The sequence below is a fragment of the Ectothiorhodospira lacustris genome (assembly GCF_022227845.1).
GTDB lineage: Bacteria > Pseudomonadota > Gammaproteobacteria > Ectothiorhodospirales > Ectothiorhodospiraceae > Ectothiorhodospira > Ectothiorhodospira lacustris.
In genome coordinates, this window is sequence record NZ_JAJNQN010000011.1 from 57,672 (window position 1) to 114,300 (window position 56,629).

The 56,629-nt window shown below is 64.4% G+C and carries 55 protein-coding genes (1 of these 55 running past the window's edge); 14 read left to right on the forward strand and 41 right to left on the reverse strand.

From position 1 onward, the window contains the following. Positions 1 to 22: the end of a bifunctional diguanylate cyclase/phosphodiesterase gene (locus LQ956_RS09385; RefSeq protein WP_238629878.1), read on the forward strand. Its footprint begins 3,209 nt before the window's first position; 22 of the gene's 3,231 nt are visible here — the last part of the coding sequence; its start codon lies beyond the left edge, outside the window; it ends in the stop codon at positions 20 to 22. A gap of 113 nt (positions 23 to 135) precedes the next feature. On the opposite strand, the gene LQ956_RS09390 is transcribed toward LQ956_RS09385, so the two are convergent. The 13 genes from LQ956_RS09390 to nifH all read right to left on the reverse strand — a co-directional run bounded on the left by LQ956_RS09390 (position 136) and on the right by nifH (position 12,382). After that, a complete protein-coding gene (locus LQ956_RS09390) occupies positions 136 to 459 on the reverse strand; it encodes a cupin domain-containing protein (RefSeq protein WP_238622008.1) in 324 nt (107 codons plus the stop codon). A 201-nt stretch (positions 460 to 660) separates the two neighbouring features. Continuing rightward, positions 661 to 1,869: a cysteine desulfurase NifS gene (nifS, locus tag LQ956_RS09395; RefSeq protein WP_238629879.1), complete on the reverse strand. Its 1,209-nt coding sequence runs from the start codon at positions 1,867 to 1,869 to the stop codon at positions 661 to 663. Positions 1,870 to 1,871: 2 nt separating this feature from the next. Further along, positions 1,872 to 2,558, reverse strand: coding sequence for a Fe-S cluster assembly protein NifU (gene nifU / locus LQ956_RS09400; protein ID WP_238622006.1), 687 nt, complete (start codon positions 2,556 to 2,558; stop codon positions 1,872 to 1,874). A gap of 27 nt (positions 2,559 to 2,585) precedes the next feature. Further along, positions 2,586 to 2,876: a ferredoxin III, nif-specific gene (fdxB, locus tag LQ956_RS09405; RefSeq protein WP_238622005.1), complete on the reverse strand. Its 291-nt coding sequence runs from the start codon at positions 2,874 to 2,876 to the stop codon at positions 2,586 to 2,588. A gap of 180 nt (positions 2,877 to 3,056) precedes the next feature. Then, complete coding sequence (locus LQ956_RS09410; RefSeq protein WP_238622004.1) at positions 3,057 to 3,515, reverse strand: NifX-associated nitrogen fixation protein; 459 nt, start codon at positions 3,513 to 3,515, stop codon at positions 3,057 to 3,059. A gap of 34 nt (positions 3,516 to 3,549) precedes the next feature. After that, the gene (locus tag LQ956_RS09415) at positions 3,550 to 3,990 is read right to left on the reverse strand and encodes a NifB/NifX family molybdenum-iron cluster-binding protein (protein WP_238622003.1); all 441 of its coding nucleotides are present in this window, start codon (positions 3,988 to 3,990) and stop codon (positions 3,550 to 3,552) included. 10 nt (positions 3,991 to 4,000) lie between these two features. Further along, complete coding sequence (gene nifN, locus LQ956_RS09420) at positions 4,001 to 5,431, reverse strand: nitrogenase iron-molybdenum cofactor biosynthesis protein NifN (RefSeq protein ID WP_238629880.1); 1,431 nt, start codon at positions 5,429 to 5,431, stop codon at positions 4,001 to 4,003. Position 5,432: 1 nt separating this feature from the next. After that, entirely contained in the window at positions 5,433 to 6,845 is a 1,413-nt protein-coding gene (nifE, locus tag LQ956_RS09425) for a nitrogenase iron-molybdenum cofactor biosynthesis protein NifE (RefSeq protein ID WP_238622001.1), read from the reverse strand. Between the two features lie 226 nt (positions 6,846 to 7,071). Further along, positions 7,072 to 7,791 (reverse strand): nitrogen fixation protein NifX, encoded by a 720-nt coding sequence (gene nifX / locus LQ956_RS09430; RefSeq protein ID WP_238622000.1) that lies wholly within the window; start codon positions 7,789 to 7,791, stop codon positions 7,072 to 7,074. Positions 7,792 to 7,941: 150 nt separating this feature from the next. Next, positions 7,942 to 8,154: a putative nitrogen fixation protein NifT gene (nifT, locus tag LQ956_RS09435; RefSeq protein WP_238621999.1), complete on the reverse strand. Its 213-nt coding sequence runs from the start codon at positions 8,152 to 8,154 to the stop codon at positions 7,942 to 7,944. 73 nt (positions 8,155 to 8,227) lie between these two features. Then, the gene (gene nifK / locus LQ956_RS09440) at positions 8,228 to 9,799 is read right to left on the reverse strand and encodes a nitrogenase molybdenum-iron protein subunit beta (RefSeq protein ID WP_238621998.1); all 1,572 of its coding nucleotides are present in this window, start codon (positions 9,797 to 9,799) and stop codon (positions 8,228 to 8,230) included. 99 nt (positions 9,800 to 9,898) lie between these two features. After that, positions 9,899 to 11,368, reverse strand: coding sequence for a nitrogenase molybdenum-iron protein alpha chain (gene nifD, locus LQ956_RS09445; RefSeq protein ID WP_238621997.1), 1,470 nt, complete (start codon positions 11,366 to 11,368; stop codon positions 9,899 to 9,901). A gap of 132 nt (positions 11,369 to 11,500) precedes the next feature. Continuing rightward, positions 11,501 to 12,382: a nitrogenase iron protein gene (gene nifH / locus LQ956_RS09450; RefSeq protein ID WP_238621996.1), complete on the reverse strand. Its 882-nt coding sequence runs from the start codon at positions 12,380 to 12,382 to the stop codon at positions 11,501 to 11,503. 173 nt (positions 12,383 to 12,555) lie between these two features. Between nifH and LQ956_RS09455 the strand changes: the two genes are divergently transcribed. Next, the gene (locus LQ956_RS09455; RefSeq protein ID WP_238629881.1) at positions 12,556 to 13,389 is read left to right on the forward strand and encodes an NAD(+)--dinitrogen-reductase ADP-D-ribosyltransferase; all 834 of its coding nucleotides are present in this window, start codon (positions 12,556 to 12,558) and stop codon (positions 13,387 to 13,389) included. Between the two features lie 35 nt (positions 13,390 to 13,424). Here the strand turns inward: LQ956_RS09455 and LQ956_RS09460 are convergent, their stop codons facing one another. Both LQ956_RS09460 and purL read right to left on the reverse strand, forming a co-directional pair. Continuing rightward, a complete protein-coding gene (locus LQ956_RS09460; protein ID WP_238621994.1) occupies positions 13,425 to 14,156 on the reverse strand; it encodes a glycosyltransferase in 732 nt (243 codons plus the stop codon). Beyond that, positions 14,156 to 18,046: a phosphoribosylformylglycinamidine synthase gene (gene purL / locus LQ956_RS09465; RefSeq protein ID WP_238621993.1), complete on the reverse strand. Its 3,891-nt coding sequence runs from the start codon at positions 18,044 to 18,046 to the stop codon at positions 14,156 to 14,158. The genes LQ956_RS09460 and purL overlap by 1 nt, the downstream gene beginning before the upstream one ends. 165 nt (positions 18,047 to 18,211) lie before the next feature. Here purL and LQ956_RS09470 point away from each other — a divergent pair, with 165 nt between their 5' ends. Next, positions 18,212 to 19,393 (forward strand): pyridoxal-phosphate-dependent aminotransferase family protein, encoded by a 1,182-nt coding sequence (locus LQ956_RS09470; protein ID WP_238629882.1) that lies wholly within the window; start codon positions 18,212 to 18,214, stop codon positions 19,391 to 19,393. Here the strand turns inward: LQ956_RS09470 and draG are convergent. The 10 genes from draG to leuC all read right to left on the reverse strand — a co-directional run bounded on the left by draG (position 19,390) and on the right by leuC (position 31,686). Then, on the reverse strand, positions 19,390 to 20,283 hold the full coding sequence (gene draG / locus LQ956_RS09475) for an ADP-ribosyl-[dinitrogen reductase] hydrolase (protein ID WP_238629883.1): 894 nt from the start codon (positions 20,281 to 20,283) through the stop codon (positions 19,390 to 19,392). The genes LQ956_RS09470 and draG overlap by 4 nt on opposite strands. After that, complete coding sequence (locus tag LQ956_RS09480; RefSeq protein WP_238621984.1) at positions 20,284 to 20,976, reverse strand: nitrogen fixation protein NifQ; 693 nt, start codon at positions 20,974 to 20,976, stop codon at positions 20,284 to 20,286. Between the two features lie 63 nt (positions 20,977 to 21,039). Further along, complete coding sequence (gene nifB, locus LQ956_RS09485; RefSeq protein WP_238629884.1) at positions 21,040 to 22,557, reverse strand: nitrogenase cofactor biosynthesis protein NifB; 1,518 nt, start codon at positions 22,555 to 22,557, stop codon at positions 21,040 to 21,042. 173 nt (positions 22,558 to 22,730) lie between these two features. After that, positions 22,731 to 23,531, reverse strand: coding sequence for a tRNA pseudouridine(38-40) synthase TruA (gene truA, locus LQ956_RS09490; protein WP_238621982.1), 801 nt, complete (start codon positions 23,529 to 23,531; stop codon positions 22,731 to 22,733). Positions 23,532 to 23,580: 49 nt separating this feature from the next. After that, positions 23,581 to 24,276, reverse strand: a complete 696-nt coding sequence (locus LQ956_RS09495; RefSeq protein WP_238629885.1) for a hypothetical protein — start codon at positions 24,274 to 24,276, stop codon at positions 23,581 to 23,583. Positions 24,277 to 24,295: 19 nt separating this feature from the next. Then, positions 24,296 to 27,067 carry a FimV/HubP family polar landmark protein gene (locus tag LQ956_RS09500; RefSeq protein WP_238629886.1) on the reverse strand — a complete coding sequence of 924 codons (2,772 nt, stop codon included), beginning with the start codon at positions 27,065 to 27,067 and terminating at the stop codon, positions 24,296 to 24,298. A gap of 116 nt (positions 27,068 to 27,183) precedes the next feature. After that, complete coding sequence (locus LQ956_RS09505; protein ID WP_238623006.1) at positions 27,184 to 28,206, reverse strand: aspartate-semialdehyde dehydrogenase; 1,023 nt, start codon at positions 28,204 to 28,206, stop codon at positions 27,184 to 27,186. 116 nt (positions 28,207 to 28,322) lie between these two features. Beyond that, a complete protein-coding gene (leuB, locus tag LQ956_RS09510) occupies positions 28,323 to 29,402 on the reverse strand; it encodes a 3-isopropylmalate dehydrogenase (RefSeq protein ID WP_238623007.1) in 1,080 nt (359 codons plus the stop codon). A gap of 224 nt (positions 29,403 to 29,626) precedes the next feature. Further along, a complete protein-coding gene (leuD, locus tag LQ956_RS09515) occupies positions 29,627 to 30,262 on the reverse strand; it encodes a 3-isopropylmalate dehydratase small subunit (protein ID WP_238623008.1) in 636 nt (211 codons plus the stop codon). Between the two features lie 17 nt (positions 30,263 to 30,279). After that, entirely contained in the window at positions 30,280 to 31,686 is a 1,407-nt protein-coding gene (gene leuC, locus LQ956_RS09520) for a 3-isopropylmalate dehydratase large subunit (protein WP_238623009.1), read from the reverse strand. A gap of 194 nt (positions 31,687 to 31,880) precedes the next feature. Here leuC and LQ956_RS09525 point away from each other — a divergent pair, with 194 nt between their 5' ends. Continuing rightward, positions 31,881 to 32,753 carry a LysR family transcriptional regulator gene (locus tag LQ956_RS09525; RefSeq protein WP_238623010.1) on the forward strand — a complete coding sequence of 291 codons (873 nt, stop codon included), beginning with the start codon at positions 31,881 to 31,883 and terminating at the stop codon, positions 32,751 to 32,753. Positions 32,754 to 32,926: 173 nt separating this feature from the next. Here the strand turns inward: LQ956_RS09525 and LQ956_RS09530 are convergent, their stop codons facing one another. The 4 genes from LQ956_RS09530 to prmB all read right to left on the reverse strand — a co-directional run bounded on the left by LQ956_RS09530 (position 32,927) and on the right by prmB (position 37,675). Beyond that, complete coding sequence (locus LQ956_RS09530; protein ID WP_238623011.1) at positions 32,927 to 34,105, reverse strand: MFS transporter; 1,179 nt, start codon at positions 34,103 to 34,105, stop codon at positions 32,927 to 32,929. A 34-nt stretch (positions 34,106 to 34,139) separates the two neighbouring features. Further along, positions 34,140 to 35,240 carry a chorismate synthase gene (aroC, locus tag LQ956_RS09535; RefSeq protein WP_238623012.1) on the reverse strand — a complete coding sequence of 367 codons (1,101 nt, stop codon included), beginning with the start codon at positions 35,238 to 35,240 and terminating at the stop codon, positions 34,140 to 34,142. Positions 35,241 to 35,242: 2 nt separating this feature from the next. Next, complete coding sequence (gene hemN / locus LQ956_RS09540) at positions 35,243 to 36,631, reverse strand: oxygen-independent coproporphyrinogen III oxidase (protein ID WP_238623013.1); 1,389 nt, start codon at positions 36,629 to 36,631, stop codon at positions 35,243 to 35,245. Positions 36,632 to 36,769: 138 nt separating this feature from the next. After that, complete coding sequence (gene prmB, locus LQ956_RS09545) at positions 36,770 to 37,675, reverse strand: 50S ribosomal protein L3 N(5)-glutamine methyltransferase (protein WP_238629887.1); 906 nt, start codon at positions 37,673 to 37,675, stop codon at positions 36,770 to 36,772. A 42-nt stretch (positions 37,676 to 37,717) separates the two neighbouring features. On the opposite strand from prmB, the gene asd reads away from it, so the two are divergent. From asd to LQ956_RS09580, 7 genes are all read left to right on the forward strand, one after another. Continuing rightward, positions 37,718 to 38,584, forward strand: coding sequence for an archaetidylserine decarboxylase (gene asd, locus LQ956_RS09550; protein WP_238623015.1), 867 nt, complete (start codon positions 37,718 to 37,720; stop codon positions 38,582 to 38,584). Positions 38,585 to 38,760: 176 nt separating this feature from the next. After that, on the forward strand, positions 38,761 to 38,937 hold the full coding sequence (locus tag LQ956_RS09555) for a DUF1674 domain-containing protein (protein ID WP_238629888.1): 177 nt from the start codon (positions 38,761 to 38,763) through the stop codon (positions 38,935 to 38,937). 170 nt (positions 38,938 to 39,107) lie between these two features. Beyond that, entirely contained in the window at positions 39,108 to 39,485 is a 378-nt protein-coding gene (gene sdhC, locus LQ956_RS09560; protein ID WP_238623017.1) for a succinate dehydrogenase, cytochrome b556 subunit, read from the forward strand. A 13-nt stretch (positions 39,486 to 39,498) separates the two neighbouring features. Then, on the forward strand, positions 39,499 to 39,879 hold the full coding sequence (gene sdhD / locus LQ956_RS09565; protein WP_238623018.1) for a succinate dehydrogenase, hydrophobic membrane anchor protein: 381 nt from the start codon (positions 39,499 to 39,501) through the stop codon (positions 39,877 to 39,879). A gap of 3 nt (positions 39,880 to 39,882) precedes the next feature. Further along, complete coding sequence (gene sdhA / locus LQ956_RS09570) at positions 39,883 to 41,673, forward strand: succinate dehydrogenase flavoprotein subunit (RefSeq protein ID WP_238623019.1); 1,791 nt, start codon at positions 39,883 to 39,885, stop codon at positions 41,671 to 41,673. Between the two features lie 27 nt (positions 41,674 to 41,700). Continuing rightward, a complete protein-coding gene (locus LQ956_RS09575; RefSeq protein ID WP_238629889.1) occupies positions 41,701 to 42,477 on the forward strand; it encodes a succinate dehydrogenase iron-sulfur subunit in 777 nt (258 codons plus the stop codon). Positions 42,478 to 42,612: 135 nt separating this feature from the next. Then, entirely contained in the window at positions 42,613 to 42,864 is a 252-nt protein-coding gene (locus LQ956_RS09580; protein WP_238621186.1) for an FAD assembly factor SdhE, read from the forward strand. Here the strand turns inward: LQ956_RS09580 and LQ956_RS09585 are convergent, their stop codons facing one another. Next, on the reverse strand, positions 42,865 to 43,326 hold the full coding sequence (locus LQ956_RS09585; RefSeq protein WP_347402222.1) for a protein YgfX: 462 nt from the start codon (positions 43,324 to 43,326) through the stop codon (positions 42,865 to 42,867). It lies immediately after the preceding gene. 374 nt (positions 43,327 to 43,700) lie between these two features. Here LQ956_RS09585 and LQ956_RS09590 point away from each other — a divergent pair, with 374 nt between their 5' ends. From LQ956_RS09590 to LQ956_RS09600, 3 genes are all read left to right on the forward strand, one after another. After that, positions 43,701 to 44,411: a Z-ring associated ZapG family protein gene (locus tag LQ956_RS09590; RefSeq protein WP_238629891.1), complete on the forward strand. Its 711-nt coding sequence runs from the start codon at positions 43,701 to 43,703 to the stop codon at positions 44,409 to 44,411. Positions 44,412 to 44,596: 185 nt separating this feature from the next. Beyond that, on the forward strand, positions 44,597 to 45,655 hold the full coding sequence (gene ygfZ, locus LQ956_RS09595; protein ID WP_238629892.1) for a CAF17-like 4Fe-4S cluster assembly/insertion protein YgfZ: 1,059 nt from the start codon (positions 44,597 to 44,599) through the stop codon (positions 45,653 to 45,655). A 29-nt stretch (positions 45,656 to 45,684) separates the two neighbouring features. After that, positions 45,685 to 45,840, forward strand: coding sequence for a hypothetical protein (locus LQ956_RS09600; RefSeq protein ID WP_238621190.1), 156 nt, complete (start codon positions 45,685 to 45,687; stop codon positions 45,838 to 45,840). 12 nt (positions 45,841 to 45,852) lie between these two features. Here the strand turns inward: LQ956_RS09600 and der are convergent, their stop codons facing one another. From der to hscA, 11 genes are all read right to left on the reverse strand, one after another. After that, positions 45,853 to 47,253, reverse strand: coding sequence for a ribosome biogenesis GTPase Der (gene der / locus LQ956_RS09605; protein WP_238621191.1), 1,401 nt, complete (start codon positions 47,251 to 47,253; stop codon positions 45,853 to 45,855). Between the two features lie 192 nt (positions 47,254 to 47,445). Next, complete coding sequence (bamB, locus tag LQ956_RS09610) at positions 47,446 to 48,597, reverse strand: outer membrane protein assembly factor BamB (protein ID WP_430733415.1); 1,152 nt, start codon at positions 48,595 to 48,597, stop codon at positions 47,446 to 47,448. Next, a complete protein-coding gene (locus LQ956_RS09615; RefSeq protein ID WP_238621193.1) occupies positions 48,597 to 49,232 on the reverse strand; it encodes a YfgM family protein in 636 nt (211 codons plus the stop codon). Before LQ956_RS09615 ends, bamB begins: the two co-directional genes overlap by 1 nt. Before the next feature lie 29 nt (positions 49,233 to 49,261). After that, positions 49,262 to 50,557 (reverse strand): histidine--tRNA ligase, encoded by a 1,296-nt coding sequence (gene hisS, locus LQ956_RS09620; RefSeq protein WP_347402042.1) that lies wholly within the window; start codon positions 50,555 to 50,557, stop codon positions 49,262 to 49,264. A gap of 46 nt (positions 50,558 to 50,603) precedes the next feature. After that, on the reverse strand, positions 50,604 to 51,539 hold the full coding sequence (locus LQ956_RS09625; protein WP_238629893.1) for a helix-turn-helix domain-containing protein: 936 nt from the start codon (positions 51,537 to 51,539) through the stop codon (positions 50,604 to 50,606). Positions 51,540 to 51,567: 28 nt separating this feature from the next. Further along, positions 51,568 to 52,335, reverse strand: coding sequence for a type IV pilus biogenesis/stability protein PilW (pilW, locus tag LQ956_RS09630; RefSeq protein WP_238621194.1), 768 nt, complete (start codon positions 52,333 to 52,335; stop codon positions 51,568 to 51,570). Next, positions 52,332 to 53,453 carry a dual-specificity RNA methyltransferase RlmN gene (rlmN, locus tag LQ956_RS09635; protein WP_238621195.1) on the reverse strand — a complete coding sequence of 374 codons (1,122 nt, stop codon included), beginning with the start codon at positions 53,451 to 53,453 and terminating at the stop codon, positions 52,332 to 52,334. The genes pilW and rlmN overlap by 4 nt, the downstream gene beginning before the upstream one ends. Positions 53,454 to 53,547: 94 nt before the next feature. Then, complete coding sequence (gene ndk, locus LQ956_RS09640; protein ID WP_238621196.1) at positions 53,548 to 53,979, reverse strand: nucleoside-diphosphate kinase; 432 nt, start codon at positions 53,977 to 53,979, stop codon at positions 53,548 to 53,550. Between the two features lie 171 nt (positions 53,980 to 54,150). Next, on the reverse strand, positions 54,151 to 54,348 hold the full coding sequence (iscX, locus tag LQ956_RS09645; RefSeq protein ID WP_238621241.1) for a Fe-S cluster assembly protein IscX: 198 nt from the start codon (positions 54,346 to 54,348) through the stop codon (positions 54,151 to 54,153). Between the two features lie 15 nt (positions 54,349 to 54,363). After that, positions 54,364 to 54,702, reverse strand: coding sequence for an ISC system 2Fe-2S type ferredoxin (gene fdx, locus LQ956_RS09650; protein WP_238621197.1), 339 nt, complete (start codon positions 54,700 to 54,702; stop codon positions 54,364 to 54,366). A 24-nt stretch (positions 54,703 to 54,726) separates the two neighbouring features. Next, complete coding sequence (hscA, locus tag LQ956_RS09655) at positions 54,727 to 56,598, reverse strand: Fe-S protein assembly chaperone HscA (RefSeq protein ID WP_238621198.1); 1,872 nt, start codon at positions 56,596 to 56,598, stop codon at positions 54,727 to 54,729. Positions 56,599 to 56,629 lie beyond the last annotated feature (31 nt).

Genomic DNA, 56,629 nt, shown 5'->3' on the forward strand with positions numbered 1-56,629 from the left:
TAAGCGGCCTGGAAGTAGATGAGCGAGTTGAAAGATACCTGAGTTCAAAACTGAAGCAGTAGAGCGAGATTTTGGGAGGCCCACGACTCCGCCGAACACCTGGACTGGCGTCAGGAAAAAGTATGTGGATTTTTACTACTTATAGAAAACAGCCAGCCAAACGGTGATCTCATCTGGATCTGTCCAGGCCACCTTGTGTTTGACGTGTGCCGGTATATTAATGTAGTCACCCGCTGATAAGTCACATTTCGATCCATCTTCAAAAATCAAGGATGCCTTACCCTCGACAACCATTACCCATTCGTTCTCGTCCTGATCGTACCATCCGCTATCAGGTGAGGCATGCCCCTTGGAAACAATACGTTCAATTCTCACCGGTGAAGAACGAACAATATCTTCAAAAACCTCTGATTTAAGGTCCTTGGGAAGCGAATCAAATATATTCAGCGCTTTATGCATTATTCGTAGCGATTCCAGAGCCGGAGAACTTTAACCACCCGTTCTTCATCAATCACTTAGCATACCAGGCGGCGCTGAACATTAATCCACCGTAAAACAGATTTATAGCGACGGGAGGGTTGATTGGCGCCCAGCGCCCAGCACCTACCCCTCTCCCACAGAGGGAGAGGGACTTTCCTGAGAGACCGATCGCATCCCAAATCAGGCATACGCAGGCGCAAATACTTTTTCCGGGTCCGTGACCGGGCCGTCCACGCCCCAGTAGGGGGACATCTTGCGCAGTCTGGCCACGATCTCGGGCATGACTTCGATCACCCGGTCGATCTCGGCCCGGGTGTTGTAGCGGGAGAGGGAAAACCGCACCGAACCATGGGCCGCGGTGTAGGGAATCCCCATCGCCCGCATGACGTGGGAGGGCTCCAGGGAACCGGAGGTGCAGGCGGAGCCGCTGGAAGCGGCGATCCCCACCTGATTCAGCAGCAGCAGGATGGATTCCCCTTCGATGTACTCAAAGGCCATGTTCAGGGTGTTGGGCAGCCGGTTGTCCTGATCCCCCATCACCAGGGCATGGGGAATGCGTGCCGCCAGACCCGCCTGCAGGTGGTCCCGCAGGGCACGAACCTCTTGGTTTTCAAAGTCCATGTGGCCCATGGCCAGCTCGGCGGCCTTGCCCAGAGCGACGATGCCGGCACTGTTCTCGGTGCCGGCCCGCCGACCCCGTTCCTGATGGCCGCCCCGCAGCAGGGGCCTAAAGCGTAGGCCACGGCGCAGGTAGAGTACGCCGATGCCCTTGGGGGCATGCAGCTTGTGACCTGAGAGGGAAAGCATATCGATGGCGGAGGATTTCAGGTCGATGGGCAGCTTGCCCACCACCTGCACCGCGTCGGTGTGAAACATCACACCGGCTTCCCGTGCCATCCGGGCCATGGTTTCCACCGGGAACAGGGTGCCGGTCTCGTTGTTGGCCCACATCACCGTCACCAGGGCCACCTGGTCCGACAGCAGGACGGCGTAGTGGTCCAGGTCCAGTCGTCCCTTGCCATCCACCGGTAGTCGATGGATGGTGTAGCCCTCTTTTTCCAGTTGTTCGCACACGTTGAGGATGGCCGGGTGTTCCACCACGGTGGTGATGATCTCCCGGCGCTGGGGCTGGGCCTTCACCGCCGAGAAGATGGCGGTGGAATCGGACTCGGTGCCGCAGGAGGTGAACACGATCTCCGAATCATGCTCCGCCCCCAGCAGGGACTGCACCTGGCCCCGGGCCTGCTTGATGGCGTGCCCCACCCGGTTGCCGAAGCTGTGGATGGAAGATGGGTTGCCGAACTGCTCGGTGAAGAAGGGCAGCATGGCCTCCACCACCGCCGGGTCCACCCGGGTGGTGGCGTTGTTGTCCAGGTAGATGGGCTCCATGATCATTCCTCCATGGCCACGGATCGTACCGACATCTTCGGCATGGTGCGGACCGTAGCCCCACGACGGGCATCGGCTGGCTGAGCGGTGACATGGTTTTCCGGGTCAAACGCCTCGCCCCGTTCGGCCAGCATCCGTACCAGGATCTCCTCGATGCCCTCGTGGCAGGCGCTGCAGCCGCCGCCGGCCTTGGTGTAGAAGGTCACGTCCTGGACCGTGCGCAGGCCGTTCTCTCGGATGGTCTGCTCGATCTTGATGGCATCCACGGCAAAGCACTTGCAGACCAGGGCGCCTTCTTCGTGATCATCCTTCCAGACCTCGCCGCGATAGTGGGCGATGGCCGCTTCCAGGGCCTCCCGCCCCATGACGGAACAGTGCATCTTCTCCGGCGGCAGGCCGTCCAGGAAGCCGGCGATGTCCTCGTTGGTCACTTCCAGGGCCTCATCCAGAGTCATGCCCTTGATGAGTTCGGTCAGGGCAGAGCTGGAGGCGATGGCGGAACCACAACCGAAGGTCTGGAAGCCGGCATCCAGGATCACCTGGCTCTCCGGATCCACCTTCAGGGTGAGGCGAAGGGCATCCCCGCAGGACAGGGAACCCACCTCGCCGATGGCATTAGCCCCTTCGACCGCACCGGCGTTGCGGGGGTTGAAGAAGTGCTCTTTGACCTTTTCGGAATAGTCCCACATGGCTTCTGTCCTCCGGGATTCTATCGTTCAGCTCGCCAGAGCGGCGGGCGCATGGGTATGGCAGTTCTTCGGGCAGACCTTGGCGCAGGCCTGGCAACCGATGCAGTCCATCGCATCCAGCAGGCGCATGACCATGGAGGCATCGTCGTCGAAATCATCGTCGTCATCGTCGACCTCCCGTTCCGCCAGTTCGAAGCAGTTACGGGTGCAGACCTTGTAGCAGCGGCCGCAACCGATGCAGTTTTCTTCCTTGAGTTCGGTGATGAAGGCCGGTGTCCAGGGGGTCCCGCCCCGGGTGAGGCCGGTGATCTGGGTCATGGGTGTCGCCTCTTCTCTATGTTTGTTTTTTGTCTCCCTTCTCCCCCAGGGGGAGAAGGGCCGGGGATGAGGGATGGGCGTGGCACCGTGCCGTGGGCCTTCCCCTCACCCCACCCCCTCTCCCGCAAGGGGAGAGGGGCTTGTTTGTCATGCCCCTTTTCGATGAAAGGGGCTGGTTTGTTACATCCCGGCCACGTCCGGGTGATCGCCGACGATGTTCAGGGCCACCGACAGCAGCTTGTCCGACTCGGTCTTCATCTTCGACAGGCTGTCGAAACCGAAGCGATGGACGTCACGCAGGGTCTTGTCCACCACCAGCAGCTTGCCCACGGAGATGATCACGCGACCAAAACCCTCCCCGTTCAGGCTGAGCATGACCGTGGCCATGCGGCCGCATTCCTTCTCGATCAGCACCGCGACGGCGTTGTAGAACGCATTCACCCGTACCAGGGTGGCCCGGTCCATGTCGGCGACCAGGGGAATCTCCTTGCGCTTTTCCGGGGTGATGACGAACTGGGACAGCAGCTGTTCTTCGGCTTGCCCATCCCGGGTTCCGAAGGTGTCCAAGGCCCGCATCTGACGGACCATCTCCTTCATGAAATCGGTTTCCAGAATGGGATCAGCGGTGGTATTGCTCATGGATGTCTTCCCCAAATGTCCACAGGTTGATGGATCAGGCTTCTTCCCATGGCTCGGCGGCCATGGCGTCAAACCGGTCCGGGTCCGAACGTCCCTGCTGCATGGCCTTGGCCAGCCAGGGTGGCGGACTGCCGTCCCGAATCACATCCTGAAGCTCGCTCAGCAGCGGACCGATACGGGTCCCGTGAGCCACCTTCAGGGGTTGTACCCCCAGGGCCAGGAGTTGCTTCACCGCCGAGGCGCCCGCTGCTTCGCAATACACGGCGGCGCAGCCCTGCAGGGCTTCGAACTTGGCCATCAGCTTGTCCTCATGGCCGTCCTGGGACTGCAGACCGAACTGCACGGCCTCCACCAGTGCAGCCCCCTCACCGTCCAGGCGGTAGATGGCCAGACACTGGGCGGACCCGAAATGCTGGTCCACCCGTTTGAGGTCCGTACTGGCAAAGGCAATCAGAATCGAGGTTGGCAATGACATGGCGGCGGTCTCAGTGACAGGTGGCGTAACCACCTGCAGGCGACGCTGAAGTCCCATGGCGAGGACCCTCCGGAAGGTCGGTGTCGGGAGAACGGTCGTAGATGGAGCGGTACGGGGTCACGCCGTGATGGGACGCCACCCGCAGGTTGGCAAGATCGAACAGGGCCTGTTGCGCCCCCGCATAGCCGATCCAGGTCCGCCGGAAGCCACCCAGCCAGTCATACTGGGGGAACCCGGCCCGCAACAGGGGGATGCCCAGTCGCTGGGCCGAGGCCACCCCATGGGCATTGGCAATGAGCAGTTCCGCCCCCTGCTCCCGGGCCATGGCCTCCAGGTCTTCCAGGTCGCCGATCTTGATGGTGCGTACTGTAAGGCGATCCAGTACCGGCGCCTTGACGGGCACGGCGGCGGCCACCACCTCGCTGCCCACTTCCCGCAGCAGGGCCGAAAAGCCCGCCAGCAGGTCCGCCTCGCCGGCCACGGCAATGCGTGCCAGCCCCATCATGAAATGGGTGTCGAGCATCGCGTCCTGCAGACGGGCGCGCTGGCGGCGCAGGCGCGCCGGCACCGGCCGGCCGCTGAGCCGGGACAGGGCCAGCAGCAGTTCATCCGTGGCATCCATGCCCATCAGGCCGTCAAAGCGTAGATCCGACACCCCGGTGCGGGCCTTGAGCAGATCCGCCGCCGTGGCCATGGAGGCCCCCACCACCAGAGTGGCCTGGGCATTCCCCAAAGTGGCCAGGGCGGACAGGGGCGTGCCGCCGGTGGTCAGGGCGGACAGGCGCGCCTCGTCCAGATGACCGTCCAGGGAGGCGGACAGATCCGGCAGGACCACCGGTTCCAGGTCGAACGCCTCGATGATCTCCTTGAGATGGTCCACATCGCCCGGGGTCAGGCTTGACCCGACCAGCACGTTGAGCTGCCGGGGCCGACTGCCGGGGACCGTCCCGGCCGCCTTCGCCTCGGGCACCAGGGTGTCGATGAGGGCGGTCACCGCCAGGGCAAAGCCGGTCTCCGCCGAGCCGCAATAATCCGGGGTGTTCACCGGCACCACCGCCACTTGGGCGAATTCAGGATGCTGCATCCGGAACTCCCGCACCACCCGGTGGATGTCGGCCCCTTCCGTTTCCGACAGCCCGGTGGTGACGATCCCGATCAGAGCCGGCGCGGACTTATTGCAGATGGTGGCCAGGCCTTCCAGCAGGGCCTCATCCGCCCCCATGACCGCGCTCACCTGGTCCATGGCGGTGGTCTGCAGGGGGATGGGTTCCCGGAAGTGACGCACCAGGAATACCTTGGCAAAGGCGGTACAGCCCTGGGCGCCATGGAACATGGGCATGGCCCGATCCATGCCCAGGAACGCCAGGGCGCCGCCCAGGGGCTGGCTGGCCTTGAGGGGGCTGACGGACAGGGCCTTGTTGCGCTTGAGGATCTCGGGCATGTCAGCGGACCTCCACGGTGACGGGCATGCCGTCGGCATCCCAGGGTGCGGGTTCACGGACCCGGGGCCAGATGGGGCTTTCCAGGGTGATGGCCAGCTGACGGGCCAGTTCCAGCATCCCTTCATAGCCGGCATAGGCGTGCTCCCGTTCCTGGTTGATGTCCAGGAAGGGCATGCGGGCCTTGAGGGCGGTGTAGAGGTTGCGGCCACCGGCGATAAGCATGTCGGCCTGTGTCTCTTCGTAGATACGAAGCAGATTGGCGGGACTGCCGTCCTCGATCATGACCGCGTCCTCCCCCATCAGCTGACGGATCCGGGCCTTGTCGGCGTCGGTGGACTTGCGGGTGCCGGTGGCCACCACGGTCATGCCCAGATCCTGCAGGGCGGACACCACGGACCAGGACTTGACCCCACCGGTGTAGAGCAGCACCCGTTTGCCTCGCAGGCGATCCCGCCACGGTGCCAGGGCGGCATCAATGCGGGATTCTTCCCGGGCGATGAGATCCTCGGTGCGCCGGGTCAGATCCGGATCATCAATCAGGCAGGCAAAGTCACGCAGGGCCTGGGACATGTCCTGTACCCCGTAGAAGCTGCCCTCGAACCAGGGGGTGCCGTAGCGCTCTTCCAGCTTTCTGGCCACGTTGATCATGGCCTTGGAACAGACCAGCATGTTGGCCTGACTGCGGTGCATGGACTGGATCTGGTGGAAGCGGGCGTCCCCGGACAGGGTGCAGAGGATGCGCAGGCCCAGTTCGTCGAACAGGGGCAGCACGTGCCAGAACTCGCCGGCGATGTTGTATTCGGCAATGAGATTGACCTGATGGACCCGGATGCCGGGGCGAACCGCGGAGTCGGGGATGGGGTCCGGCTCCCGCGTGCCCACCACCTTCTTCACCATGGTCTCGCCGGCGATGCGGTTGCCCAGGTTCTTGGAGCCGTAGAAGCCGGCGGCATCCACGTGCACCACCGGTACCTCGAAGCGTTCCTGGGCGGCCTTGCAGACGGCATCCACGTCATCACCGATGAGGGCAGTGACGCAGGTGTTGTAGACGAACACCGCCGGTGGCCGGTGGGCCTCCACGGCCTGGCGGATGGCGTGGAACAGGCGCTTTTCGGAGCGGCCCATGATCACGTCCTGCTCGGTAAGGTCGGTGGTCATGCCCAGGCGGAACAGGTCCGGGCCACCGGAGGAAAGTGTACCCCGGTTGTCCCAGGTGTTACCGGCGCAGGCGATGGGGCCATGGACGATATGGGCCACATCGGCCACCGGCAGCAAAGCGATCTGGGCACCGTCGAAGGCACAGCCGCCGGCGGTGGCGCCGGGCTTGGGCCGGGTGCAGCCGCCCTTGGGCTTGTGGGTGTTGTGGGCACAGGCCGGTTCGTCCAGCAGTGCCTTGATGTCCTGAGCCTTCATGCCTTGCCTCCGCGTTTGGCGCGTTGTTGACGTGATTTATTGCAAGGAGTGGGCCAGGCCGGATGATGGCATCAAGCTATTGTTTATTTGAGACTTTCAGGAACGAATTGATTGTTGCGAATGCGACAATGGCGGGAGGATTGGAGGAAGGGTGTCATTGTGGAGGATGGGGCTCCCCCCCCTCATCCCCGGCCCTTCTCCCCCGGAGGGGAGAAGGGCGATTCATTCAGGCCTCCAGCCCGGTACGGAATTTTTCCAACGTCTGCGGCTGGCGTCCCATGGACTTGGCCAGCCAGGGCGGGGGGGAACCTTTAAGGACATCCTGCAACTGGGTGATGACTTCCGAGGCCACGCTGCCCCGGGGGAACTTCACCGGGTGCACCCCGGCGCGAATCACCTTGGCGGCGGCGGGACCACCGATGCCCTGGACATACAATACTTGGCAGTCATTCACCATGGCGGCACGGGCGGCGTTGCGGTCATCGCTCAGATCCGCAGTTTCCGTCTCGCGGATGTCCACCAAACGGGCCTCGGTGGCGGACACCTGATAAACCAGAAACCGCAGGCAAGAACCGAAATGTCCGTCCAGCTTTTCTCCGGTATTGGAGGCCATGGCGATGCGTACGGAATCGGGCATGTCACCGGACACGTAATCCTCAATGACGGGCAATCCGGGCTCCACGTCCCGTTCCCCACTGAGATACCGGACGGCCATCTCCAGGGCCTCGTCGCCGGGGCCGCCCTCCTCCCCTGATTCGGACTTGGGGCGCTTGAAAGCCTGGCGCAGATCCGCCACGGTGAGCCTGGCCAGGCCATCCTCCCGGATGGGGGCATCCACCTTCTCGATGATGGCCTCGATCAGGCGCGGTAGCTGTACCCCGGGCAGGACCCGGCTCGCCAGGGCGATACGCAGGGCGCATTCACGGTTGAGGATGTCGGGTGACATGGGAATCTCCTGATGGTGTCGATATCTGGCTCATTCATTGACACGGCAACCCATGCCGTTCGGGCCGAGCCTGTCGAAGCCCGTTGCCAGGCAGCCACCTTCGACCAGTGCCGGGTAAACAGCGCTGTCTGAAAGATGACCGTTTCAATATCACAGACGCTTGGCGCGCAGCGTGATGGGCAGCCGTGGCTCCGGGTCCATGGGCTCCAGGTAATACCGGGTACCGTCCGCCAGGGTCAGTTCCCCACCCCAGAGTCCGGGGCCTTCGTGCTCCATGGAAACGATCATCTCTTCCAGATCCTTCTTGGGGACGTACAGGGACAGGCCCCCGGCTTCGGTCTTGTTGATCATGACACTGGGCATGATGGTGTTCTCTCCGGCGAAGTAAGCCCCTCTCCCGTGGATGGAAGAGGGGCAAAGATGAGGACGCGTGGGGTTAGCGAACCAGATCGTAGTTGTAGTCCGTGTCGCCCATGATCCGAGTCTCTTCGTCCAGACGCTCCAGCACCGCGTTCACCAGGGTGGTGAGGATGTACATGCCGCCCTCATAGCCCAGGGTGGTCATGCGATGCAGGTGGTGACGGTCGAAGATGGGAAAGCCGATCCGCACCAGCGGCACTTCGAACTCCTTGCCCTTGGCCAGCGTGTCGCGCTGGATGAACTTGCCGTAGGAGTTGCCGATCAAAAAGTCCGGCTTGTCGGTGAACACCAGGGAGCGCAGGTGCCACAGGTCACAGTTGGTATGCACTTCGCTGCGGGCGCCGTAGGGGCTTTCGGAGAGGACCTTCTCCATGGCCTTCTTCCAGCGCTTGTTGGCATGGTGCACCAGGATGTGCCTGGGCTCGGCGCCCAGCTCCATCAGGAACTTAGCCATGCCCATGACGAAGTCCGCGTCCCCGTACAGGGCGTAGGTCTTGCCGTGCAACCAGGTGTGGGAGTCGGTGATCATATCCATCAGGCGACCCCGCTCCTTTTCCAGGGAGGCCGGGATCGGCTGACCGGTGAGTTCGGAGACCTTCATCAGGAACTCGTCGGTCCATTCCACCCCCATGGGGATATTCAGCTTGGGCACTTCATGGTTCCAGGTGCCCTGCACGTACTTCTTGGTCTTCTCCAGCTGCCAAGGCTGCAGCAGCAGGGTATTGATGGCGTTGGGGGCATCCTTGAGTTCTTCCTGAGTGGTACCGCCGGCATACATGCGGTACTCACCATCGGCGGGGGTGTCCAGCACCTCCTCCGGGTCGCACAGCAGGGTGGCATCCACCCCCATTTCCTTCATCATGCGCTTCATCACCCGGTAGTTGCCCAGGTAGGTCTCGAAGCCCGGTACCAGGTTGAGCTTGCCGTTCTTGCCGGGCTCCTTGCCTTCCATGTCGTTGATGGTGAAGTAACGGATGGTGCCTTCGAACATGTTGTCCCAGCCGGTGGTGTGGCTGCCCACGAAGGACGGGGTGTGGGCGTAAGGCGTGGGAAACTCTTCGGGGATGTAGCCTTCCTTCTTGGCGTTGCCGATGAAGGCATTGAGGTCGTCACCGATGACCTCGGCCATGCAGGTGGTGGAGATGGAGATCATGGCCGGCTTGTACAGGGCCTTGGCGTTCTGCAGGCCTTCCATGATGTTCTTCTGTCCGCCGAACACGGCGGCATCTTCGGTCATGGAGTCGGAGACGCAAGCGACGGGCTCACGGAAGTGCCGGTTCAGGTAGGTGCGGAAATAGGCCACGCAACCCTGGGAACCATGCACGTAGGGCAAGGTATTCTCAAAACCCAGGGAGCACAGCACTGAACCCAGGGGCTGGCAGGCCTTGGCCGGGTCCACGGTCAGGGCCTCGCGCTGGAAGTTCAGCTCCTTGTACTCTTCCGTGGTGGTCCATTCGAAGATCTCACGCACTTTCTCGGGGCTGTGGGCCTCCTCGGCGACGGCCCGCTTGCGGGCCAGGACTTCCTGATACTCCTCGCTCTGGAACAGGGGGTAGCAGGGTTTGATGTTTTCTGCGTTCTGGCTCATGGTAATTTCTCCTGCCGCGCCACCAATCTGTGGACGAACGGTCTGGAATGACATCTGTCGGTGGCCGTGGCGCCGGTTACGGCGGCGCCACGGTCAGGTTCAGGCGGCCTTGGCGGCAGCGTCAGCTTTCTTCCACGGGGCCTGGAGCTTGTCCCAGCAGGGATTGTTCAGGGTCATATCCATGTCCCGGGCGAAGATGGCAAAACCGTCGTAGCCGTGGTACGGACCGGAGTAATCCCAGGAGTGCATCTGCCGGAAGGGAATGCCCATCTTCTGGAAGATGTATTTCTCCTTGATCCCGGAACCCACCAGGTCGGGACGCACCCGCTTGACGAACTCTTCCAGCTCATAGCCGGTGACGTCGTCATACAGCAGCGTGCCTTCACCCAGGTCCTTGATGGTGCGGTCGTAGTCGTCGTTATGAGCAAACTCGTAACCGGCACCCACCACTTCCATGCCCAGGTCCTCGTAGGCGCCCACCACGTGACGGGGGCGCAGGCCACCCACGTAGAGCATCACCTTGCGGCCTTCCAGGCGCGGACGGTACTTCTCGATGATGGCGTTCATCTCGGACGTGTACTTGGCGATCACCCGCTCCGCCCCTTCCTGGATCTTCTCATCGAAGAGCGAGGCGATCTTGCGCAGGCTCTCGGCGATCTTGGTGGGGCCGAAGAAGTTGTATTCCATCCACGGAATGCCGTACTTCTCTTCCATGTGACGGGCCAGGTAGTTCATGGAGCGATAGCAGTGCAGCAGGTTCACCTTGGCCTTGGGGGCCAGTTCCAGCTCGGAGATGGTGCCGTCGCCGGACCACTGAGCCACTACCCGCAGGCCCATTTCCTCCAGCAGGATGCGGGAAGCCCAGGCGTCGCCGCCGATATTGTAGTCACCGGTCAGGGCCACGTCGTAGGGGGTGGACTCGAAGCTGTTGTCATCATCCCGGTTGGGCAGCACCCAGTCGCGGATGGCGTCGTTGGCAATGTGGTGACCCAGGGACTGGGACACACCGCGGAAGCCTTCACAGCGCAGCGGCACCACCGGCTTTTCCAGTTCCTTGGCCTTTTTCTTGGAGACGGATTCGATGTCGTCACCGATCAGCCCCACCGGGCACTCGGACTGGATGCTGATGCCCTTGTGCAGGGGGAACAGGGTCTGGATCTCGTCAATGAGCTTTTCCAGCTTCTTGTCACCGCCGAAGACGATGTCCTTTTCCTGGAAATCGGAGGTGAAATTCATGGTGCCGAAGACATTCACACCGGTGTGGCCGGTGTAGTAGTTGCGGCGACCGGCGCGGGAATACTGGCCGCAGCCGACGGGGCCATGAGAGATATGGACCATGTCCTTGATGGGACCCCAGACCACGCCCTTGGAACCGGCGTAAGCGCAGCCGCGGATGGTCATCACCCCGGGAACCGACTTGCGGTTGGAGACGATGCACTTCTTGGCCTGTTCGGTATTGGGATCACTGACAGCCAGGTGCTTCGCACGGTCCTTCCGGGCTTTCTCCGGATAGACCTCGAGGACTTCCTGGATCAGGGCCTCGGCTTCTTCGCGTTTCATTGCGCACATTGCGATTTGCTCCTCTTGCGCCGCCACTAATCCGTGGACGTACGCCAGGTGGAATTCTCATGAACACGCCGCTGCGCGGCGCGCCTGCCGGCGGAAGGCCCCCACGGGGCACCTCCCTTCCGGCCTGAACCCTTATGCGGTGGCTTCTTCTTCCGCGGTCTTGCCGACGATGCTCTCGTCTTCCGCGTCCAGGATGCCGAATTGCATCAGCAGGTCTTCCAGCTCATCCATGGTGCAGGGGGTGGGGACCACGAACAGCTTGTTGTCGATGACCTTTTGGGCCAGTGCCCGGTACTCGTCGGCCTGCTTGGCCTTGGGGTCATACTCGATCACGGTCATGCGGCGAATTTCGGCCCGCTGCACCACGTTGTCGCGGGGCACGAAGTGAATCATCTGGGTGCCCAGCTTTTCGGCCAGGGCGACGATCAGGTCGTCTTCACGGTCGGTGTTGCGGCTGTTGCAGATCAGACCGGCCAGACGGACACTGCCGGAACTGGCATACTTCACGATCCCCTTGGCGATGTTGTTGGCCGCGAACATGGCCATCATCTCGCCGGAAACCACGATGTAGATTTCCTGGGCCTTGTTTTCGCGGATGGGCATGGCGAAACCGCCGCAGACCACGTCGCCGAGCACGTCGTAGAAGACGAAGTCCAGGTCTTCTTCATAGGCGCCTTCCTCTTCGAGGAAGTTGATGGCGGTGATGACGCCGCGGCCGGCGCAACCCACGCCCGGCTCGGGACCGCCGGACTCGACACACTTGATGCCGGCGTAGCCGGTCTTGAGTACGTCTTCCAGTTCCAGGTCTTCCACGCTGCCGGCATCGGCGGCCATCTGCATGATGGTATCCTGGGCCTTGGCGTGCAGGATCAGACGGGTGGAGTCGGCCTTGGGGTCGCAACCGACGATCATGATCTTCTTGCCGGCCTCGGCCAGGGCCGCGACCAGGTTCTGAGTGGTGGTGGACTTGCCGATACCGCCTTTACCGTAGATTGCACATTGACGAAGGGCCATGGCTTTGTTCTCCTCTGCCTGACTGTTGCGATTGGGTGTGCGTGCACCCTGTATTCAGCAAACCCCGTGCCAATCGCAAAATAAATGCATAAGCCTCTGTTTATTAAGTTAAAAACACTCTTTAGACAATCCGACATTGCACGTGAGATACACGACAAAGACCCCCGTTCTGTATGGATAACGACACCCCGCCGCCCCCTTCCCTACCCGCTGAAGCCCGTCTGCCCATCAATCGCTGCAATCTGCCCGCGGTGATCCTGGGCAGCCTCACCTTCCAGGATCACCCCGCCCCACTGGAACTGGATGGAGTCAGGGCCCTGCATGGGGATTTGTGGCGTCATTTGGATGGGCTGGATGACGCAGCGGTCCGTATCCATGACTTCATGGCCTACATGCGCGGCCACTTCTGCCTGGATGATCCGGTGGCCTGCGGGCTGACGCTGGGGGAAGAAGGCGGTCGGGCGCGGGCGGATTACCTGCGCACCCTCCGGGGCTGGTGGTTCAACCCGGATGGCCGGGAGGCGGCGGTCGTCAAGGGCTGGGTGGAATCCCGTTTCGGGCTGATCACCCGTTTTCACCGCGAACCCCTGCCGGATGCGGAGTCGGAGGCCTACGGGCGGTTCATGCAGGAACGGGTCTGTGGGGTTTACAACACCAATGCCCTGGAATCACAGTTGGACCTGCTGTACTCCTACACCCAGTATGAACTGCGGCGGCGGGCACCCGCACGCACCCATCTCACCCTGTACCGGGGCGTGAACCGGCTGGCGGACCACGAGGTGCTGGCCCATCTGTCCGGCGGCGAGGCCTTGGTGCTGTTGAATAACGTGAATGCCTTCAGCGCGGTGCGGGAACGGGCGGACGAGTTCGGGGACTACATCCTGACGGTGAAGGTGCCAACGACCAAGGTCTGCTGCTTCCAGGACCTGCTACCGGGGGTGCTGCAGGGCGAGGGAGAGCACCTGGTGATCGGCGGGGTGTACCGGGTGAAGGTCAGCCTGATGTAAGCCCCCTCTGTGGAGAGAGGCGCCCGCCATCAGGGCTATTTCGGCCGGCGATACCAAAACCAGGTGAGCCGGCGCGAACGCAGGGCAAAAGGCACCAGCAGCACCGTCGCCGTCACCAGAAAATGCTGCCAGGGAGAAAACCACTGGGCCTTGCGCCCGGAGGTCCGTACCGTCGGTTCCGGCAGCACGTGAAACCGCTGCCCGTGGCGCCGCCCCCAGCGCTTGAGGCGGCGGGACAGAAACACCTCCTCCCCCGCATAGACCTTTTCACTGAAGCCGCCCACGGCCTGGAAGGCCTCGCGGGTGCAGAAGATATAGCATCCGGCCACCAGTCCCAGGGACAGGGACAACCAGTTCCAGAAACGGGCCCCCAGCCGATAGAACCCGTAATCCAGGTGGTCAAACTCCACCCGCGCCCCACCGGCGCAGATCCGCCCCGAGGCCAGGGCATCCAGACTGGCCCGCAACAGTGCTGAGGTAGGCCAGGTATCGGCGTCTACGAAAATCAGCCAGTGTCCCCGCGCCACCTCCGCACCCGCATTGCGGGCGCGGGCGATACGGCGCACCGGCTCATGAACCACGACGGCGCCTGCCGCCCGGGCGATGTCAGCGGTGTCGTCGTCGGAATCATTATCGACGACGATGATTTCACACGACTCCGGCAGGCCGTTACAGGCCTGCCTCAGGTTGTCCAGGGTGCGCCCCAGCAACTCGGCCTCGTTCCAGGCGGGAATGACGAAGGAGACCTGGGGCGCGGTCTTCGGCATCAGCCCACCCAGACCCGGGCATTTCTGAACATCCGCAGCCACGGGCCATCCTCGGCCCAGTCCCGGGGATGCCAGGAATACTGCACGGTACGGAACACCCGCTCCGGGTGAGGCATCATGATGGTCACTCGGCCGTCCTCCGTGGTCAGCCCGGTGATGCCCAGGGGGGAGCCGTTGGGGTTGGCCGGATAGTGCCGCGCCAGTTCACCCCGGTTATCCACGTAGCGCAGGGACACCATCCCCGAGTCCATCACCCCTTTAGCCGAGTCACCACCGAAGTCCGCCCTGCCCTCGCCGTGAGCCACGGCGATGGGCAGCCGGGACCCTTCCATGCCCTTGAGCAGCACCGACGGGCTGGGCATCACCTCCACCAGGGACAGGCGGGCCTCGAACTGCTCCGAGCGGTTGCGCTCGAAACGGGGCCAGTGACCGGCACCGGGGATCAGTTCCTTGAGCTGGGACAGCATCTGGCAGCCGTTGCACACCCCCAGGGAGAAGGTGTCCGGACGGTGGAAAAAGGCCTGGAAGGCCTCGCGCAGGCGGGGGTTGAAGAGGATGGAACGGGCCCAGCCGCCACCGGCGCCCAGCACGTCCCCATAGGAGAAGCCGCCGCAGGCCACCAGACCGCGGAAGTCCGCCAGGTCCACCCGGCCCTCGATGAGGTCGGTCATGTGCACGTCCACGGCGGCAAAACCAGACAGGTGGAACGCGGCGGCCATCTCCACCTGGCCGTTCACCCCCTGCTCCCGAAGGATCGCCACCCGGGGACGGGTGCCGGTCTGGATGAACGGCAGGGCCGGGTCCTCGGACGGATCAAAGCCCAGTACCGGGGTCAGGCCGGGATCTGACTCATCGGCCAGGGCCTCGAAGGCCTCCCGGGCGCAGTCGGGGTCATCCCGCAGGGCCTGCATGCGGTAGCTGGTTTCGGCCCAGCACGAGTACAGCTCGCTGCGGGGGGCCTGGAACAGGATCTCGTGGCCCCGACGGAAGACGATGCTCTGCTCGTCATTGAGGCTGCCGATGACGTGGCTGTGATGGCCCAGACCGGCGTTATTGAGCAGCGCCAGCACGTCCTCCACGGCATCGTGAGAGACCTGCACCACCGCCCCCAGCTCCTCGCAGAACAGGGCGGCATGGTCGTCATCCCCCAGGTCGTCCAGGTGGACGGTGATGCCGGTGCGACCGGCGAAGGCCATCTCGCACAGGGTGGCCAGCAACCCACCGTCGGAACGATCGTGATAGGCCAGCAGGTGGCCTTCCCGGTTGAGTTCCTGAATGGCGGCGAAGAAGCGCTTGAGCATGTCCGGATCATCCAGATCCGGGGCGTGGTGACCCACCTGGCCGAACACCTGGGCCAGGGCGGAGCCGGCCAGACGGCGGTGACCCTTGCCCAGGTCGATGAGGATCAGATCCGTATCCCCCTGGTCGGTCACCAGCTGAGGCGTGAGGGTGCTGCGCACGTCGCTCACCGGGGCGAAGGCGGAGATGATCAGGGACAGGGGGGCGCTCATCACCCGTTCCTCGCCGTCCTGCCGCCAGACCGTGCGCATGGACAGGGAGTCCTTGCCCACCGGGATGGCGATGCCCAGGCGGGGACACAGCGCCTCCCCCACGGCCCTGACGGTGTCGAACAGGGCGGCGTCCTCCCCCGGGTGACCGGCGGCGGCCATCCAGTTGGCGGAGAGGCGGATCAGGGACAGATCGTCCACCGCCGCCGCGGCCATGTTGGTGATGGCCTCGCCGATGGCCATGCGTCCGGAGGCGGCGGGATGCACCAGGGCGATGGGGGTGCGCTCGCCCATGGCCATGGCCTCGCCGGTATGGGACCAATAGTCGCTGGCGGTCACCGCTACGTCCGCCACCGGCACCTGCCAGGGGCCGACCATCTGATCCCGGGTCACGAGCCCGGTCACGGTGCGGTCACCGATGGTGATGAGGAAGGACTTGGAGGCCACGGCGGGCAGCCGCAGCACCCGACGCACGGCCTCGCCCAGGTCCATCACCGAGGTATCCACCTCCGGTTTCTGGAAGCTGCGGTGGTGCACGTCCCGGAGCATCTTCGGGGGCTTGCCCAGCAGCACTTCCATGGGCAGGTCCACCGGGTGATTGGCGAACAGGGCATCCCCCACCAGCAGACGCCGCTCGGCGGTGGCCGTGCCCACCACGGCAAAGGGTGCCCGCTCCCGTTCACACAGGGCGGTGAAGGCCTCCAGGCGCCGGGCATCGATGGCCAGGACGTAGCGTTCCTGGGCCTCGTTGCACCAGATCTCCATGGGGGAGAGCCCCGGTTCGTCGGAGGGCACGGTACGCAGCTCGATGCTGCCGCCACGGCCGGCGTCGTTGAGGATCTCGGGGATGGCGTTGGAGAGGCCACCGGCCCCCACGTCATGGATGGAAAGGATGGGATTGTCCGCGCCCAGGGCGGTACAGCGGTCGATGACCTCCTGGCAGCGGCGCTCGATCTCTGGGTTGCCCCGCTGCACGGAGGCAAAGTCCAGCGCCAGGGCGCTCTCGCCGCTGGCCATGGAGGAAGCAGCGCCGCCGCCCAGACCGATGAGCATGGCCGGCCCGCCCAGCACCACCACGGGGGTGCCTTCCGGCAGGGCCAGCTTCTCCACGTGCTCGGCGCGGATGCTGCCCACACCGCCGGCGATCATGATGGGCTTGTGATAGCCCTTGAGTTCCGGCTCCCCGGCACCGGGCACCAGGGCCTCGTAGGTGCGGAAGTAGCCCGCCAGGGCGGGACGGCCGAATTCGTTGTTGAAGGCGGCGGCGCCGATGGGGCCGTCCAGCATGATCTGGCGAGCGGATTCGATGCGCTCGGGCTTGCCGAAGTCCTGTTCCCAGGGCTGCTCGAAACCGGGGATGCGCAGGTTGGAGACCGAGAATCCGGTCAGCCCCGCCTTGGGCTTGGAACCCCGGCCGGTGGCGCCCTCGTCACGGATCTCGCCGCCGGAACCGGTGGCCGCACCCGGGAACGGGGAGATGGCGGTGGGGTGGTTGTGGGTCTCCACTTTCATGATGATGGGCAGATCCAGCGGTTGATCCCGATATTCGCCGGTCACAGGGTCCGGGGTCAGGCGGCGGGCCTTGTGGCCCTGGATCACCGAGGCGTTGTCCCGGTAGGCGGAAAGGATGCCTTCCGGGGCATGGGCATGGGTATTGCGGATCATGGCAAACAGGGTCTTTTCCTGAGGCCTGCCGTCGATCACCCAGTCCGCATTGAAGATCTTGTGGCGGCAGTGCTCCGAATTGGCCTGGGCGAACATCATCAGCTCCACGTCGGAGGGATCCCGGCCCAGGGCCTCGTAGGCGTCGGCCAGGTACTCGATCTCGTCCTGGGTCAGGGCCAGGCCCAGTTCCCCGTTCACCCGGGCCAGGACACCATGGGGGTCGTCCCCCAGGGGGATCGTCCGCAGCGGTGCCGGCTCCGCGTTGGAGAACAGGGCCACCGCCTCATCTCGTTCATGCAGGACGGTTTCGGTCATGCGGTCATGGATCAGGGGCAGGATGCGCGCCAGGGCATCGGCATCCAGGGGGGCGTCGCTGTCGATCCACCAGGTGATGCCCCGCTCGATGCGCCTGACCACGCCGTCCAGGCCGCAGTTGCGGGCAATGTCGGTGGCCTTGCTGGACCAGGGGGAGATGGTGCCGATGCGGGGGACCACCAGGATCAGCCGGCCCCGACCTTCGTCGGCGGTGCCGCCACCGTAGGTCAGCAACTGTTCCAGCACCCGGCGTTCCTGGGTACCCGGTTCCCGTTCCGTCTGCACGAAGTGCTCGAAACGGGCACTGACGCCGGAGATGGTCGGCACCGCTTGGCGCAGGGCCTCCAGCAGGCGTTGGCGGCGGAAGGTGGAGAGGGAAGGACTACCCGGCAGACACAGCATTGATGACCCCGAACTTACGGTGCGTAAAAGGGGCAATGATACTGCAAAGCGGCCGGGGACGGGGACGGAGTTCGCCGACTTGCCGCCCTTGGCGCGGGCTTCGTATACTCCGGCCACCCGCAAAATTCCTACCATAATACACAACCACTTCTGACAGGACGTGCCATGACCATCCAGTCCTTCCATCCCCCCGTTCGCACCCTGATGGGCCCCGGCCCCTCCGATATCGCCCCCCGGGTGCTGGCTGCCATGAGCCGTCCCATCATCGGTCACCTGGACCCGGCCTTCGTCGGCATGATGGATCAGATGAAAGGCCTCCTGCAGTATGCCTTCCAGACCCGGAATGCCCTGACCCTGCCCGTCTCTGCCCCCGGTTCCGCCGGCATGGAGACCTGCTTCGTCAACCTGGTGGAACCCGGCGACACCGTGGTGGTGTGCATCAACGGCGTGTTCGGCATGCGCATGAAGGAAAACGTGGAACGCTGCGGCGGCACCCCGGTGGTGGTGGAGTGTGAGTGGGGTCGTCCGGTGGACCCCCAACAGCTGGAAGACACCCTCAAGGCCCACCCCGATGCCCGTCTGGTGGCCTTCGTCCACGCCGAGACCTCCACCGGGGCCTGCTCCGATGTGAAGACCCTCACCCAGGTGGCCCATGCCTATGACTGTCTGGTGATCGTGGACACCGTCACCGGCCTGGGCGGCTGTGAGCTGCGGGTGGACGACTGGGGCGTGGACGCCATCTACTCCGGTACCCAGAAGTGTCTGTCCTGCACCCCGGGCCTGGCACCGGTGAGCTTCAGCGAGGCCGCGGTGGCCCGCATCAAGGGACGCAAGCATCCGGTGCAGAGCTGGTTCATGGACCTGAACCTGGTCATGGGCTACTGGGGTCCCAATGCCAAGCGGGCCTATCACCACACCGCGCCCATCAATGCCCTCTATGCCCTCCACGAGGCCCTGGTACTGCTGCAGGAAGAAGGTCTGGAGAATGCCTGGGCGCGGCACCGGCATCATCACGAGGCCCTGAAGGCGGGCCTACAGGCCATGGGTCTGAACCTGCTGGTGGACGAGGCCCACCGCCTGCCCCAGCTCAATGCGGTGAAGGTGCCCGACGGCGTGGACGAAGCCCGGGTGCGCGGTCTGCTGCTGGAGCGCTACGGCCTGGAAATCGGCGCCGGACTGGGGCCGCTAGCGGGCAAGATCTGGCGTATCGGCCTGATGGGTTTTGGCTGCAACCGCAAGAACGTGCAACTCTGCCTGCATGCCCTGGAAGCGGTGCTGCTGGAAATGAACGCCCCCATCGAGCGCGGCCATGCCATGCCTGCCGCATCGCGGGTATACGCCGGCTAAGCGGGGAGACAGTCACCCGCCATCAATGCTCGGGCCTGGGTGGTGACAGCTTCCGCCACCCGGCCATCCAGGGCACTTCGCCATGGGTGAGGAATGGACGCCTCACCGTACAGGGCACCGGCAATCATCCCGGCGATGGCCCCGGTGGTATCCGCATCCCCGCCCCGATTAACCACGTCCACCAGGCAGTCTTCAAAGTTGTCCGTGTCGAACAGGGCCTGAAACACCGCCCTCAGGGTGTGGACGATGAACCCGCTGGGGTTTTCCTCCCGCTTGCCCCGAAACCGGAACTCCGGATGGGCCGTCACCAGGGCCTCCACCGGCCCCTGGATCAGATCCGCGGGGCCGCAACCCTGGATGGCCATCCGTACCATGGTCGCCACGCAGACCGTCCCCGCATCGGACAGGGGATGGTGGTGGGTGATCCGTCCCTGCAGATAACAGGCTTCATTGAGGGCGTCCAGGGGCTGGTCCAGGGTCGCCAGCACCACGGGCAGAACGCGCATGCAGGCGCCATTGCCGGCATCATTGTCGTTGAGGGGCGTCTCGATCTCGCCGGTCCGGCGATAACGGATGATGCCGCGGCGCACGGTATGACCGATATCCACCGGGCGATCCCGCATCCATTGACTGAAGGCCTCGGCCATGGCCACCCCGTCCAGGGTATCGGACGCCAGAATCGCCCTGCCCAGGGCCAGGCTCATAGTGGTGTCGTCGGTCACTGTGCCGGGTTTGAGGTGCAGCCAGCCGCCGCCGATGATGCGCCGATGCACCCCGTGATCAGCCTGGATCTCCCGTGGGGTCATGAACTCCACCGTCGCCCCCAGGGCATCCCCCACGGCCAGCCCCAGATAGGCACCCAGTCCGCGTTGCAGCGCGCTTCCCGACAATTAGACCTCCGGCCCGAAGCACACCGCATGATCCTGACAGACCTCGCAGGACGGTGACCGGCAGATCAGGATGCCTTCCGCCAGGCACAGCTGGCGATAGAGAAACTTCTTCCACTTCATGTCCCGGTCGTTGAGTTCGACCAGTCCCGGGAAGTTGTCCCGCATCAACCAGGAAAGTTGATCGCGGCTCTGCAGCCCCAGGTCCTGCCAGAGGTGATCAGGCCCCATGCAGGCGGCGGCCACGATACCCGCCAGCCAGACCTCCGAGGGATCCTGCCCCCGGCGATGGGACAGCAGCAGTTCGCGCAGTTCCCGCCGCTCATCCATACGCTGGACCTCCACCGGCTCCAGGGCCGGGGGATTGAGCATCAGCCCGGGGAAGTGACGGCCGAGCAGCTGCCGGTATTCGCTGCCGGACAGCCCCATGTGGACCGGCAAGACGCTGCGTCCCCCTACCCAGGCGGACAGCAGACAGGCCAGCAGGCCATCGTTGGGCAGCCCCCCGGTGTGGGCAAGCACCCGGTCGTGAAGGGTGTCCGCCCTGCCCTCAGGACCGTCGGCAACAGGAGCATCCCGGCCGTGGATCAGGGGCCGACCGGTGGTATGACGGTGACCATGGGGGATCTTCTTCCAATGCACGGTGCCCACTGCCACGGGCGTTTCGCAATACGACGCTGCCATGTTCGGTGTCATGGAGACATCCTCATGTTGCCTGCCATGCCTGCCGTCGGGACGGCCGCACGCGCAGGGTGGCGATCAGGCACATTGAATGGCCTCGCGCTCGGACATGTCCAGGCGGCCGGCGGCCATCATCTCCCGGTACACGGCCATCACCGCATCCTCAATGGGTGCCATGGCGTGTTCACCGTTGGGCATGATCCCGGCCGCCTCCAGCACCGACCAGGGCTCGATACCGATACGGGCGCAAAGCAGCACCTCGCAGTCCTCCAGGGCACGCACCGTGCTGGCCAGCACCTGGGTCCGGTCATTGCAGGCATCCGGTCCGGAGCAGTACAGGTCCGCCCGACGGTGCCCCTCGAAACGGACCCCTTCCGGCGTGGCCTTGTAGATCAGGAACTCCCGGGCATACCCGAAATGCTGATTGACCAGCCCCCCCCCCTTGGTGGCGACCGCCATCAGCACCGGGCGCGTTGTCTGGTGCGCGACAGGCCTTGCCGATGGCATTGAAGTCACAGTGTCCCCCTGGCGCTTGCGCGCCGCCATGCGTTCCCGAATCGAGGCCTGAACCTGATCCCGGCGTTCACGGACCACGTCATAATTCAGCGGGGCCTGATCGATGCGCTCCAGGCTGAATTCCTCGCCCCGATCCTCACCCAGCATACCCACCGCGTCGGCACGACACTGGCGACAATGGCGCATCATGTTCATGTTGCCCCCGCACTCATCCCGCAGGGCGGATAGCTCCGCTTCCGTGGGTCCGCGCCGGCCGTTGAGACCGAAATAGGTGCCATGGGCCGGATCGGAGATCAGGGGCATGACATTGTGCAGGAAGGCCCCCTTTTCCTTGACCATGCGGGAGACTTCCTTGAGATGGCGATCATTGATGTCCGGGATCATGACCGAGTTCACCTTCACCAGGACACCCTGCTCCACCAGCATCTCCAGGCCTTTCTGCTGCTGACGAATCAGGATCTCCGCCCCTTCCCGTCCGAACACTCGCCGACGCTCCCACAGTATCCAGGGGTGGATGCGGGCACCGATCTCAGGATCGATGCTGTTGATGGTGATGGTGACGTGGTCCACGCCCAGCGCGACCAGTTCATCCACATGCTGGGGTAGTGCCAGACCGTTGGTGGACAGGCAAAGCTTGATGCCGGGGTCCTGCTCCCGAATGCCGCGGAAGGTGGCGAAGGTGCGGGTGGGATTGGCCAAGGCATCACCGGGACCGGCGATGCCCACCACGGTCATTTCGGGAATGCCGGCCGCGACGGTGAGGGCCTTATGGATGGCCTGGGCCGGCTTGAGCACCTCGGACACCACGCCGGGGCGGGACTCATTGGAGCAGTCGTACTTGCGGTTGCAGTAATGGCACTGGATGTTGCAGGCCGGGGCCACCGCCAGATGCATACGGGCAAAGTGGTGGTGGGCCTCTTCCGAGTAACAGGGATGATCCTGGATCTTGGCCTGAATATGGGCAGGCAACCCCCCATTCTGACCGGTACCGCAGCCGGAACCGGCACTGGGCTTGGGGTTGGAGCACCCGCCCTGGACGGTGACGGGGATCTCAATGATTCTGTGGGGCTTTGGGTCCATCACAATCCTCCCAGGGTGCCCGCCGCAGCGGGATTGACTTGGTTTTCCAGGAGGAATGCAAGACTTGTGCCCAGTCTTTATATAGTTTTATTTCACTGTTTTTATTAGATTTTAAAAAGATCAGTCAGTACGAATGTGGGGCTTCCCACAGGGGAATGTCGGGAAGGGAACAGCTACACAAAGCCGTAACGGGGAATGACCGCCTGCGGATGCAGGTCGAATTGCTCGTCATAACCTACCTGAACCAGGTACAGACCATCCGGTGGCGCCGTCACCCCGCCCTGACTGCGATCCCGGGCCTCCCGCAGCTCCGCCAGCCACTCGCTGGGCCGCTCTCCCCGGCCCACGCACATGAGCGCCCCGGCGATATTGCGCACCATATGATGCAAAAAGGCATTGGCGCGAATGTCCAGATAGATGAAATCCCCGTCGCGGGTCACCGAGACCGACTGCACCTCCCGGATGGGATGACGGGCCTGGCAACCCAGGGCGCGGAAACTGCTGAAATCGTGTTCGCCCAGCAGATGCTGAGCGGCCTCGTGCATGGGCTCCGCCGCCAGGGGCCGGTGATACCAGGTCACCCGCCCCCGCAGGATGGCGGGCCGGGCCACCCGGTTCAGGAAGACATAGCGATAGCGGCGCCAGCGGGCGGAAAACCGGGCGTGGAAATCCGGCGCCACGGGCCTGACCCATTGCAGACCGATCTCCCGCGTCAGATTGCTGTTGCCGCCCAGCAGCCAGGCATGGGGCGGACGTTCGGCCGTGGTATCGAAATGCACGATCTGGCAGGTGGCATGCACCCCGGCATCGGTACGGCCGGCACAGGTCACCTGCACTGGATGATCGGCCACCTTGGCCAGAGCCTTTTCCACCAGGGGCTGGATGGTGCGGCCATCCTTCTGCTGCTGCCAACCCCGGAATCCGGAGCCGTCGTATTCAAGTCCGATCGCCAGTCGACGCGGGGTATGGTTCATTGGATTCGCAGGGCATGAATGGGAGGCGGGATGATACCAGTTCCCGGAATCAGTGCAGGGCGGCCAGCAGCAGCGGCAGGAGAATCAGGCACAGCAGCAGCCACTGACGCAGCCCCGGCGGCGGCGCGGGATCGAGATGAATGGGCTCGAGCGGCGCCTTTTCCGCCTGCTCCAGTACCTCGCTGAACAGGCCGGTGGCACGACGGCCCAATCCCTGAAGCCGGGCCATGGCGCCTTCCGGCGGTCTCTCGGGGCGGCCGGCCGCAACCAGGATACGCACCTGGGGCAACGCCTCCAGGGTCAATACCAGGCGAACGGCGAAGCGCTCCCTGGGCAGGCCCAGCGGCGCCAGGGGACGGGTGAGCCACAACAGGCCCTTGACCAGGGATTCCCGTGAGGTGACCTGCAGCAACCAGACCACCGCGGCCACCGCCAGCACCAGCACCAGGGTGCGCTGCAGGCCCATCACCAGACCTTCCCGGGCCGGGGACCAGGCCCCCGCCCATTCCAGCAGTGGTGTGCCCGGAGTAAACCAGCCGAAGATCAGGATGATGGAGAGAAAGAACCATTTGAGACGACGGGACATCTCCAGGAAACGCCCCACCCCCGCGGGGCCGGTGGCCGCCAGCGCGACGGCGGCCAGCCCCACCCCCACGCCCAGTACGGCCCAGTTCGCCTGGGCCACACCCAGGATGAACAGGATGACACCCAGGATCTTCAGGGCCGGATGCATCGGCTCAGACATTCACCTACCCCGGAGAATTTCAGCGGAGCTGATTCAGGAGATCCCGAGCCTCCTGCTTCTGCAGGGCATCGCCTTCTGCCAGGACTTCTTCCAGGGTGGCGCGGGCGCCTTCTGCATCCCCCATGTCGATATAGGCACGGGCCAGATCCAGCTTGGTGCTGACTTCGTCGCCGAGACCGAAGGCATCTTCCAGGCCCTCGGTATCATCCTCAAGGTTTCTCAGATCCTCCTCCGTAAAGGAGTCATCCAGAAGGCCCATGGTGTCGTCCGCGTCCGCTTCACCGTACCTGCCGCCGGCCGTGTCTTCAGGCTCCGGGGGTATCCGGGCGGTTGCATCATCATCCGCCCAGTCCAGATCCTTGAAATCAATCTCGACCGTCGCGTCATTACCCGAAGCCGGTGATTGCGTGCCGCGACCTGCCTCGCGGGAGGGCGCCTGCTCATCCAGGCCGAGATTGACCGTCTCGTCTTCCTGATTCACCGTCGCCGGGCCGGGCATCGAGGTATCCGATTCCAGGTCGTCAATCTCGAAATCCAGATCCCCCAGGGCGAACTGCAGGGTTTCGTCCTCATCCTTCACCCTTGCTGCATCCTGGGCCGGCTTGGCCGTCGGGGCATCATCAGGTCCGGTATTCTGCAATCGGGTCGGTGCGTCTTCGTCGCCGGACAGCAGCGACGTGGGCGCATCGTCATCGCCATCGGACCGGCCCGTCATTTGGGTATCCATGTCATCGTGGATGTCGAAATCCACCTCCCCCAGGGATACCTCAAGATCCTGTGCATCCAGGATCAGATCGCTGTCATCCGCCCTCGCCGGAGGCGACAGGGACGAGGTTCTCTGCCCGGCCTGATAGAGGCTGTTCCCCGGACTCAGTTCCTGTCCCATGGTCACCAGGCGGTCCCACAGGGCGGAAGTACGGTCCCCCTTCTGCTCGAACATCCGTGCCGCCGTCTCATCAAACGCGGCTTGGTTGCCGGTGGCAAAGTAGGTTTCCGCCAGTTTGAACTGGTAGTCGGGGCGGTCGGGCGCGCGGCCCAGTGCTTCCTTCAGCAGGTCCTCGGCCTGCTGGTACAGGCCGTAGGCCAGATACACATCGGCTTCGGCGATGGTGTCGTCATTGACCACTTCATCCCAGCTACCTGCTTCAGGAGGCGCGCCGTCAGCGGCGGCAGGGGACGCAGGGACTGCCGGCAACTGGGTTTCCACGGTATCCATCATGGCCGTGGAGGTCAGATCGACCGGGGCCTTTTCCGCGGTCACCGTCGCCTCGGATGAGGCGGGCCTGGCCGCGGCCAGACCGGCACCCGCAACCCCGGTGGCCAGGGTGGTGGCACCGGATCCGGAAGATACCGCATCCTGCCCCCGGTAGTGGGGCTCAGGCGCGATGCTCGGCTCCCCGGCCGCATCAGCCTGACCGCGCAAACGCCGCAGCGCCAACAGGATCAGGGCGAGGATAAGCAGGATGCCGAAGCCTCCTCCGATCAGCAGGGAAGGACTACGCAACAGTTCGGCCAGGAAGCCGGCGGCCTGAGGCTGAGGCGCCGGTGCAGTGACGGGAGGCTGCGGGGCCGGGGTGATCGGGGCCGGAATCGGAGCTGCCGATACGGGGTCATCCGTCACTATCGGCGGTAACGGCCGGGGGGTCATGGGTGCCGTGGGCGACACCGGCACCGGCAGGGCATCCAGGTCCTCGCCCTGGGCAACGGCCAGCTGTCGCTGAAGTTGCGCCAGTTGCTGGTTATTCAGTGCCAGCAGGCGCCCCTGCCGCTCCAGCAGGTCTTCCAGTTCGCGAATGCGCTCTCGCAATTCGAGACCTTCCTGGCGCCGGGTTTCACTGGTCTCCCGCAACAGGGCCAGATCCTGTTCCAGCCGCGCCGTTCCGTCGACAGACCGGGCATCGGACTCGGCCACGATCTCCAGACGTCCATCATCCGTCTCCCGCGGCGCCGGATCCGGTTGGGACACGGCGGGGGGGGCAGGCGGTATATCCGGCGTGGCCGGAAGCTGGGGTCTGGGGGCCTCTTCGGCGGCCCTGGCCCGATACTCCCGCCACAGACGATGCTGGCCGGCCACTTCACGGCGGGCCTCGGCCGCACTCAGGGCCATGACCTCGTCACGCTCGGGCACCCGGAGCACGCTGCCGCTGCGAACATTGTTGATGTTGTTGTCGGTGAACGCCTCGGGATTGGCACGCAACAGGGCCATCATCATCTGTTCGACCGAGATTCCGGCATCGGGACGCAGCCGCGTGCCCAGATCCCACATGGTATCCCCTGCCCTGACCCGGTAAGTGGAGGGAGCGGCCACGGTATCCGGGCGCGGGGTGGTGGGAGGTGCGGACGGGCGCCGATCGACGGGGGCGGCCAGGGTCGGTGCCGGTGGTGGTGCCCGCTCGAACATGGTGGGCGGGTCAAGAAGTACCGTGTACTCACGCACCAGCCGGCCACTGGGCCAGCTGGCTTCAATCAGGAAATTCAGGAAGGGTTCGCGGATGGGGTTGCGGGAGGTGACACGGACCACGTGCCGCCCATCCGCCGTGGTGACCGGCTCGAACTGCAGATCGGAGAGCAGGTGGGAGCGATCGATGCCGAGCCGCTGAAAGAGGGCATCGGGCGCCAGCCTGACCACCAGATCTTCCATCTCCCCAGGGCGCACGGACAGGAGATGGATCTCCGCCCGCAGAGGCTGATTCAGTGCCGAACGGGTCTCGATCTCCCCCAGGCCAAGGGCAAGAGTCGCCCCCGGCGCCATGAGTGCCCACAAGGCGGTTCCCAAAGCCAGTCTGCGCACAGCATGTCCCCTTTCTGAAACGATCCGGCCAAGCCCCCTGCCGATGTGATGCCCCCGTGTCCGAGCCGACGGTGATGTATCGCCGGCCCGGCGCAGAGACAGCTCCGGACCTTTGCTTACAGGAAATCTTTTATCAAAACTTCCGCTATTTGGATACTGTTCAGGGCCGCACCCTTGCGGACGTTGTCCGCCACCACCCACAGGTTCAGACCGCGGGGATGGGAGACATCCTCCCGGATACGTCCCACGAAGACCGGATCCTGAGCGGCGCTTTCGGTGACCGCTGTGGGATACCCGCCGTCACGGCGCTCGTCCATGACCACCACGCCGGGCGCCCTGGACAGCAGTTCGCGGGCCTGTTCGGCGGTAAGCTTCTCGCGAGTCTCGATGTGCACCGCCTCGGAATGACCGTAGAACACGGGCACCCGCACCGCAGTGGGGTTCACCTGAATCCGGTCGTCTTCCATGATCTTGCGGGTCTCCCAGACCATCTTCATTTCTTCCTTGGTGTAGCCGTTATCCATGAAGACGTCGATGTGGGGCAGGACGTTGAAGGCGATCTGCTTGGGATAGACCTTGCATTCCACCGGCTTGCCGTTGAGCAATTGGGCGGTCTGGGCGGCCAGTTCCTCGATCGCCTCCTTGCCGGTACCGGAGACGGCCTGATAAGTGGCCACGTTGATGCGCTCGATGCCGGCGGCATCGTGCAGGGGCTTGAGGGCCACCAGCATCTGGATGGTGGAGCAGTTGGGGTTGGCGATGATGCCGCGGTTTTTATAACCGGCCACCGCATGGGGGTTGACCTCCGGCACCACCAGCGGGATGTCGTCGTCATAGCGAAACTGAGAGGTGTTGTCGATCACCACGCAGCCGGCCGCCGCGGCCTTGGGCGCATATTCCTTGGACACGGAGGCGCCGGGCGAAAACAGTCCGATCTGCACCTTGGAGAAATCGAAGGTGGCCAGGTCTTCCACCACCAGTTGCCTGTTGCCGAAGGCCACCCGGCTGCCGGCGGAACGGCTGCTGGCCACGGCATGGACATTGCCTACCGGAAACTTGCGTTCCGCCAGGATGGACAACATGGTCTCACCCACCGCGCCGGTGGCGCCGACGACGGCCACATCATAGGTTTTGCTCATCGCTTCGTAATTCCTTGGATACGGTGTCTTTCGTTCAAACTGGTGTGTATCAGTCTAACAGGTGCGCCGGTATCCGCACGAAAATCCCGGATACCAGCCATCGCCTACCTTGCCCGTCAGTCCGCCAACGCGGCCACCACGGCCTCGCCCATCTCGCGGGTCCCCACCTTGCGGCAGCCCTCGGTCCAGATGTCGGCAGTGCGCAACCCCTGATCCAGCACCCGTCCCACCGCCGCTTCCACACGGGCGGCCTGGACCTCTTCGTTCAGGGTGTAGCGCAGCATCATGGCCACCGACAGCAGGGTAGCCAGCGGATTGGCCACGCCCTGACCGGCGATGTCCGGGGCGGAACCGTGAATGGGTTCGTACATGCCCTTGCCTTCGGCGTCCAGGGAGGCGGAAGGCAGCATGCCGATGGAGCCGGTGAGCATGGCGGCGGCATCGGAGAGGATGTCACCGAACATGTTTTCCGTCACGATCACGTCAAACTGCTTGGGTGCCCGCACCAGCTGCATGGCGGCGTTGTCCACGTACATGTGGGACAGGGCCACCTCCGGATAGTCCCTGGCCACCCGTTCGGCCACCTCGCGCCAGAGCTGGGAGACCTCCAGTACGTTGGCCTTGTCCACCGAGCACAGGCGACGATCGCGCTTCATGGCGATCTCGAAGCCACTGCGCACGATGCGTTCGATTTCCGGCTCGGAATAGATGATGGTGTTGAACCCTTCCCGCACCCCGTCCTCGCGGGCCTGGATACCACGGGGCTTGCCGAAGTAGGCACCACCGGTCAGCTCGCGCAGGATCATGATGTCCAGACCGCCGACGATCTCCGGCTTCAGGGCCGAGGCGGAGGCCAGCTGGGGATAGAGGATGGCCGGGCGTAGGTTGGAGAACAGGGCCAGCTCGGCGCGGATGGCCAGCAACCCCCGTTCGGGGCGCAGTTCCCAGGCCAGCTGGTCATAGCGGGGTCCGCCCACGGCGCCCAGCAGGATCGCGTCGGCGGCCCGGGCCAGGGCCAGGGTCTCGTCGGGCAGCGGCTTGCCGGCGGCATCGTAGCCGGCGCCGCCGATGGGGGCCTCTTCCAACGCCACGGCCAGGCCGAAACGGTCCTTGAGGGCGTTCAGGAGGCGGGTAGCCTCAGCGACGATTTCCGGGCCGATGCCGTCACCGGGCAGGATGAGGATTTTCTGGGTCATGGATGTCGATTCTCTGCGATGAATGGAATTGAAAAGCCCTTTCTCCGGCTCTCCCCCTCACCCCAACCCCTCTCCCACGAGGGGAAAGAGGCTGCACATGCCGCTCACCTCCCATGCGGGGAAAGAGGCTGCCCATGCCCCCACCTCACCATGTGGAGAGAGGGGCTGCACATTACCCCCCTTCTCCCCTTGGGGGAGAAGGGCCGGGGATGAGGGGAAAAGGCTCAGAACAGCCAAGGCGCCTCGGTCCGACGCCGAGCCTCGTAGGCCCGGATATCCTCCCCGTGCTGCAGGGTCAGACCGATGTCATCCAGGCCATTGAGCAGGCAGTGACGCCGGAAGGGGTCCACCTGGAACGGGAAGGACTCCCCGGACGGGGTTACCACGGTCTGGGCATGAAGGTCCACGGTCAGCGTGTAGCCCGGCGTCGCCTCGGCCTCGCGGAACAACTGATCGACAATGGCCTCGTCCAGGATCAGGGGCAACAGTCCGTTCTTGAAACTGTTGTTGAAGAAGATGTCCGCAAAGCTCGGCGCGATGACCACGCGAAAACCATAGTTGGTCAGGGCCCACACCGCGTGTTCGCGAGAGGAGCCGCAGCCGAAGTTCTTGCGCGCCAGCAGGATCTGCGCCCCCTCATAGCGGGACTGGTTGAGGACGAAATCGGGGTTGATCTTGCGCCGGCCGTGATCCATGCCCGGTTCGCCCGGATCCAGGTAGCGCCAGTCGTCAAACAGATTGGGACCGAAACCGGTCCGTTTCACGGACTTCAGATACTGCTTGGGAATGATGGCGTCCGTATCCACGTTGGAACGATCCAATGGACAGACCAGGGCGTTGAGTGTCTCGAATTTTTCCATCGCTGCGGTACCTTTTATCAGTTGAGCTCACGCACGTCCGCGAACCGGCCCGTCACCGCCGCCGCGGCGGCCATGGCCGGACTCACCAGATGGGTGCGGCCACCCAACCCCTGACGACTCTCGAAATTGCGGTTGGAAGTGGAGGCGCAGCGCTCGCCGGGCTCAAGCCGGTCCGCATTCATGGCCAGGCACATGGAGCAGCCCGGCTCCCGCCACTCAAACCCGGCATCCAGGAAGATGCGGTCCAGACCTTCCGCCTCGGCCTGCTGCTTTACCAGCCCGGAACCGGGCACCACCATGGCCAGCTTCACGTTCCCGGCCACGCGACGACCCTTGACCACCTCGGCGGCGGCGCGGATATCCTCCAGGCGTGCATTGGTGCAGGAACCGATGAAGATCTTGTCCACGGTGACGTCGGTGATGGGCGTGCCGGCGGTCAGCCCCATGTATTCCAGGGCCCGGCGCATGCCGTTGGCCTTCACCTCGTCAGTCACCTCGTCCGGGTTGGGGACCTTGCCGGAGACCGGCAACACCATTTCTGGCGAGGTGCCCCAGGTGACCTGGGGTTCGATGCGGGCGGCATCGATGTGAACCACCCGGTCGAACCGGGCATCGGGATCGGAACGCAGTTCGCGCCAGGCCTCCACCGCTTGGTGCCAGTACGCCCCCTTGGGCGCAAAGGGCCGACCCTTCACGTAATCGATGGTGGTATCGTCCACCGCCACCATGCCGGCACGGGCACCGGCCTCGATGGCCATGTTGCAGACGGTCATGCGTCCTTCCATGGACAGGGCGCGAATCGCATCACCGCCGAACTCGATGGCGTAGCCGGTACCACCGGCGGTACCGATCTCGCCGATGATGGCCAGCACGATGTCCTTGGCGGTGACCCCGGGACCCACCTGCCCGTCCACGCAGATGAGCATGCTCTTCATCTTCTTCTGCAACAGGCACTGGGTGGCCAGCACATGCTCCACCTCGGAGGTGCCGATGCCCATGGACAGGGCACCAAAGGCCCCGTGGGTAGAGGTATGAGAATCACCGCAGACCACCGTCATGCCCGGCAGGGTCGCCCCCTGCTCCGGCCCGATCACGTGGACGATGCCCTGACGGATGTCCCCCATGGGGAAGAAGGTGAGCCCGAAATGCCGCACGTTCTGCTGCAGGGTCTCCACCTGGGTACGGGAGACCGGGTCTGCGATGCCCTGATCCCGATCACGGGTGGGCACGTTATGGTCGGGGACCGCCACCACGGAATGGCTGCGCCAGAGCTTGCGAGCGGTCAGCCGCAGGCCTTCGAAGGCCTGGGGTGAGGTCACCTCGTGGACCAGGTGACGGTCGATATACAAAAGTGCCGTGCCGTCCTCTTCGGTACGGACCACGTGGGCATCCCAGAGCTTGTCGTAAAGGGTCTTTGCAGTCATCACGCTTACCTCGGTGTACGCTGGGAATGAGGATAGGCGCATCCGTTTGATAACACAAATTCATGTTATTCATGAATAAGATTCCCACAAAGAATGAGTGCTCCGATCCAGGGCCACCCCTCATCCCCGGCCCTTCTCCCACGGCGGGAGAAGAGAGAAGACCAGTGTCGTCCACTCTGCCATGATGTTCCCCCATGCTCATCGATAATCTGAAAGCCTTCACCGCCGTTGCTTCTTCCGGCTCATTTTCCCGGGCCGCGGAGGTGCTGCACCTGACCCAGCCGGCGGTGAGCAAGCGGGTGGCCGCCCTGGAAGAAGAGCTGGGACGCCGGCTGTTCGATCGCATCGGGCGCCAGGTCGGCCTGACCGAGGCGGGCCGGGTACTGCTGCCCCAGGCCCGGCGCATCCTGCTGGACCTGGAAGAGACACGTCGGCTCCTGGACAGTCTGTCGGACCGGGTGGAGGGTCCGCTGGTGCTGGCCACCTCCCACCACGTCGGCCTGCGGCGCTTGCCGCCGGTACTCAAGGCCTTCGCCCGACAATATCCCGCCGTGGAACTGGATATCCGGTTCATGGATTCCGAGGATGCCTGCCGGTATGCGGAGCAGGGTCTGGTGGATCTGGCGGTGGTGACGCTGCCGGAACACCCCTCTCCCCTGCTGAGCTGCCGGTCGGTGTGGGATGACCCGTTGGTGCCCATGGTCGCGCCGGATCATGATCTGGCCCGGGGGGTCGTCACCGCACAACGGCTCAATACCCATGTCGCCATTCTGCCCCCCGCGGGCACCTTCACCCGGGGGTTGGTGGAACGGGCGTTTTTGCCCCTGGGCATCGCGCCGACCCGGATCCTGGAGACCAATTACCTGGAAACCATTCAGATGATGGTCGGCATCGGGCTGGGCTGGGGGGTATTGCCCCTGTCCATGGGGGAATCCCTGCAACGGCCGGCGCTGGAGGGTTTGACCATGGAGCGGTCACTGGGCTGGGTCACCCACCGGGAACGCACCCGCTCCAATGCCGCCACCGCCCTGATCCGGCTGCTGGAGGCCCAGCGGGCGATGTCGTAGTGTTCCGGGGGGCTATCACAGAGACTCCCTTCTCCCCTTGGGGGGAGAAGGATAGGGGATGAGGGAGAGGCCTGGGACAAGCGCTGTGCCGGCCCTACCCCCTGTTGTCTTTCAACATCGGTGCATCTTGTATTGCATCATCAAGGGTACGTCGCCATCAAGATGCATGGAGGTTAGTGGTTGCTTCGGGAAGATGGGGCACGCCCCCAGGCGGCCTTCCAGGCCCGGCTGCCGGCCATGGCGGCCAGCCAGCCCAGACCCGCCATCACCGAGGCCATCACATAGACCCAGGCCGGCCCCAGACCCTCCCAGACATAGCCGCTGATCAGGGCACCGATAGCTCCGCCCATGCCGAAACTCAGGGAGGAATACAAGGCCTGCCCCCTGCCCTGCTGGCGCCCCACGAAGAACTGATGCACCAGGGAAATGGCGGCCGCATGATAGAGCCCGTAACTGGCCGCGTGCATGAGCTGCACCAGGATGATGATGGGCAGACTGTCCACGAACACCGGCAGCAGGGCCCAGCGCACCATGGTAACGAACATGGCCACTGCCAGCAGCGGCCAGGCGCCGAAACGGGGCAGCCACCGGTGCATCATGAGGAACACACCCACCTCCGCCAGCACGCCCAGGGCCCAGAGATAACCGGCCATGGTCCGGGTGTAGCCGTTGAGTTCCAGATACAGGGTGAAGAAGGCGTAATAGGGACCATGACTGGCCTGCATCAGGAAACAGGCCACCAGCAGCAGGATCACCGCCGGGCTGGACAGGGTGGACCAGAGGGAGACGGGAGCGGATTCGTGCACCGGCGCCTGACCGTCACGGACCTGCAGGGTACTCAGCCACATGAGCCCCAGCAGCACCAGCACGATCCAGGGCAGGACAGCCACATCCACCCGCTCGAACACCGCCCCCAGGGAACCCACGGAGAGCACGAAACCGATGGACCCCCAGAGCCGGATGCGGCTGTAGGCATGGGTGCTCTTGCCCAGGTGGTTCATGGTGGTGGCCTCGAACTGGGGCAAGGCCGCGTTCCAGAAGAAGCTGAACAGGGCCATCACCACGGCGATCCACCAGTAGCCGCTGTAGAACAGCAGCCCGGAAAAGCTCAGCATGGCCAGGGCCGCGGCGATGCGGATGACCAGGGTGCGGCGCCCCGTATGATCCGCCACCCAGCCCCAGACATTGGGGGCGATGATCTTGGTGGCCAGCACGATGGCCATCAGTTCACCGATCTGTCCGGCGGAGAACCCCTGCTCGTTCAGATACAGCCCCCAGTAGGGCATGAAGGCGCCGATACTGGCGAAGTAGAAAAAGTAAAAGCTGGAGAGTTTCCAGTAGGCGGCAGGCATGGGGTTTTACGTGATGGCGCGGCGGGGCAGCCGCTCAGGGCTGTCCCGCGGGAACGTCCGCCATGGTCACCGACACATCGCCGTTCTGTCCCCGATGCCGCAGGGCATGGTCCATCAGGACGATGGCCAGCATGGCCTCGGCAATGGGGGTGGCGCGAATGCCCACGCAGGGGTCGTGACGTCCGGTGGTGATCACCTCGATGGGCTGGCCATCCACGTCCAGGGAGCGCCCCGGGATGCGCAGGCTGGAAGTCGGTTTCAGGGCGATGCTGACGCGAATGTCCTGGCCGCTGGAGATGCCTCCCAGCACGCCTCCGGCATGGTTGGAGGCAAAACCCTTGGGCAGCATCTCGTCCCGGTGCTCGGTGCCCTTCTGCTCCACGCAGGCGAAGCCGTCACCGATCTCCACCGCCTTGACCGCATTGATACCCATCATGGCATGGGCGATATCCGCATCCAGACGATCAAAGATGGGCTCGCCCCAGCCGGGGGGCAGCCCGGTGGCCACCACGTTGATGCGGGCGCCGATGGAGTCGCCGGACTTGCGCAACTCGTCCATGTAGGCCTCCATCTCCGGCACCCGGTCCGGATCCGGACAGAAAAAGGGGTTGGTCTCCACCACGGACCAGTCCACCTGCCGGGCGCGGATGGGGCCGAGCTGGGCCAGATAGCCCCGCACCTGGACGCCGAAACGCTCCCGGAGGTATTTCTTGGCAATGGCCCCGGCCGCCACCCGCATGGCGGTCTCCCGGGCGGAGCTGCGGCCGCCGCCCCGGTAATCCCGCAGGCCGTATTTCTTGTGGTAGGTATAATCCGCATGGCCCGGCCGGAACTGCCGGGCAATGTCGGCGTAGTCCCTGGAGCGCTGATCGGTATTCTCGATCATCAGGGCGATGGGCGTGCCGGTGGTGCGCCCCTCGAACACGCCGGAGAGGATCTTCACCTGGTCTGGTTCCCGACGCTGGGTGGTGTGCCGGGTCTTGCCCGGCCGCCGCCGCTCCAGATCCTGCTGCAGGTCGGCCTCGCACAGGGCCAATCCGGGCGGACAGCCATCGACGATACAGCCGATGGCCGGCCCGTGGCTCTCACCGAAGCCGGTGACCGTGAACAGCTTGCCGATGGTGTTGCCCGACACGTTCAGATCACCTTGGAATAGCGCTGTTCGGTGGCCTGGCGCAGGTAACGGTCAAACACCATGCAGATGTTGCGGATCAGCAGGCGGCCGGCGGGCTGCACGGTGATGGCGTTGTCGGTGACCTTGAGCAGGCCATCGGCCTCCATGGGCTTGAGCCCTTCTAGTTCCTGGTCGAAATAGTCACCGAAAACGATATCGTGGGCGCGCTCCACGTCGGCAAAAGCCAGCTCGAAGTGGCAGATCAGACGGGTGATGACGTCCCGGCGCAGCAGGTCGTCCGCATCCAACTCCACGCCCCGGAACACCGCCAAGCGGTTTTCATCCAGGCACTGGTAATACTTCTCCAGGTCGTGGTGGTTCTGGCTGTAGCTGTTGCCCACCACGCCCACGCTGGTGGAACCCAGGCCGATCAGGTCACAGTTGGAGTGGGTGGAATAGCCCTGGAAGTTGCGGTACAGGGTGTGGTCACGCTGGGCCACGGCCAGCTCGTCGTCGGGACGTGCGAAGTGGTCCATGCCGATGTAGACGTAGCCGGCCTCGGTGAGCTGCTGGATGGTCTGCTGCAGGATGGTGAGCTTGTCCGCAGGATTGGGCAGGGCATCCTCGTCGATGCGACGCTGGGGCTTGAAGCGATCCGGCAGGTGGGCGTAATTGAATACGGATATCCGGGCCGGGTTCACCTCGATGATCTTGCGCACGGTGTTGCCGAAGGTATCCGGGGTCTGGTGCGGCAGGCCGTAGATCAGGTCCACGCTGGTGGAGCGGAAGCCCAGGCGGCGGGCCTCGTCCAGCACACTCATCACCTGGGCTTCGGTCTGAACCCGGTTAACGGCCTTCTGCACGGTCTCGTCAAAGTCCTGCACCCCGAGGCTGATGCGGTTGAAACCCAGCTTGCGCAGCAGGGCGAGGGTGTCGTCATGCACCTCACGGGGGTCGATCTCGATGGAATACTCGCCGGTGTCGTCATCCAGCAGCCTGAAGTGTTCGCGGGTCTTGTCCATCAGCTCGATCATCTCGTCATGGGAGATGAAGGTGGGGGTGCCACCGCCCCAGTGCAGCTGGGTCACCGGGCGGCTGCGATCGAACAACTCGCCCTGCAGGGCCATTTCCTTGTAGAGACGGTCCAGGTAGGGACGGGCCTTGGCGCGATCCTTGGTCACCACCTTGTTGCAGGCACAGTAGAAGCAGACCGTGTCGCAGAAGGGGATGTGGAAATACAGGGACAGGGGCCGGCCGCTGGCGTTGGTGCCCCGGGCGATCTCCGCATAGCGATCGGCATCCAGACCTTCGTGGAACTGTACGGCGGTGGGATAGGAGGTGTAACGGGGACCCGCCGTATTGTAACGGTTGATCAGGTCCAGATCGAAATCGATGGTCTGCGACAAGCTCATGACGGCATTGGTACCCGGTCTAGGAATGTAACTGTCTATTGTAACCGCTCAGGGCGGATGTGCCGAACGTATTGGGGTATTTTGGTGACTTGCGCCAAGTCGGAGGTCATCCCGGTGTGGCTTTCCGGGCCGGAGCCCCTAGATGTCCAGGGCCTGCAGCTGCTCGGCGGTCAGCAGGAAGACCCCCTCCCCGCCCGATTCGAATTCCAGCCAGGTGAAGGGCGCGTCGGGCAGACGCGCCTCCAGGGCCGGGGCGCTGTTGCCCACCTCCACCACCAGAATGCCGCCGGGGTTGAGATGATCCGCCGCGTCCCGCAGGATCTCCAGGGTCGCATCCAGACCGTCCGGACCCGAGGCCAGCCCCAGCGCCGGTTCATGGTGAAATTCCGGGGTCAGGGTCGCCATGTCCCGGGCGTCCACGTAGGGGGGATTGCTGACGATAATGTCATAGCGCCGCCCGCCCAGCCCTTTGAAGAGGTCGGACTGCACCGCCTCCACCCGCCCCTCCAGCCCGTGACGACGGATATTCTCCCGGGCCACCGCCAGGGCGTCCGGGGAGATGTCACTCACGTCCACCCGAGCCTCATCGAACACATGGGCGCAGGCAATGCCGATGCAGCCGCTGCCGGTACACAGATCCAGCACCCGGCGCACCTCACCGGCTTCGATCCAGGGCGCAAACCCCTGCTGGATCAGTTCCGCCAGGGGGGAACGGGGCACCAGCACCCGCTCGTCGACGAAGAATTCCAGCCCCATGAACCAGGCCTGACCGGTCAGGTAGGCGGCGGGCTTGCGGGTCTGCACCCGCTGCTCCAGCAGTGCCGTCACCCGCTCCCGTTCGTCCCGGGTGAGGCGGCATTCCAGCCAGGGACCGGTCATGTCATGGGGCATGTGCAGGGTGTGGAGCACCAGCCAGGCGGCTTCATCCAGGGCATTGTCGGTGCCATGGCCGAAACTCAGGCCCGCGGCGGTGAAACGACTCATGCCGTAGCGAATGAAGTCACGGACGGTCAGCAGCCCGTCGGTAGCGGTGGAATCGGTCATGGAAATCAGCCAGTGCGGTTCAGGGTGTGGAATAATACGCCGATGAACGATCAAGTGGCCAACTGGCAGGACTGGCTCAAGGCCCTGCCCCTGTATCTGCTGCCCCATCACGGGATCTCGCGGCTGGTTTACCGGCTGTCGCGCTGGGAAACCCGGCACAAGGACCCGGTGGCACGGTGGTTCATTCGCCGTTACGGCCTGGACATGTCCGAGGCCGTCGAATCGGATCCGAGCCGCTATGCCAGCTTCAACGACCTGTTCACCCGCGCCCTGAAGCCCGACGCCCGGCCGCTGGCCCCCTCCCCGGACGCCCTGGTCAGCCCGGCGGACAGCCGCATCAGTCAGCTCGGCCGCATTCGCGACGGGCAGCTGATCCAGGCCAAGGGACACGCCTACTCGGCCGCTGCCCTGCTGGGCGGGGACGCAGACCTGGCGGCACCCTTTGCCGACGGACACTTCATCACCCTCTACCTCTCCCCCCGCGACTATCACCGCATCCACATGCCCTGGAACGGGTCTCTGCGGGAATCGGTGTATGTGCCCGGCCGCCTGTTCTCGGTGGCGCCCTTCACGGTCAAGACCGTGCCCGGCCTGTTTGCCCGCAACGAACGTCTGGCCTGCCTGTTCGAGACGGATTTCGGCCCCATGGCCATGGTGCTGGTAGGCGCCATCAACGTGGCCTCCATCGAGACGGTCTGGGCCGGTGAAATCACCCCGCGCAACCCCCGGACACCGCGCCGATGGGACCACCGGGACGACCCGCCGACCCTGGCGCGAGGCGAAGAGATGGGGCGCTTCAATCTGGGCTCCACCGTCATCCTGCTGCTCCCCGAACAGGTTTCCGGCTGGCTGCCGGACCTGGCACCGGGCCAGGCGGTCCGCATGGGTCAGGCCCTGGCCCGGCGCTGAGGTGGCGCCCCCGACCTTGCGAGCCCCGCGCAGAACTGCTATTTATACTCTGATTTGATGCGCCGCGTCATGTGCGGCAGCCAAATCACGGGGCGCGCGGCCGGGGTCTTCAGTTCATGTCGCCGGACGCAGCAAGCACCCGGACGCCCCTATCGCGGCGAATAATGAGAATACCCATGAGCGAGAAAGATCACACATCGACGCCTGATGATGAGCAGGCGTCGAAGGCGGGCGATTCACTGCCCCCTCCGTCCGCCACGCCCCGGCCGGCGCGGGAGATCGGCGGCTACCAGGGTCCGGAACCCACCCGCTACGGCGACTGGGAACAGCGCGGGCGTTGCACCGACTTCTGACAGCCGGCCACCTCGGCCTGCCGGGCAGCACACTGGCAGCCGCCGCCCTTGCATATCGCATGACAGAACGACCTTCCCCGGCCCGGAACGCCATGGCGTGCAAGGGTTTCGGGGTAGCAGACCGTCAACACCCGCACACTGCGGACTCTTCAAGCGGAGCCTTCCAAGCCATGCCAAACGACAACCGGCCGCTGTCACCCCATCTGCAGGTCTATCGGCCGCAGATGACCTCGGTACTCTCGATCCTGCATCGGATCACCGGCGTGATCCTGAGCATCGCCAGTCTGATCCTGGTCTACTGGCTGGCCGCCCTGGCCGCTGGCCCCGAGGCCTTCGCCCGCGCCGAGGCCCTGCTGCATGGCTGGATCGGAATCGCGATCCTGGCCCCCGTCACCCTGGCGCTGTTCTATCACCTGTGTGCCGGCATTCGCCATCTCGTCTGGGACGCGGGTGTCGCACTGACCATCAAGGGCGTCTATGTCACCGGCTGGATCGCCCTGGCCACCACACTCCTTCTGACCCTGATCTTCTGGGTCATCGTGATCTGACGGGGATATCGACATGAGCCTTCGTACACCACTCGGCCGGGCCCACGGCCTCGGTTCCGCCAAGGACGGCACCCACCACTGGTGGGTGATGCGTCTGTCCTCCATCGCCCTGGTACCGCTGATGCTGTGGCTGATCTTCAGCCTGGCCACCCTGGCCGGCACGGGCTACGAGGCCACCCTGGCCTGGGCCGCCAAGCCCCTGAACACGGTCCTGCTGATCCTCGGCGTCGGGGTGATGTTTCATCACATCCGGATGGGCCTGCAGACCGTTATCGAAGATTACGTGCACAGTGAAGGCAAGAAATTCACGGTGCTCATTGCCATGACGTTTCTCACGTGGCTGCTGGCGATCATCGGGATCGTCGCCATTTTGCGCATTGCTTTCGGGAGCTGATTGATGAAGGGCGACTACAAGATTGTCGACCATGCCTATGACGTGGTGGTGGTGGGCGCCGGTGGCGCCGGCCTGAGAGCCACCTTCGGCATGGCGGAAAAAGGTCTCAAGACCGCCTGCGTAACCAAGGTCTTCCCCACCCGCAGCCACACCGTGGCCGCCCAGGGCGGCATCTCCGCGGCACTGGGCAACATGGGCGAAGATGACTGGCGCTGGCACATGTACGACACCGTCAAGGGCTCCGACTGGCTCGGCGACCAGGATGCCATCGAATACATGTGCCGCGAGGCCGTTCCCGCCATCATCGAGCTGGAACACTACGGCGTGCCCTTCTCCCGTACCGAGGACGGCAAGATCTACCAGCGCCCCTTCGGCGGCATGACCACCCGTTTCGGCGAAGGCCGCGCCCAGCGCACCTGCGCCGCCGCCGACCGTACCGGCCACGCCATCCTGCACACCCTGTACCAGCAGGCCCTCAAGCATCAGGCGGAATTCTTCATCGAATACTTCGCCACCGACCTGATCATGGACGGCGAGGCCTGCCGCGGCGTAATGGCCCTGAACCTGGTGGACGGCACCCTGCACCGCTTCCGCGCCCACCTGGTGGTGCTGGCCACCGGCGGCTACGGCCGCAGCTACTTCTCCTGCACCTCCGCCCACACCTGTACCGGCGACGGCATGGGCATGGCGCTGCGCGCCGGCCTACCCCTGCAGGACATGGAGTTCGTCCAGTTCCATCCCACCGGCATCTACGGCGCCGGCTGTCTGATTACCGAAGGAGTGCGCGGCGAAGGCGGCTACCTGACCAACTCCAAGGGTGAGCGCTTCATGGAACGCTATGCCCCCAACGCCAAGGACCTGGCCTCCCGTGACGTGGTCTCCCGCTCCATGACCATAGAGATCAACGAAGGTCGCGGCGTGGGTCCGAAGCAGGATCACATTCACCTGCATCTGGAGCACCTGGGTCCGGAGGTGATCAACGAACGCCTGCCGGGGATCGCCGAGACCGCCAAGATCTTCGCCGGCGTGGACGTCACCAAAGAGCCCATCCCGGTGCTGCCCACCGTGCACTACAACATGGGCGGTGTCCCCACCAACTACCGGGGCGAGGTGGTCACCCTCAAGGACGGCAATCCGGATCACATCGTGCCGGGCCTGATGGCCATCGGCGAGGCGGCCTGCGTCTCCGTGCACGGCGCCAACCGTCTGGGTTCCAACTCCCTGCTGGACCTGGTGGTGTTCGGCCGTTCCGCCGCCATCCGCGCCGCCGAGATCGTCAAGGACATCGGCGCCTCCGTGCCCGACCTGCCGGCCGGCGCCAGCGACGCCGCCCTGGAGCGTCTGGACCGTCTGCGCTACGCCGACGGCAGCCGCTCCACCGCGTCCATCCGCGGCGACATGCAGGAATGCATGCAGCGCTATGCCGCCGTGTTCCGTACCGGCGAAACCCTGCAGAAGGGCTGCGAGCGCATGGACGAGGTCTTCCAGTCCTTCGGTGACGTGCGGGTCAGTGATCGTTCCCTGGTCTGGAACTCGGATCTGGTGGAAACCCTGGAACTGGAAAACCTGCTGGGCAGTGCCGTGGCCACCATCCGCTCGGCGGTGAACCGTCAGGAAAGCCGCGGCGCCCACGCCCGCGAGGACTTCCCGGATCGCGACGATGAGACCTGGATGAAGCACACCCTGTCCTGGGTCGACGCACAGGGCAAGGTCAAGCTCGACTACCGCCCGGTGCACATGTACACCCTCAGCGATGACGTGGAAGTCGTGCCGCCCAAGGCACGGGTCTACTGAGCCGCAGATTCAGGAGAACGCAAGACCATGGCCCAGTTTGTATTGCCAATCAATTCCCGGATCAAGAAGGGCAAGACCTTCAAGGCCGAGGGTGCCACCAACGTCAAGCGCTTCAATATCTATCGCTGGGACCCGGACAGCGGTGAGAACCCGCGCATCGACACCTACGAGGTGGACCTGGACACCTGCGGGCCGATGGTGCTGGACGCCGTCATCAAGATCAAGGACGAGATGGACTCCACCCTTTCCTTCCGGCGCTCCTGCCGGGAGGGGATCTGCGGGTCCTGCGCCATGAACATCGACGGCACCAACACCCTGGCGTGCACCAAGGCCATTGACGAGATCAAGGGGGATGTGAACATCTACCCGCTGCCGCACATGAAGGTGGTCAAGGACCTGATTCCGGAAATGACCCACTTCTATGCCCAGTATGCATCCATCAAGCCCTGGATCCAGACCCAGACCCCACCGCCGCCGGATTCCGAGCGACTGCAGTCCAAGGAAGAGCGCGCCCGGCTGGACGGTCTGTACGAGTGCATCCTCTGCGCCTGCTGCTCCACCAGCTGCCCCAGCTACTGGTGGAACGGTGACCGCTACCTGGGTCCGGCCATCCTGCTGCAAGCTTATCGCTGGATTGTGGACAGCCGTGACGAGGTCACCGGTGAGCGCCTGGATGCCCTGGAGGACCCGTTCAAGCTGTATCGCTGCCACACCATCATGAACTGCACCCGCACCTGCCCCAAGGGCCTGAATCCGGCCAAGGCGATTGCGGAGATCAAGAAGCTGATGGTGGTCCGGCGCTAAAGCCCGTCGGCAGCGTCCCTTTCGCAGCAGCAGCCCCGACCACCACCATGATGCATGGATCGGGGCTTGCTGCACCGATGGTCACCGGCAGGTCGGCGCCCACGGGCGTCTTCCCTGTCTGTCCTTGAGTCCTGAATGATGAGTGATATCGCCCGACTGCGCTGGCACTGCCGACGCGGCACCAAGGAACTGGATCTCATGCTGGAGGGGTTCCTGCTCGCCTACGGGGAAGACCTGGATGCCGGAGAACTGCAGACCTTCGAGCAGGTCCTCAAACAGGAAGATGATGACCTCCAGCGCTGGCTCCTCTATGGTGAGTCGGTGGAAAAGACCGAGCTGGCGGCGATGATCGATCGGGTCAGGCGCCACTTCCTCGCAGCTTTCTGATCACGGCCCAGGCTCCGCCGTCCGCCTGTCCCTGACCGCCCGACGCAAGCACAGACGCAACGGCCGCAAATCCCCTCCCGCCACCGAATCCCCGGCCAACAGCAGACGGTGACGGCGCCCCGTTTCGTCCCGTAGCGACAGCAGGATCAGCCCCGGCAACACCACCGAGCCGGGCAGGACCCGCACCATCAGCCGTCCGCCGTCCCGGGATGCCAGCCACCACCCCCCATCAGCCCCCCAACCCAGGGCCTGCCACTGTCCGGGAAAAGACCCCACCCCCACCCGACACACCATCAACGCAAAACTGCACAGACCGCCCAAGGCGGCCGGCACCTGCATCCATAGCGGTAGGCCACTGCCCCAGACGGATGCCACGGCGGCCGCATGGACCAGAAACAGACCGCCCAGGACCCGCCCGGAAGACTTCAAGGGCACAAAATGCCCACGACTGCTCGTCACCATGACCACGGTCAACGCTCCTTGTAAAAAATCCCTGTCATCCTTAGGCATCCAAACTCATCATTCAGCATCAAAGACAATCAGTCGGGACAGTGGCCGAATGCAAAGGCTATAACCGACTATTAAGATGGGAAAACAAACACTTAATCCCGAACCCATAGCAGCATACCTTGCAGTTATTGTGCATAATGTTCGGGCCGGATAGCATCAACAGGATTTTCGACTCACTGGAGTAACCAACATGCGGTGGTCGCCAAGACGCCGCGGGCTAACCGCCGCCACGGAGACCCGTATGGTCGCGGGGGCCAACGGCGGCAAACTTGCAGGAGATAGGTATGTCATCGACAGAAATAGCCGCGAATATGCGGGAGTTCTTGATGGTTGGGGACAGCATGCTCACGGTCCTCGGTTTTGTGGGGGCGGGCTTGCTGGGCTTCTGGTTTGGTCGGCAGCAGGGGGATGCCGGTCGGGTCCGGGACCTGGAAAAGGAACTGGATAACCAGCAGCGCAAGATCAACAACTACCGTGCGCAGGTCAACCGTCACTTCGAAAAGACCGCCACTCTGTTCACGGGCATGGCCCACTCCTACCGCGAACTCTATGAGCACCTGGTAGACAGCTATGACCGTCTGGGTGACGGCCCCTCGAACCGCTTCCTGCCCCGCCGCGCCTCCGCGCTGCTGGAGCTGTCCAAGGAAGAGCAGAGACGTGCCATCCCGGCCGCGGCCAAGCCGGCTCAGGCCGCTGCACCTGCTGCCAAGCCTGCTGCTGCCAAGCCTGCTGCTGCCAAGCCTGAAGCCCCCAAGGCCGCCGCTGCACCCAAGGCCGCTGCGCCTGCCCCGGCTCCCAAAGCCGCTCCGGCTCCGCAAAAGCCTGCAGCCCCGCAGAAGCCTGCCGCTGCTGCCGCGCCTCAGCAGAACCGTCCTGATCCCCGCGGCGCCACGGCACTGAAGCGCGACACGAAGCCCAAGGCTGCCCAGACTGCTCAGGCCGCCAAGACCATCCCTGGTGCCACTTCCGTCAAGGCCCCCGACCAGCCCGACCGCATCCGTCTGGCTGCCAAGGACCTGGAAGCCGCCAAGAAGTAATGACGTCGTGCGTCAGGGGCAACTGAGTTTGCCCTGCAGGGAACAGCAATCCCCGCACACACATCCCGGCCACGCGCCGGGATGTGTGTTTATGGGCCGACCCGGCCGGCTTCCTCCCCCTGCAGCGAACTTTGTTCTAAGATGACGATCGGATGTCGAGACAAGTGCCGGAGGCTAGAAAAACCATGAAGCCCGAGTGGAAAGCGTTCCTGCTCGATGCAGGTGCGGAGATGGACAACGACCGGGTATCCCATTTCGGCAACCCGGAGCGCGAACGCAGCGTGGCCGTGACCGGCGATGTCATCTGCGACCTGTCTCACCAGGGGCTGATCAGCGCCCACGGCGAAGAAGCCGCCGCCTTCCTGCAGGGCCAGTTCACCTGTGATGTGGGCGAGGTCAATGCCGAGCGCGGCCGCCTGGGCGCCTGGTGTACCGCCAAGGGGCGCATGGTCTGCACCTTCCGTCTTTTCAGCCGCGCTGATGCCCTTTACCTGCGCCTGCCCAGGGAACAGGTGGAAGCGGTACTCAAGCGCCTGTCCATGTATGTACTGCGCGCCAAGCTCACCCTGGAAGACGCCGGCGGCGCTTTCATTCCCATAGGGCTGTCCGGCCCCCATGCCGAGACGCTGCTCAAGGATGCCCTGGGCAAAGACATACCTGCCGAGGTCGATGCCGGCATCCGGCATGAGGGCATCACCGTCATCCGCACCCCCGGCCATCATCCCCGCTTCGAGCTGTACGGCGACCTGGAATCCATGCAACGGCTGTGGCAGGCCCTCAATGTCCATTGCGCCCCGGTAGGCGCCGCGCAGTGGGCCCTGATGGATATCCTGGCGGGGGTGCCCACCCTCTATCCGGCCACCGCCGAAGCCTTCGTGCCGCAGATGACCAACCTGCAGCTGCTGGGCGGGGTCAGTTTCAAGAAGGGCTGCTATCCCGGGCAGGAAGTGGTGGCACGGATGCAGTATCTGGGCAAGCTCAAACGCCGCATGTATCTGATTCATCTCCCCGTGGAGACGCTGCCGCGGCCGGGAGACACCCTCTTTGACGCAACACAGCCATCCGATCAGCCCGCCGGCATCATCGTTGATGCCCAACACCATCCCGATGGGGGCGTGTCCGCCCTGGCGGTGATGCAGATCGCCAGCGCGGAAGCCGGAGAACCTCGCCTGGAGGGGCCGGATGGTGCCCCGGCCCGGATGGAGGTCCTGCCCTATGTCCTTGACCCGGCGGCAGCCTCCTGATGGACTGATCGCTTTTCGGGAGCCATACCGTGCGTTTTCTGTTCTTCCTGTTCGTCCTGATCCTGCTGATGCTATGGGCGGCCTTCTATAGCCGCCCCCACTACAAGAAGCTCTCCAACACCCTGTACATCACGGCCGGGATCATGGGGGTGCTGTTCGTGGCCGGCTATCTGAGATTCGTCTGACCGGCCCGGCCCTCAGCGCCCCTTTTTCTTGGTGTGCCGCATCAGGCGCTTGCGCTTGTGGATCTGACGGGGCGTCAGCGTGTTGCGCTTGCCCTCGTAGGGGTTCGCACCGCTCTTGAATTCCAGGCGGATGGGGGTGCCCACCAATTGCAGATGCTCACGGAAGTGGTTGGTGAGATAACGCTTGTAGGCCCCCGGCAGTTCTTCGGTCTGATTGCCGTGAATGATGATCAGCGGAGGATTGCGGCCCCCCTGGTGGGCATAGCGCAGTTTGATGCGCCGTCCCCGCACCAAGGGAGGCTGGTGCGCCACCACGGCGCTTTCCAGCAGCCGGGTCAGAACGCTGGTGCCCATGTCCCGGAAGGCGGACTCATGGGCCCGCTGCACGGCCCCGAACAGGTCTCCGACCCCGGTACCGTGGAGGGCGGAAATGAACCGTCGCTCGGCAAAATCCAGGAACGGTAGCTTGAGCAGCAGATCGGTCCGCACCCGTTCGCGCTGATCCGGGGTCAGGCCATCCCACTTGTTGATGGCCACCACCAGCGCCCGTCCCGCCTCCATCACCATGCCCAGCAAGTGGGCATCCTGCTCGGCGATGCCTTCCCGGGCATCCAGCAGGAAGATCACCACGTGGGCGGCATCGATGGCCTGGATGGTCTTCACCACGCTGAACTTCTCCACCGCCTCCTTCACCCTGGCGCGGCGACGCACACCGGCGGTATCGATCAGGGTATACACCTGACCATCCCGTTCAAAGGGGACGAAGACACTGTCACGGGTGGTGCCGGGTATATCCGTGGCCACCATCCGTTCCTCGCCCAGGATCCGGTTGATCAGGGTAGACTTACCCGCGTTGGGGCGCCCCACAAAGGCAATGCGGATGCCCGGCCAGCGCTCACCCTCGTCCTCGTCATCCATGGCTTCGGGCAGCAGGGATCGGACCGAGGCCATCAGAGCCTGGATACCACGACCATGGGAAGCGGCAATGGAACGGGGGTCGCCCAGGCCCAGGCGGTGGAACTCGACGGTGACCGCCTGCGGGTCCACCCCGTCGGTCTTGTTCACCACCAGGACGATCGGCTTGTTGAAACCCCTCAGTTCCTGGGCGATGGTCTCGTCGGCGGGGCACAGACCGGCACGACCGTCCACCATGAACATCACCAGATCCGCCTCACGGATGGCCTGGCGGGTCTGCTGGGCCATCAGTTCATCCAGAGTCTCGTTCTCGCCGCTCAGCCCCCCCGTGTCCACCACCATGTAACCGTAGCCACCGACGCGGCCGGTGCCGTACTGACGGTCACGGGTGAGTCCGGGCAGGTCCGCCACCAGGGCATCGCGGGAACGGGTGAGCTGATTGAACAGCGTGGACTTGCCCACATTGGGGCGCCCTACCAGGGCAATGACGGGCTTCATTGGGGCATTCCGATGATCTGAAGACTGCGTGGTGATGCGGGAGGGATGCCGGTACCGGCGGGATGGTGCATTCTACCCCGAATCAGGGGCGATTGCCCCTGGGTTGATCCGAAAAAGGCGGCCATTTGCGGCCGCGGGCCGCCTCCGCAAAGAACGAGGTTGCGGGGGCCGACCCTGGCGACGAAAGGGTGTCTAGTCTTCCCGGGAACGCAGGGTGACGGCGCTCAGATTCCCGCCTCGCCCCAGGGCATAGACGACCCCGGCTCGCACCAGAGGCACCCCCATGATCCCGTTACGGTCGGTACGGACACGGCCCACCAGGGTGCCGTCCTCGGGGGCAAGCCAGTGCAGATAGCCCTCGTAGTCCCCCACCACCACGTGATCGTCCACTGCCACCGGCAGGGTCACCCCCCGCAGCCGCAGCAAGTCCTGCTGCCAGAGAGTAGCGCCGTTGCGACGGTCCAGCGCCCAGACATGGCCAAAGGCATCGGTCAGCAGCAACAAATCGCCCGCCACCGTCACGCCGCGATAGGAGGACAGGTCCCGTTGCCAGAGGGTACGGCCATCGGCCACGCCGAAGGCAGCCACCCGGCCCTGATAGGCCGCGCCGTAGACGACGCCACCGGCCAGGGCCAGCTCACCATCCACATCGGCCATGCGCTCCAGTTCGGAACGGCCGCTGGGAACGGCCAGCGCCGTTTCCCAGATCACGTTGCCTCGGGCCAGACCAAAGACCGCCAGGCGACCATTGTCAAACCCGGACAGGACCCGCCCGGAGATCATCAAAGGGGTACCCGCGCCCCGCAGACTCAGGGCGGGTGTGCTGCGCCCCGCCAGCCAGCGCGGCTCGCCGGTGAGGACATCGAGGGCATGGAGACGGCCGTCATTGGTGCGCACAACCACCAGGCCCTGCTCCACCGAAGACACGGCCATGACCTCACTGGAGAGCATCCGACGCCATAGTACCTGACCATCCGTCGGGCTCAGGGCGATGGCCTCTCCACGGCCGGTGCCCAGCACCACCGCCTCGGTGCCGCCATTGACACCGCCGGTCACCGGCACCCGCAGGTTCGTCCGCCACAGGTTGGTCCCATCCTCCGGATTCCAGGCGGAAACCCGTCCATCGGCATCGGCGACGATGATGTGATCCCGCCCCAGATAGGGAGAGAGCTGGAGATAGGACTTGCCCGCGCCCGAGCCGGTATTGCGGCTCCACAACACGTTCGGCGACACTTCCGCCTCGATCCGGGGCAGCGGCGCAGGCGGTTCCGCCGTGTCCCGGCTCCACAGACCACAGCCGCCAAGCAGGGCGGTGACCAGTAACAAGGCCAGCAGTCGCTGCATCATGAATCACCCACTTGGGCGGGCACGTTGAGTGCGTCGCGCTTCATCTGCAGATAGTCGGAGAGTCCGCCGGAGATCAGCATGGCACGGTCATAGGCGGCACGGGCACGGGCCTGATCATTCAGGGCATGGTAGGCATCCCCCCGCAACTCTTCCACCACCGCCATGAAGCCCTCGGGCACCGGATCCTCCAGCAGTTTCAGGGCATCCTGGGCCCGGTCGTCGGCAATCAGCACGCGGGCCAGACGGGTCCTGGCCACTTGGGCCGTTTCCGGGGTGCGGGCATGTTCCATGGCCCAGCGCAGACGTCCCTCGGCCTGGACCAGATCATCCCGCTCCACGGCCAGCCGGGCCAGCTCCAGGGCCGCCAAGGCGGCATAGGGGGTCTTGCGATAACCTTCCATCAGGGTCGTGCCGTGGTTGTGGGCGATCTCACCGCCCTGACGGGCAGCGGACACCATGGCCATATAGATCTCCGAGGCCTCCACGGCACGGGAATCCACATGCCCCGTCCACAGGCGCCAGCCCACGATACCGCCAAGACCCACCACCAGTCCCAGGATCACGGCGGTACCGTTCTCCTTCCACCAGCGCTTGATGGCCTCGACGCGTTCCTCGTCGGTCGCGTAGGACATGGATCGTTCTCCTTAAGTGTGATTCGGATTCAGAAATCGATGGGAGCCGATAGCCCCAGCAGCTCAGGGAGACGTTCACCCAAGTCAGCCATGGACACCGTTTCCTGGGGACGTTCCGGGTCACGCAGCGGCTTGACGGCGACCTGTCCGGCAGCCAGCTCCGATTCACCCAGGATCAGGGCCACGGTCGCACCGCTGCGATCGGCACGCTTGATCTGGGCCTTGAAGCCGCCACCACCGCAATTGACCATCAGCCGGAGCTGCGGGATAGCTGAACGCAACGTCTCCGCCAGGGCCATGCCCGCCGTCATCGTACCCTCACCAGCCAACACCAGATAGGCCTGGGGCGACACGGTCTCGGGCAGGCCCCCATCGTCTTCCAGCAGGCTGAGCAGGCGTTCCACTCCCATGGCAAAACCGGCCGCCGGCGTGGCCCGACCACCCAATTGCTCCACCAGGCCGTCATAGCGGCCCCCGGCACAGATCGTACCTTGGGCACCCAGGGCATCGGTAATCCACTCGAACACGGTGCGGCCATAGTAATCCAGACCACGAACCAGGCGGGGATTGATGGTGAATTCGACCCCGGCCCGGGTGAGAATGGCCTGCAGGGCCTCGAAATGCAGTTTCGAGGTCTCGTCCAGATGATCCAACAAACTGGGAGCGGCCTGGATCAGTGTTCGCAAATCCGGATTCTTGCTGTCCAAAATGCGCAGCGGGTTGCTGTGCAGCCGCTGGCGGGACTCATCGTCCAACTGCTCGTGATGGGCCTGGAAATATGCCACCAGATGCTCGCGATAGGCGGCGCGGGCCTCGGCGGAACCCAGGCTGTTCAGCTCCAGACGCACCTGCCGAAGTCCCAGACGCTGCCACATGCGTGCGGTCATGAGAATCAGCTCGGCATCAATGTCCGGGCCTTCCATGCCGAAGGCCTCGACCCCGATCTGGTGAAACTGACGATAGCGCCCCTTCTGGGGGCGCTCGTGACGGAACATCGGCCCCATGTACCAGAGACGCTGCTGCTGGTTGTGCAGCAGGCCATGCTCAACCCCGGCGCGGACACAGCCCGCCGTCCCCTCCGGACGCAGGGTCAGGCTGTCACCGTTACGATCCTCGAAGGTGTACATCTCTTTGGAGACGATGTCCGTCACCTCACCGATGGAACGGGCGAACAGGTCCGTGCTTTCCACAATGGGGAGACGGATCTCACGATAGCCGTAACCGCTCAAGATATCCCGGATGCTGGATTCCAGCCACTGCCAGGCGCCTGTGTGCTCGGGCAGGATGTCATGCATCCCCCGGATGGATCTAATCTGCCTGCTCATCAATCTCGGATCTGTGTCAAACGGTCGGAACGGCGGGCGGCGGCTGTCAGCGCCGCCCCACGGTGAAACGGGCGGTATTATCGGCCCGGGTATCGCCGGACATGTCCACGGTCTGACCATTGAAGGTCAGACGCACCCCGGGGGCATTACCCATGAAGACGCGGATGGGCGTGGCGCCCTCAATGCGACGTTCGGAGCCCTTACGCATCAACCCCACCAGGAGGCGCCCGCCCCCGGCATCGGTGATCTCCACCCAGGAGTCTTCTTCAAACCGCAGCACCAGCCGACCCCGCCCGGCCGGCGGTGGCGACTCGGTGGCGGCGGGCGCCGGAATGGCCTCGGTCGGCGGTGCGGGCGGCGTCTCGGTAGCCGGCAGCGACAGGGGCTGCTCCGGGATTGCCGGGGCGGGAATGACGGGCTCGATGGGCTGAGACTCCGGGGCGGCCTCCGGGGCCTCAGGGGCCGGCACGACCCGGGCGGAAAGGGTGGCAACTGAAGGCTCGGGGCGTGCCTGTGCGGCTTCTTCACCACCGGCCACCGGTTCCGTCCGATCGTGGAACAGACCACTGGTGAACAGGAACAGGCCGATGATCAGTGCCGCCAGCAGGATCACTCCCATGATGATCATCCAGGGACCCGAGCCTGCAGTGGATACGGCCTTGTCAACGGGTGCTGGGCGCCCCGTAACCTTGCCGCCGGTCGATGCGGCCGAAGGCGCGATATCGAGCCGTTCCCGCAGCGCGCCGGTGGCCTGTTCCAGGGCACTGATCATGGGCTCGGCATCCACCTCCAGGACCTTGGCACAACTGCGCAGATAACCCCGCACATAGGGAGGCTCGGGCAGCTGTTCGAAACGGTCCTCTTCCAGTGCCTCCAGGGTTCGCAGAGGCAGATGCAGACGCGCCGCCAGATCCTCTTGCGTCATGCGGGCCTGCTCGCGGGCGGCCTGCAGCAACGCGCCCGGCGAAGGCGCTGCAGCCATGGGTGTGTCCCAGTCGTCTTGTTGCATTCTATCTTCTGCCACGGGATTCGGTTTCCAGCAATCGTGTGGTCTGTTCTGAGTCCGGGAAATCGTTCTTCAAGCGCAGGGCGCAGACCCCGGAGGCATCCCGGTTGCCCAATTCCAATTCAGCCCGATAGCAGATCCAGAGGGTCTCCGGGGTATGGGGCATCTGTTCCGTCAGGCGCTGCAGATAGGCGCGGGTCTGGAGATAACGCTCGTTCTCGAAGGTGATACGCATCATCTCATACAAGGCAGGGATGTGGCGCGGGTTGGTTTCCAGGGCCCGACGAAAATACCGCTCCGCCTGGTCTTCATCCGGCTTCTTCAAGACGCAGATACCCGCGTTGGTCCAGGCCACCTCCGGACTGGAATAGAGGGGATTGTCCGCCGCGGCGCGAAACGCTCGGTCGGCCTCATCAAGGCGATCCTGGCGGCACAGGAAGGTCCCGTAGTTGTTCTGCACCGGGGCGTTGCTCGAGTCCAGTTCCATGGCCCGCTGGAAGTGGCGATCCGCCAGCCGGGGATCACGCAGCCGTTCCTGCAGCAAGGCATAGGCGGCATGGACCTGGGCGGAACTCGGGTCCTGGGAGAGGGCACGCTCCAGATTGCCCTTGGCCTGTTCCAGTTGATTGTTGCGCATGTAGTGCAGCCCCAGTTCCACATTCACCTGGGCGGCACGCTGTTCGCGTTCCTGAACCTGAGGCGTGACGGCGCAGCCGGTCAGGATCAGGGCCAGACAAAGTATCAGGCCGGGCAGGACCAGGGTCGGCCTCATGGCGGCGCGGCTCCCGGCGAGTTTTCCAGCCTGGCAAAACGCAGCTCACGGCGGCTCCGGTCTTCCACCCGCCCCACCAGCTGACCGCAGGCGGCATCGATGTCGTCACCCCGGGGACGGCGCGTGATGGTGGTGTAACCGGCCTGCACCAGGATGTCCCGGAACTTGTCGATGGCGGCCCCGGTGGAGCGCCGGTAACGGCTCTCCGGGAAGGGGTTGAAGGGGATCAGATTGATCTTGCAGGGCACATCCTGCAACAGGACGGCCAGTTCACGGGCCTGGGCCTGACTATCGTTGACTCCGTCGAGCAGGACGTACTCCACCGTGACCCGACTGTGATGGCCACCCTTGCCCACATAGCGGCGACAGGCCGCCAGCACCTCGGCGATGGGATACTTGCGATTCAGGGGCACCAGCTGGTCACGCAGGGGATCGTTGGGGGCATGCAGACTCAAGGCCAGGGCCACCTGCAGGCCGGTCTCGCGCAAACGATCCAGGGCCGGCACCACCCCTGCGGTGCTGATAGTGACACGGCGCTTGCTCAGCCCGTAGGCGTTGTCCTCCAGCATCAGGGACATGGCCGCCACCACAGGTTCGAAGTTGAGCAGGGGTTCACCCATACCCATGAGCACCACATTGCTCACCACCCGGCTCTGGCCCTCTTCCGGCTGCAAATGGCGACGGGCGGCATGAAGCTGGCCGATGATCTCGGCGGCGGTCAGATTACGGTTGAAACCCTGACGGGCGGTGGAACAGAAGGTGCAGTCCAGGGCGCAGCCCACCTGAGAGGACACGCACAGGGTACCGCGGCCTTCCTCGGGGATGAAGACGGTCTCGATGCAGTTGCCGTCATCCAGGCGCAACAGCCACTTGTGGGTGCCGTCGCGAGCGGCCTGGGTCATGACGATCTCGGGGGCACTGACCTCGGCATGTTCGGACAGCCAGATCCGCAGCCCCTTGGTCAGGTCCGTCATGGCCGCAAAATCGGTGATGCCGCGCTGGTGGATCCACTTGAGCACCTGAACGGCACGGAAGGGCTTTTCGCCGTGAGCGACGAAGAACCCGGCCAGTTCCTCTCGCGTCATGCCCATCAGATTGGTCTTGGTACTTTCACTCATGGATCTATCCACCGGCGGTGGCCGGAAAAGCATGTGGGGCAAGCCCCTGCCGGGGGCGGGCGGACCCGCCCCCGGTTCGGCATGAAGCCGTCTGTCAGCGGATGCGCGGGCAGAGTTCTTCGGGCTTGAAGAAGAAGGCGATTTCCTGGGCGGCGGTGTCGGCGCCATCGGAACCATGCACGGCGTTCTCGTCAATGCTGTCGGCGAAATCGGCGCGAATGGTGCCGGGGGCGGCGTCCTTGGGATTGGTGGCACCCATCAGTTCCCGGTTTTTGGCAACGGCGTCCTCGCCTTCCAGGACCTGCACCATCACCGGACCGCTGATCATGAAGCTCACCAGGTCGTTGAAGAAGGGACGCGCCTTGTGCACCGCATAGAAGCCTTCCGCCTGCTCACGGCTGAGCTGCATCATGCGTGCGGCAACGATGCGCAGGCCGCCCTTCTCGAAGCGGCTGTAGATCTCACCGATCACGTTTTTGGCGACAGCATCGGGCTTGATGATGGAAATGGTGCGTTCAACAGCCATGGAATGAAACTCCGATATGGGATATGAAGTGCAAGATTGCGACGCAGGTCGTCGTGGCCTGCGTCAGGGGAAGAAGGTTGCATCGCGACGCAGAGGGGGAATGTTACCTTGCGGGGCGGGTGGCAGACAATGACCCGACACCGAAGGCGGTCCTGGAAAGCCCGCGTTCAATCAGCCGTCGTACTCCTCCATCCAGGCCAGTTGCACGGCCTCCAGGATACGCTCCCCGCAGCGATCCGGATCGTCGTCGAACTCCGGCAGAGCCATGATCCAGTGGCGCAGGTCGACGAAATTCACCTGCGCCGGATTCACGTCCGGATGGGCCTCCTGCAGGGACAGAGCGATCTCCAGACTGTCGGTCCATTTCAAGCGCATGGCAGACTCCTAGTGATGTTCGGATACCTGATTGATGGTGTAACGAGGGATCTCCACCACCAGATCCTGGTCCCCCACCCGGGCCTGGCAGGAGAGTCGTGAGTCCGGCTCCAGGCCCCAGGCCCGGTCCAGCAGGTCTTCCTCGTCCTCAGTGGCCTCATTGAGGCTGTCCAGCCCCTCCCGCACATAGACATGGCAGGTGGTGCAGGCACAGGACTTTTCGCAGGCATGCTCGATCTCGATGCCGTTGGCCAGGGCGGCGTCGCAGATAGTGGTCCCGGACTCCACCTCGATGGCAGACCCCTCGGGGCAGATCTCCTCGTGGGGTAGAAAGATGATTTGCGGCATGTGGTCGTTCACTCCCAGCTGGGTTTATTCGAATTCCTCGACGCGATGGCCGGACATGGCCTTGCGGACACTCTCGTTCATGCGCCTGGCCACGAAGGCCTCGCCGGCCCTCTCCATCTCGGCAATGGCCCGGCGGATGGCCTCGTGATCGCCCCCCTGACGAGCCTCCAACAACCGGCGGCCAGCCTCGCGGATACCTTCCAGTTCGCCCTGATTCAGCAGATGGCCATCTGCGGCCAGGGCCGACTCCAGTGCCTCCAGGACCCGATCCGCCTCCACCTGCTGTTCCCGCAGGCGACGTGCCTGCATGTCCTCGGCGGCATGACTGCGGGAATCGGTGAGCATGGACTCGATTTCGCCGTCGGTAAGGCCGTAGGAGGGCTTCACCTCGATGCCGGCCTGAACCCCGCTGACCATTTCCCGGGCCGTCACATTGAGCAGGCCGTCGGCATCCACCTGATAGGTGACTCGCACCCGGGCGGCACCCGCCACCATGGGCGGAATCCCGGAGAGGGTGAAACGGGCCAGGGAGCGGTTGTGGTCCACCAGATCCCGCTCCCCCTGGACCACGTGGAGAACCATGGCGGTCTGGCCGTCCTTGAAGGTGGTGAACTCCTGGGCACGGGCCACCGGGATGGTGGTATTGCGGGGGACCAGATGCTCCACCAGGCCACCCATGGTCTCAATGCCCAGGGACAGAGGGATCACGTCCAGCAGCAGCATCTCGTCGCCGGGCTTGTTGCCGGCCAGGATGTCCGCCTGCAGGGCGGCCCCCACGGCCACCACCTTATCCGGATCGATGTCCACCCGGGGTTCGCGCCCGAAGAACTCCCCGACCCGCTCCCGCACCCGGGGCACGCGGGTGGAGCCACCCACCATGACCACGTCGGTGATCTCGTCGCGGCTGACCCCGGCATCGCGCAGGGCGCGCCGGCAGGCGGACAGGGCCTTGCTGATCAGGGGGTCGATGAGACAGTTCATCTGGTGGCAGGTCATGCAGCCGGTCCAGTATTCGGAATCGGATCGGGCCACGCGCAGCTGCGCCTCGTCACGATCCGTGAGCGCCTCCTTGACGGCGCAGGCATCGAGGATGAGCTGGCGCATGCGACGATGCCCCGCATCTCCTTCGATGCCCGCCTCCTGCATCATCCAGGCGGCGATGGCGCGGTCGAAATCGTCACCGCCCAGGGCACTGTCACCGCCGGTGGCCAGGACCTCGAAGATCCCCTTGTGCAGACGCAGGATGGAGATATCGAAGGTACCCCCACCCAAGTCAAAGACCGCGATCAGGCCTTGATGGCCCTGATCCAGACCGTAGGCGATGGCGGCGGCCGTGGGCTCGTTCAGCAGGCGATAGACATTCAGCCCGGCCAGGCGCGCGGCATCCTTGGTGGCCTGGCGCTGGGCGTCGTCGAAATAGGCGGGCACGGTGATCACGGCCCCGTCCAGATCCCCGTCCAGGGTCGCTTCCGCCCGGCGGCGCAGGGCCGTGAGGATCTCGGCGGAGACCTCCACCGGGGTCACTTCCCCCGCCTGGGTACGGATGCGGGGTACGCCGCCCTCCCCCGGCGCGAAGTCGTAGGGAACGTGGCCGGCCAGGGTCTTGAGATCTCCCACGCCCCGGCCCATCAGACGCTTGACCGAGGACAGGGTATTCAGGGGATCCAGGGCGGCGAGGCGCCGGGCCTCATGCCCCACCAGCACCCGAGCCTCGGCACCGTAATGCACCACCGATGGCAGCAGGTGGAGACCGGCCTCGTCCGGCAGGGTTTCAGCCACCCCGTTGCGCACGGTCGCCACCAGGGAGTTGGTGGTCCCCAGGTCGATCCCCACTGCGAGACGTCGCTGATGGGGGTCCGGCGACAGGCCGGGTTCGGAGATCTGCAATAGCGCCATGGCGAGTTGAGTCCGTCTTGATGGGTTCTTG

Bases quoted from the DNA above. Each gene is read 5' to 3' on its own strand.
- LQ956_RS09495 (WP_238629885.1), bottom strand. From the start codon at position 24,276: ATGTCTGAGCCGATGCATCCGGCCCTGAAGATCCTGGGTGTCATCCTG.
- hscA (WP_238621198.1), bottom strand. From the start codon at position 56,598: ATGGCGCTATTGCAGATCTCCGAACCCGGCCTGTCGCCGGACCCCCAT.
- nifU (WP_238622006.1), bottom strand. From the start codon at position 2,558: ATGTGGGACTATTCCGAAAAGGTCAAAGAGCACTTCTTCAACCCCCGC.
- nifK (WP_238621998.1), bottom strand. From the start codon at position 9,799: ATGAGCCAGAACGCAGAAAACATCAAACCCTGCTACCCCCTGTTCCAG.
- nifB (WP_238629884.1), bottom strand. From the start codon at position 22,557: ATGGACCCAAAGCCCCACAGAATCATTGAGATCCCCGTCACCGTCCAG.
- LQ956_RS09590 (WP_238629891.1), top strand. From the start codon at position 43,701: ATGGTTGGGGACAGCATGCTCACGGTCCTCGGTTTTGTGGGGGCGGGC.
- LQ956_RS09455 (WP_238629881.1), top strand. From the start codon at position 12,556: ATGGATAACGACACCCCGCCGCCCCCTTCCCTACCCGCTGAAGCCCGT.
- LQ956_RS09585 (WP_347402222.1), bottom strand. From the start codon at position 43,326: ATGGTGACGAGCAGTCGTGGGCATTTTGTGCCCTTGAAGTCTTCCGGG.
- nifS (WP_238629879.1), bottom strand. From the start codon at position 1,869: ATGGAGCCCATCTACCTGGACAACAACGCCACCACCCGGGTGGACCCG.
- nifH (WP_238621996.1), bottom strand. From the start codon at position 12,382: ATGGCCCTTCGTCAATGTGCAATCTACGGTAAAGGCGGTATCGGCAAG.
- LQ956_RS09415 (WP_238622003.1), bottom strand. From the start codon at position 3,990: ATGTCATTGCCAACCTCGATTCTGATTGCCTTTGCCAGTACGGACCTC.
- hemN (WP_238623013.1), bottom strand. From the start codon at position 36,631: ATGAGCTTGTCGCAGACCATCGATTTCGATCTGGACCTGATCAACCGT.
- ygfZ (WP_238629892.1), top strand. From the start codon at position 44,597: ATGAAGCCCGAGTGGAAAGCGTTCCTGCTCGATGCAGGTGCGGAGATG.
- leuD (WP_238623008.1), bottom strand. From the start codon at position 30,262: ATGGAAAAATTCGAGACACTCAACGCCCTGGTCTGTCCATTGGATCGT.
- LQ956_RS09505 (WP_238623006.1), bottom strand. From the start codon at position 28,206: ATGAGCAAAACCTATGATGTGGCCGTCGTCGGCGCCACCGGCGCGGTG.
- der (WP_238621191.1), bottom strand. From the start codon at position 47,253: ATGAAGCCCGTCATTGCCCTGGTAGGGCGCCCCAATGTGGGCAAGTCC.
- truA (WP_238621982.1), bottom strand. From the start codon at position 23,531: ATGAACCATACCCCGCGTCGACTGGCGATCGGACTTGAATACGACGGC.
- LQ956_RS09575 (WP_238629889.1), top strand. From the start codon at position 41,701: ATGGCCCAGTTTGTATTGCCAATCAATTCCCGGATCAAGAAGGGCAAG.
- LQ956_RS09410 (WP_238622004.1), bottom strand. From the start codon at position 3,515: ATGAGCAATACCACCGCTGATCCCATTCTGGAAACCGATTTCATGAAG.
- leuC (WP_238623009.1), bottom strand. From the start codon at position 31,686: ATGACTGCAAAGACCCTTTACGACAAGCTCTGGGATGCCCACGTGGTC.
- LQ956_RS09580 (WP_238621186.1), top strand. From the start codon at position 42,613: ATGATGAGTGATATCGCCCGACTGCGCTGGCACTGCCGACGCGGCACC.
- pilW (WP_238621194.1), bottom strand. From the start codon at position 52,335: ATGAGGCCGACCCTGGTCCTGCCCGGCCTGATACTTTGTCTGGCCCTG.
- purL (WP_238621993.1), bottom strand. From the start codon at position 18,046: ATGCTGTGTCTGCCGGGTAGTCCTTCCCTCTCCACCTTCCGCCGCCAA.
- hisS (WP_347402042.1), bottom strand. From the start codon at position 50,557: ATGAGCAGGCAGATTAGATCCATCCGGGGGATGCATGACATCCTGCCC.
- sdhD (WP_238623018.1), top strand. From the start codon at position 39,499: ATGAGCCTTCGTACACCACTCGGCCGGGCCCACGGCCTCGGTTCCGCC.
- LQ956_RS09460 (WP_238621994.1), bottom strand. From the start codon at position 14,156: ATGCCGAAGACCGCGCCCCAGGTCTCCTTCGTCATTCCCGCCTGGAAC.
- LQ956_RS09525 (WP_238623010.1), top strand. From the start codon at position 31,881: ATGCTCATCGATAATCTGAAAGCCTTCACCGCCGTTGCTTCTTCCGGC.
- nifX (WP_238622000.1), bottom strand. From the start codon at position 7,791: ATGTCACCCGACATCCTCAACCGTGAATGCGCCCTGCGTATCGCCCTG.
- leuB (WP_238623007.1), bottom strand. From the start codon at position 29,402: ATGACCCAGAAAATCCTCATCCTGCCCGGTGACGGCATCGGCCCGGAA.
- asd (WP_238623015.1), top strand. From the start codon at position 37,718: ATGAACGATCAAGTGGCCAACTGGCAGGACTGGCTCAAGGCCCTGCCC.
- LQ956_RS09615 (WP_238621193.1), bottom strand. From the start codon at position 49,232: ATGTCCTACGCGACCGACGAGGAACGCGTCGAGGCCATCAAGCGCTGG.
- nifE (WP_238622001.1), bottom strand. From the start codon at position 6,845: ATGAAGGCTCAGGACATCAAGGCACTGCTGGACGAACCGGCCTGTGCC.
- LQ956_RS09555 (WP_238629888.1), top strand. From the start codon at position 38,761: ATGAGCGAGAAAGATCACACATCGACGCCTGATGATGAGCAGGCGTCG.
- nifD (WP_238621997.1), bottom strand. From the start codon at position 11,368: ATGTGCGCAATGAAACGCGAAGAAGCCGAGGCCCTGATCCAGGAAGTC.
- LQ956_RS09470 (WP_238629882.1), top strand. From the start codon at position 18,212: ATGACCATCCAGTCCTTCCATCCCCCCGTTCGCACCCTGATGGGCCCC.
- ndk (WP_238621196.1), bottom strand. From the start codon at position 53,979: ATGGCTGTTGAACGCACCATTTCCATCATCAAGCCCGATGCTGTCGCC.
- nifN (WP_238629880.1), bottom strand. From the start codon at position 5,431: ATGCCCGAGATCCTCAAGCGCAACAAGGCCCTGTCCGTCAGCCCCCTC.
- rlmN (WP_238621195.1), bottom strand. From the start codon at position 53,453: ATGAGTGAAAGTACCAAGACCAATCTGATGGGCATGACGCGAGAGGAA.
- LQ956_RS09625 (WP_238629893.1), bottom strand. From the start codon at position 51,539: ATGGCTGCAGCGCCTTCGCCGGGCGCGTTGCTGCAGGCCGCCCGCGAG.
- sdhA (WP_238623019.1), top strand. From the start codon at position 39,883: ATGAAGGGCGACTACAAGATTGTCGACCATGCCTATGACGTGGTGGTG.
- fdx (WP_238621197.1), bottom strand. From the start codon at position 54,702: ATGCCGCAAATCATCTTTCTACCCCACGAGGAGATCTGCCCCGAGGGG.
- LQ956_RS09480 (WP_238621984.1), bottom strand. From the start codon at position 20,976: ATGACACCGAACATGGCAGCGTCGTATTGCGAAACGCCCGTGGCAGTG.
- sdhC (WP_238623017.1), top strand. From the start codon at position 39,108: ATGCCAAACGACAACCGGCCGCTGTCACCCCATCTGCAGGTCTATCGG.
- nifT (WP_238621999.1), bottom strand. From the start codon at position 8,154: ATGCCCAGTGTCATGATCAACAAGACCGAAGCCGGGGGCCTGTCCCTG.
- LQ956_RS09390 (WP_238622008.1), bottom strand. From the start codon at position 459: ATGCATAAAGCGCTGAATATATTTGATTCGCTTCCCAAGGACCTTAAA.
- bamB (WP_430733415.1), bottom strand. From the start codon at position 48,597: ATGCAGCGACTGCTGGCCTTGTTACTGGTCACCGCCCTGCTTGGCGGC.
- prmB (WP_238629887.1), bottom strand. From the start codon at position 37,675: ATGACCGATTCCACCGCTACCGACGGGCTGCTGACCGTCCGTGACTTC.
- LQ956_RS09530 (WP_238623011.1), bottom strand. From the start codon at position 34,105: ATGCCTGCCGCCTACTGGAAACTCTCCAGCTTTTACTTTTTCTACTTC.
- fdxB (WP_238622005.1), bottom strand. From the start codon at position 2,876: ATGACCCAGATCACCGGCCTCACCCGGGGCGGGACCCCCTGGACACCG.